The sequence below is a fragment of the Avibacterium volantium genome (assembly GCF_049366555.1).
GTDB classification, from domain to species: domain Bacteria; phylum Pseudomonadota; class Gammaproteobacteria; order Enterobacterales; family Pasteurellaceae; genus Avibacterium; species Avibacterium volantium_A.
This window is the reverse complement of record NZ_JBMMGT010000022.1, coordinates 1-43967: the sequence shown is the minus strand read 5'-3', so window position 1 is coordinate 43967 and position 43967 is coordinate 1. Positions and strand designations below refer to the sequence as shown.

At 41.7% G+C, this 43967-nt stretch carries 38 protein-coding genes and 1 pseudogene; 23 read left to right on the top strand and 16 right to left on the bottom strand.

Features of this window, described 5'->3' with window-relative positions:
- The coding region (locus ACLS0A_RS08075) for a hypothetical protein (protein ID WP_416082985.1) at positions 1 to 656 on the bottom strand (656 nt) is incomplete at its 3' end.
- 296 nt (positions 657 to 952) lie between these two features.
- Between ACLS0A_RS08075 and adhE the strand changes: the two genes are divergently transcribed.
- Complete coding sequence (gene adhE, locus ACLS0A_RS08070; protein ID WP_416082984.1) at positions 953 to 3577, top strand: bifunctional acetaldehyde-CoA/alcohol dehydrogenase; 2625 nt, start codon at positions 953 to 955, stop codon at positions 3575 to 3577.
- Positions 3578 to 3763: 186 nt separating this feature from the next.
- Here the strand turns inward: adhE and ACLS0A_RS08065 are convergent, their stop codons facing one another.
- Positions 3764 to 4243, bottom strand: a complete 480-nt coding sequence (locus ACLS0A_RS08065; RefSeq protein ID WP_416082983.1) for a Dps family protein — start codon at positions 4241 to 4243, stop codon at positions 3764 to 3766.
- 118 nt (positions 4244 to 4361) lie between these two features.
- Positions 4362 to 4931: an anthranilate synthase component II gene (locus ACLS0A_RS08060; protein WP_416082982.1), complete on the bottom strand. Its 570-nt coding sequence runs from the start codon at positions 4929 to 4931 to the stop codon at positions 4362 to 4364.
- Positions 4932 to 4989: 58 nt separating this feature from the next.
- Between ACLS0A_RS08060 and ACLS0A_RS08055 the strand changes: the two genes are divergently transcribed.
- From ACLS0A_RS08055 to ACLS0A_RS08035, 5 genes are all read left to right on the top strand, one after another.
- Positions 4990 to 5985, top strand: a complete 996-nt coding sequence (locus ACLS0A_RS08055) for an aminodeoxychorismate synthase component I (protein ID WP_416082981.1) — start codon at positions 4990 to 4992, stop codon at positions 5983 to 5985.
- A complete protein-coding gene (locus ACLS0A_RS08050) occupies positions 5985 to 6566 on the top strand; it encodes an aminotransferase class IV family protein (protein ID WP_416082987.1) in 582 nt (193 codons plus the stop codon). The genes ACLS0A_RS08055 and ACLS0A_RS08050 overlap by 1 nt, the downstream gene beginning before the upstream one ends.
- Positions 6567 to 6754: 188 nt before the next feature.
- Positions 6755 to 6940, top strand: a complete 186-nt coding sequence (locus ACLS0A_RS08045) for a hypothetical protein (protein ID WP_126371577.1) — start codon at positions 6755 to 6757, stop codon at positions 6938 to 6940.
- Positions 6933 to 7217, top strand: a complete 285-nt coding sequence (locus tag ACLS0A_RS08040) for a type II toxin-antitoxin system RelE/ParE family toxin (RefSeq protein WP_416082980.1) — start codon at positions 6933 to 6935, stop codon at positions 7215 to 7217. The genes ACLS0A_RS08045 and ACLS0A_RS08040 overlap by 8 nt, the downstream gene beginning before the upstream one ends.
- A gap of 90 nt (positions 7218 to 7307) precedes the next feature.
- Positions 7308 to 7697 (top strand): RidA family protein, encoded by a 390-nt coding sequence (locus tag ACLS0A_RS08035; RefSeq protein WP_416082979.1) that lies wholly within the window; start codon positions 7308 to 7310, stop codon positions 7695 to 7697.
- Positions 7698 to 7754: 57 nt separating this feature from the next.
- Here ACLS0A_RS08035 and ACLS0A_RS08030 read toward each other — a convergent pair whose 3' ends face one another.
- Positions 7755 to 8366 (bottom strand): LysE/ArgO family amino acid transporter, encoded by a 612-nt coding sequence (locus ACLS0A_RS08030; RefSeq protein ID WP_416082978.1) that lies wholly within the window; start codon positions 8364 to 8366, stop codon positions 7755 to 7757.
- A 153-nt stretch (positions 8367 to 8519) separates the two neighbouring features.
- Here ACLS0A_RS08030 and rpe point away from each other — a divergent pair, with 153 nt between their 5' ends.
- From rpe to ACLS0A_RS08010, 4 genes are all read left to right on the top strand, one after another.
- The gene (gene rpe / locus ACLS0A_RS08025; protein WP_416082977.1) at positions 8520 to 9194 is read left to right on the top strand and encodes a ribulose-phosphate 3-epimerase; all 675 of its coding nucleotides are present in this window, start codon (positions 8520 to 8522) and stop codon (positions 9192 to 9194) included.
- Positions 9194 to 9868, top strand: a complete 675-nt coding sequence (locus ACLS0A_RS08020) for a phosphoglycolate phosphatase (RefSeq protein WP_416082976.1) — start codon at positions 9194 to 9196, stop codon at positions 9866 to 9868. Before rpe ends, ACLS0A_RS08020 begins: the two co-directional genes overlap by 1 nt.
- 23 nt (positions 9869 to 9891) lie before the next feature.
- On the top strand, positions 9892 to 10893 hold the full coding sequence (gene trpS / locus ACLS0A_RS08015; protein ID WP_410679761.1) for a tryptophan--tRNA ligase: 1002 nt from the start codon (positions 9892 to 9894) through the stop codon (positions 10891 to 10893).
- Between the two features lie 141 nt (positions 10894 to 11034).
- Complete coding sequence (locus ACLS0A_RS08010; protein WP_416082975.1) at positions 11035 to 11667, top strand: hypothetical protein; 633 nt, start codon at positions 11035 to 11037, stop codon at positions 11665 to 11667.
- 126 nt (positions 11668 to 11793) lie between these two features.
- Here ACLS0A_RS08010 and glpK read toward each other — a convergent pair whose 3' ends face one another.
- Complete coding sequence (gene glpK, locus ACLS0A_RS08005; protein WP_416082974.1) at positions 11794 to 13302, bottom strand: glycerol kinase GlpK; 1509 nt, start codon at positions 13300 to 13302, stop codon at positions 11794 to 11796.
- Positions 13303 to 13703: 401 nt separating this feature from the next.
- Between glpK and ACLS0A_RS08000 the strand changes: the two genes are divergently transcribed.
- On the top strand, positions 13704 to 14441 hold the full coding sequence (locus ACLS0A_RS08000; protein ID WP_416082973.1) for an MIP/aquaporin family protein: 738 nt from the start codon (positions 13704 to 13706) through the stop codon (positions 14439 to 14441).
- A 67-nt stretch (positions 14442 to 14508) separates the two neighbouring features.
- Here the strand turns inward: ACLS0A_RS08000 and tsaA are convergent, their stop codons facing one another.
- Entirely contained in the window at positions 14509 to 15225 is a 717-nt protein-coding gene (tsaA, locus tag ACLS0A_RS07995; protein ID WP_416082972.1) for a tRNA (N6-threonylcarbamoyladenosine(37)-N6)-methyltransferase TrmO, read from the bottom strand.
- Between the two features lie 103 nt (positions 15226 to 15328).
- Between tsaA and ACLS0A_RS07990 the strand changes: the two genes are divergently transcribed.
- The 10 genes from ACLS0A_RS07990 to hemB all read left to right on the top strand — a co-directional run bounded on the left by ACLS0A_RS07990 (position 15329) and on the right by hemB (position 24499).
- Positions 15329 to 16234 carry a 1,4-dihydroxy-2-naphthoate polyprenyltransferase gene (locus ACLS0A_RS07990; protein ID WP_416082971.1) on the top strand — a complete coding sequence of 302 codons (906 nt, stop codon included), beginning with the start codon at positions 15329 to 15331 and terminating at the stop codon, positions 16232 to 16234.
- A 49-nt stretch (positions 16235 to 16283) separates the two neighbouring features.
- Positions 16284 to 16784, top strand: coding sequence for a ribonuclease E activity regulator RraA (rraA, locus tag ACLS0A_RS07985; protein ID WP_416082970.1), 501 nt, complete (start codon positions 16284 to 16286; stop codon positions 16782 to 16784).
- Between the two features lie 228 nt (positions 16785 to 17012).
- A complete protein-coding gene (locus ACLS0A_RS07980; RefSeq protein ID WP_416082969.1) occupies positions 17013 to 18398 on the top strand; it encodes a DASS family sodium-coupled anion symporter in 1386 nt (461 codons plus the stop codon).
- A gap of 122 nt (positions 18399 to 18520) precedes the next feature.
- A complete protein-coding gene (ubiE, locus tag ACLS0A_RS07975; RefSeq protein ID WP_416082968.1) occupies positions 18521 to 19363 on the top strand; it encodes a bifunctional demethylmenaquinone methyltransferase/2-methoxy-6-polyprenyl-1,4-benzoquinol methylase UbiE in 843 nt (280 codons plus the stop codon).
- Positions 19364 to 19374: 11 nt separating this feature from the next.
- A complete protein-coding gene (locus tag ACLS0A_RS07970; protein WP_416082967.1) occupies positions 19375 to 20004 on the top strand; it encodes a ubiquinone biosynthesis accessory factor UbiJ in 630 nt (209 codons plus the stop codon).
- A gap of 4 nt (positions 20005 to 20008) precedes the next feature.
- Positions 20009 to 21646 (top strand): ubiquinone biosynthesis regulatory protein kinase UbiB, encoded by a 1638-nt coding sequence (gene ubiB, locus ACLS0A_RS07965; protein WP_416082966.1) that lies wholly within the window; start codon positions 20009 to 20011, stop codon positions 21644 to 21646.
- A gap of 132 nt (positions 21647 to 21778) precedes the next feature.
- On the top strand, positions 21779 to 22006 hold the full coding sequence (gene tatA, locus ACLS0A_RS07960; RefSeq protein ID WP_115249098.1) for a Sec-independent protein translocase subunit TatA: 228 nt from the start codon (positions 21779 to 21781) through the stop codon (positions 22004 to 22006).
- 3 nt (positions 22007 to 22009) lie between these two features.
- Entirely contained in the window at positions 22010 to 22603 is a 594-nt protein-coding gene (tatB, locus tag ACLS0A_RS07955; RefSeq protein ID WP_416082965.1) for a Sec-independent protein translocase protein TatB, read from the top strand.
- A gap of 9 nt (positions 22604 to 22612) precedes the next feature.
- Complete coding sequence (gene tatC / locus ACLS0A_RS07950) at positions 22613 to 23398, top strand: twin-arginine translocase subunit TatC (RefSeq protein WP_416082964.1); 786 nt, start codon at positions 22613 to 22615, stop codon at positions 23396 to 23398.
- Positions 23399 to 23476: 78 nt separating this feature from the next.
- Positions 23477 to 24499, top strand: coding sequence for a porphobilinogen synthase (gene hemB, locus ACLS0A_RS07945; protein WP_416082986.1), 1023 nt, complete (start codon positions 23477 to 23479; stop codon positions 24497 to 24499).
- A gap of 146 nt (positions 24500 to 24645) precedes the next feature.
- Here hemB and hmpA read toward each other — a convergent pair whose 3' ends face one another.
- Positions 24646 to 25845 (bottom strand): NO-inducible flavohemoprotein, encoded by a 1200-nt coding sequence (gene hmpA / locus ACLS0A_RS07940; protein ID WP_416082963.1) that lies wholly within the window; start codon positions 25843 to 25845, stop codon positions 24646 to 24648.
- Positions 25846 to 25983: 138 nt separating this feature from the next.
- Here hmpA and ACLS0A_RS07935 point away from each other — a divergent pair, with 138 nt between their 5' ends.
- Positions 25984 to 26412 (top strand): RrF2 family transcriptional regulator, encoded by a 429-nt coding sequence (locus tag ACLS0A_RS07935; RefSeq protein WP_103855006.1) that lies wholly within the window; start codon positions 25984 to 25986, stop codon positions 26410 to 26412.
- Positions 26413 to 26530: 118 nt separating this feature from the next.
- On the opposite strand, the gene glyS is transcribed toward ACLS0A_RS07935, so the two are convergent.
- The 6 genes and pseudogenes from glyS to ACLS0A_RS07905 form a co-directional block, all read right to left on the bottom strand.
- On the bottom strand, positions 26531 to 28699 hold the full coding sequence (gene glyS / locus ACLS0A_RS07930; RefSeq protein ID WP_416082962.1) for a glycine--tRNA ligase subunit beta: 2169 nt from the start codon (positions 28697 to 28699) through the stop codon (positions 26531 to 26533).
- Between the two features lie 292 nt (positions 28700 to 28991).
- Positions 28992 to 29390: an endonuclease domain-containing protein gene (locus ACLS0A_RS07925; RefSeq protein ID WP_416082961.1), complete on the bottom strand. Its 399-nt coding sequence runs from the start codon at positions 29388 to 29390 to the stop codon at positions 28992 to 28994.
- Positions 29391 to 29438: 48 nt separating this feature from the next.
- Positions 29439 to 30477: pseudogene (locus ACLS0A_RS07920) on the bottom strand (PDDEXK nuclease domain-containing protein).
- 33 nt (positions 30478 to 30510) lie between these two features.
- Positions 30511 to 30777, bottom strand: coding sequence for a hypothetical protein (locus tag ACLS0A_RS07915; protein WP_416082960.1), 267 nt, complete (start codon positions 30775 to 30777; stop codon positions 30511 to 30513).
- A gap of 29 nt (positions 30778 to 30806) precedes the next feature.
- Entirely contained in the window at positions 30807 to 31715 is a 909-nt protein-coding gene (glyQ, locus tag ACLS0A_RS07910) for a glycine--tRNA ligase subunit alpha (RefSeq protein ID WP_103853915.1), read from the bottom strand.
- Positions 31716 to 31995: 280 nt separating this feature from the next.
- Positions 31996 to 41424, bottom strand: a complete 9429-nt coding sequence (locus ACLS0A_RS07905) for a YadA-like family protein (protein ID WP_416082959.1) — start codon at positions 41422 to 41424, stop codon at positions 31996 to 31998.
- A 363-nt stretch (positions 41425 to 41787) separates the two neighbouring features.
- Between ACLS0A_RS07905 and ACLS0A_RS07900 the strand changes: the two genes are divergently transcribed.
- A complete protein-coding gene (locus ACLS0A_RS07900) occupies positions 41788 to 41970 on the top strand; it encodes a hypothetical protein (protein ID WP_416082958.1) in 183 nt (60 codons plus the stop codon).
- Positions 41971 to 42205: 235 nt separating this feature from the next.
- Here the strand turns inward: ACLS0A_RS07900 and tenpIN are convergent, their stop codons facing one another.
- From tenpIN to ACLS0A_RS07885, 3 genes are all read right to left on the bottom strand, one after another.
- The gene (tenpIN, locus tag ACLS0A_RS07895; protein WP_416082957.1) at positions 42206 to 42676 is read right to left on the bottom strand and encodes a type III toxin-antitoxin system TenpIN family toxin; all 471 of its coding nucleotides are present in this window, start codon (positions 42674 to 42676) and stop codon (positions 42206 to 42208) included.
- 390 nt (positions 42677 to 43066) lie between these two features.
- The gene (locus ACLS0A_RS07890) at positions 43067 to 43585 is read right to left on the bottom strand and encodes a GNAT family N-acetyltransferase (RefSeq protein ID WP_416082956.1); all 519 of its coding nucleotides are present in this window, start codon (positions 43583 to 43585) and stop codon (positions 43067 to 43069) included.
- Positions 43582 to 43869 carry a DUF1778 domain-containing protein gene (locus ACLS0A_RS07885; protein ID WP_416082955.1) on the bottom strand — a complete coding sequence of 96 codons (288 nt, stop codon included), beginning with the start codon at positions 43867 to 43869 and terminating at the stop codon, positions 43582 to 43584. Before ACLS0A_RS07885 ends, ACLS0A_RS07890 begins: the two co-directional genes overlap by 4 nt.
- Between the last annotated feature and the right edge of the window lie 98 nt (positions 43870 to 43967).

Genomic DNA, 43967 nt, shown 5'->3' with positions numbered 1-43967 from the left:
TTACCGCCCTTTTCATAACTTTTACCTAAAATCAGACTGTTACAGTTCTTGGCTAGGATAAAATACTGCTCGGCATTAATCTCTAGTTTATGATACATCTCTTTGTTAAAAGGGCGCAGATAACCCACAAGACAAGCAAGAATCACAAAGTAAAAATAAATCACCGCCATTGTTGGCACAATGTTGATTTGTTTTGTGGTGAGAAATTGCCATAGCATACAGATGTTGTAACGGGTGAAAAAACGACATAATAACAAGCTGATGATGAACAGCCCAGCAAGATAAATTAATAAACTATAAAGCGTGAACACTTTAATCAGCACGGTAATTTCTAAAAATAATGGGAAGCTTAAAATGAAGCAAGTTAGCAACGTGCGAACAAAGTTAAAAGGCGATGATGAGAATTTCGCTTTTAATAAAATCAATAGCTTAATCCCTAAAACATAGGTCAGCAGCATAAACGCAGATACGCCGAGAACGTGGAATAAACTGCGTGCAATATCCGATCTTCCCACTTCAACAATATCCCAAGGATAGCCATAATACCAAGCCAATCCCCAGTTATAACAATAAGCCACCGACCAGCCAACCAGCACGAGAAAGCCGAGTAAAATAGAAGAATTGAGTAATTGAGCAAAAGAAATACGTTCGTTCATACTTAACCTCTATAAATAGGAATAATTATCAACTACACAGATTTTAAGCGATTTTTTTCACCTTTTAAATTAATTCCACTTTGCTTTGCTGATGGTTGGATCTCTTTAAAAAATAAGGCAATTTTGCCATTTGTTAAAATGGAGTTAAATGCTTGTAAAATAAGCGTATTTTTGCCATTTGATCTAGATCACAGTTTACTCTTTTAATGCAAAATTGTTTACGCTCTTACCCCTCCAAGTAGGTATAATTTTTCGCAGAAAAAAATTATCAATTTAAAACTTTAGGAGAAATCATTATGAGTAACGTGGTTGAAAACACAATTAGCCCAGCTCAAGCAGAAGTGAACGCCTTGGTGGAAAAAGGCTTGGTTGCCTTAGAAGAATTCCGCCAGCTCAACCAAGAACAGGTTGATTACATTGTGGCGAAAGCCTCGGTGGCGGCGCTCGATCAGCACGGTGTGCTTGCGATGCACGCTTATGAAGAAACGGGGCGCGGTGTGTTTGAAGATAAAGCAACGAAAAATTTATTTGCCTGCGAATATGTGGTGAATAATATGCGAAATCTCAAAACCGTTGGGGTGATTAGTGAAGATGATGTAACAGGCATTACCGAAATTGCCGACCCTGTTGGGGTGATTTGCGGTATCACGCCGACCACTAACCCAACTTCCACCACCATCTTCAAAGCCCTTATCGCCCTCAAAACTCGTAACCCAATTATTTTTGCTTTCCACCCTTCTGCACAACAATCTTCTGCTCATGCTGCGCGTATTGTTTATGATGCCGCAGTGGCAGCGGGCGCGCCAAAACATTGTATTCAATGGATTGAAACGCCATCAATGGAAGGCACAGCAGCCTTAATGAAACACCCTGGTGTCGCAACTATTTTAGCCACAGGCGGTAATGCAATGGTTGAAGCGGCTTATTCTTGCGGTAAACCTGCTCTAGGCGTGGGGGCGGGCAATGTACCAGCTTATGTAGAAAAAAGTGCCGATCTTCCACAAGCTGTACACGATATTGTAATGTCAAAAGCTTTTGATAACGGAATGATTTGTGCTTCTGAGCAAGCAGCAATTGTTGATGAGGAAATCTATGATGATTTTGTCAAAGAAATGAAATCTTATGGGGTCTACCTTGTCAATAAAAGAGAAAAAGCGATGTTGGAAGAATTTATGTTCGGCGCAAAAGCGAACAGCGCAAACTGTGCAGGGGCAAAATTAAACGCCAACGTAGTGGGTAAACCCGCCCATTGGATCGCGCAACAAGCTGGTTTTGACGTGCCAGAAAAAACCAATATTCTGTTAGCTGAATGTAAAGAAGTTGGGCCAAAAGAGCCACTCACTCGTGAAAAACTTTCCCCTGTGCTAGCCTTGCTTAAATCCCATTCCCGTGAAGAAGGGGTGAAACTTGCCGAACAAATGGTGGAATTTAACGGTTTAGGTCATTCCGCTGCCATTCACACCAAAGACGCAGAATTAGCGAAAGAATTTGGTGAACGCGTTAAAGCCATTCGCGTCATTTGGAATTCCCCGTCCACCTTTGGCGGTATTGGCGATGTGTATAACTCTTTCCTCCCTTCTCTCACACTTGGCTGTGGCTCTTACGGCAAAAACGCCGTAGGCAACAACGTCAGTGCGGTGAATTTACTAAATATTAAACGAGTGGGAAGACGGAGAAATAATATGCAATGGTTCAAAGTGCCTTCAAAAATCTATTTTGAACGGGATTCAATCCAATATTTACAATCAATGAAAGGAATGGAGCGTGTGGTCATCATCACCGACCGCACAATGGTCGATTTAGGCTTTGTGGAAAAAGTGGCAAAACAAATCACCGCACGCGGAAATCACGTTACTTATCAATTATTTGCTGATGTTGAGCCTGATCCAAGTATCGAAACCGTACGCCGTGGGGTTGAGCTAATCCGTAGCTACAAACCAGACACCATCATCGCCTTAGGCGGTGGCTCATCAATGGACGCGGCAAAAGTAATGTGGCTATTTTATGAACAGCCTGAAGTGGATTTCCGCGATCTCGTACAGAAATTTATGGATATCCGTAAACGTGCATTCAAATTCCCACAATTAGGACGCAAAGCACGCTTTATTGGTATTCCAACCACTTCAGGTACAGGTTCTGAAGTAACGCCATTTGCGGTGATCACCGAGGGGGATAAAAAATACCCAATCGCCGACTACTCACTCACGCCAACGGTTGCCATTGTTGATCCCGCGTTAGTAATGACCGTGCCAGCTCACGTTGCCGCCGATACGGGCTTAGATGTACTCACCCACGCGACAGAAGCCTATGTTTCCGTGCTTGCCAACGACTTCACTGACGGCTTAGCCTTACAAGCCATCAAATTGGTCTTTGAAAACCTCGAGCGTTCGGTGAAAGAAAAAGATCCGCAAGCGAGAGAAAAAATGCACAACGCCTCCACAATGGCAGGAATGGCATTTGCCAATGCGTTCTTAGGAATGAACCACTCGCTCGCCCACAAAATCGGGGGACGCTTCCACACCCCACACGGACGTACCAATGCGATCTTAATGCCACACGTTATCCGCTATAACGGAACGCGTCCGCAAAAAGTGTCCACTTGGCCGAAATACAACCACTACAAAGCCGATGTGAAATACCAAGACATCGCCAGAATGCTCGGGCTGCCTTGTGCCACCCCTGAAGAGGGCGTGAAATCGTTCGCCCAAGCCTGCTACGATTTAGCAGCACGCGTTGGCATTCAAATGTCTTTCAAAGAACAAGGCATTGATGAGCAAACGTGGCTTGACGCACGCCGTGATATTGCCTTGCTTGCCTTTGAAGACCAATGCTCCCCGGCAAACCCACGCTTGCCATTAGTGGAAGATATGGAAGTGATCTTAACCAATGCTTATTATGGTTATGATCCAAGCCAATATTAATTGGCTGTAAGGCTGATTGACGCTAATCAGTAAAAAGAAATGAAAAACCACCGCTTATTATGGTTATGATCCAAGCCAATATTAATTGGCTGTAAGGCTGATTGACGCTAATCAGTAAAAAGAAATGAAAAACCACCGCTCTTTTAAAGTGCGGTGGTTTTTCATTAGCTTTTTTTACTAGAAAAATTAGCTGTTGCAGCTTTCACAAGCAGCAGTAAACATCCACACTAATTTTTCTTGCTCTTTGATGTAGTCGCTCATTTGTGAAGCGGTGCCTTCATCATCTGCATCGGCAGCTAAGGCGAGGATTTCGCGTTGTTGTTTCAACAAGGTTTTGAAACCACTTAACGTACCGCTTAAGCATTCTTGTGCTTTGCTTACACTAACGTGTTCTTTAATTAGAGATTTAGTTAAATATTCACTGAATGCGTTGCTAGGGGTGTAGCCTAACGTCAAAATACGCTCTGCGATTTCGTCCACTTTCACCACTAAATCATCATAAATTTCTTCAAATTTTGCGTGTAATTCAAAGAAGTTTACCCCTTTAATGTTCCAGTGATAACCGCGCACGTTCATATAAAATACTTGATAAGTCGCAAGTAAATTATTGAGTTCTTGTGCTAATTTTTCTGAAGTTGCTTTGTCTAAGCCGATATTTGTTGCCATAGTATGTTCTCCTCTGTTTTGTTGGAAATATAATAGGGATTAATCCCTTACAAATAAAATGGATATAAATGATAGATTTAATAGTTTAAAACTATTCATCACAAACCCATTGATAGCTCTAAGTTTTCAGCCAGTTAGCCATTAATGCCTTCCCCTGTTCTGAAATATAGGATTCGGGGTGAAATTGTACGCCAAAAATCGGCAAATGGCGATGTTCCATTGCCATTATCCCCCCTTCTTCACAAGTGGCGGTAATCTCTAATTGTGGCGGAAAATCCTGCTGCGAGACCGCCCACGAATGGTAAAGCCCAATTTGAAATTGCGTAGGCAAGCCGAAAAATAAGGCAGAATTTGACCGCACTTTGATTTGCTTTGCCTGCCCGTGTCGCACCTGTGGCAAATTATACAAGGTTGCGCCAAAAAACTGGCAGAGGGTTTGATGCCCAAGGCAAACACCCAAAATTGATTTGCGATGCTGATAGCGCTCCAACATCGCAAACAGTTGTGGATAAGCACTCGGCACATCAGGGCCGGGAGAAATCAAAATATGGCTGAAATTATCCACTTCATCAAGGTTTAGCTGTTCCACATTCACCACAGAAAACGGCACGTCAAATTGGCGAATTAAATCCACTAAATTATAGGTAAAAGAATCGTGATTATTGATAATTAATAAATTTGTGTTCATCTCAGGGATTCACTACAATGACCAAAATGTTTGTTATCTTACTTGATTCATCGCCCTTATGCCATTTAATCACTTTGTGCAGCAAGCCAACCATTTAGGCGCGCAACGCACGCCCTTTTTCTTTTTGATTGATTTTGAACAGCAAAAGCCCATTATTTGCCCCCTTACACAATGCGCAGAGCAAGGCATTTGGTTTGAATTTGCCAGCCAAAATAATCTTGCAACGGCACAAAAAGCTCCCCCTAAACAGCCCTTTAAGCTAGAAAAATTTCCCATTGATTTCGCCACTTATCAGCAAGGTTTTGAAGTTGTGCAACAGGCGTTACAGCAAGGAAATTCTTATTTGCTTAATCTGACTTATGCCACGCCGATTACGATAAATTACGATCTCAATACGCTTTTTTCTGCCACGCAAGCGAAATATAAACTCTTGTTTAAAAACGAGTTTGTCTGTTTTTCCCCTGAGCCTTTCGTGAAAATCGCACATAACCAAATTTTCACTTACCCAATGAAAGGCACGATTAACGCCAACTTGCCTGATGCAGAAAATCAATTACTCAATTGTGAAAAAGAGCAACGGGAACATTACACCATTGTGGATTTAATGCGTAATGATCTGGCTATCGTCGGGCAAAATGTGCAAGTAAAACGCTTTCGTTATTTAGAAAAGATTTTCACCGAACGTGGTGCGATCTGGCAGACAAGTTCAGAGATTTGTGCCGATCTTAAGGAAAATTGGCAAGCCAACATCGGCACAATACTCCGCCAACTTTTACCAGCAGGTTCAATCAGTGGTGCGCCAAAAGAAAAAACCGTTTCCACCATACAACAAGCCGAACTAGCACCAAGGGGCTATTACACGGGGGTGTTTGGTATTTTTAACGGCGATAGCCTGGAAAGTGCGGTGGCAATTCGCTTTATTTCGCAACAAAATGGACGTTATTATTTCCACAGTGGCGGCGGCATTACTATTCAAAGCCAAGCAAAGCAAGAATACCAAGAATTGTTAGAGAAAATTTATGTCCCACTTAAATTTCAGCAAGGAACAAAATGATGAATTTTCCCCTGTTTGAAACCCTGTGCATTGAAAATGGGCAAGTGCAAAATCTTGCCCTACACCAACAGCGTTATGAAAACAGCCTGCGTGAATTTTATGCAGGACAACCTTATGAAATTTTTTCCCTCGAAAAAATTCTGCAAAAAAACACCGCTCTTTGGGCAAATCTTCAAAACCCCATTATCCGCTGCCGAATTGACTACAACGCCACACAATATCATCTGCAATGCTTTCCCTATCAACGCAAAAGCTACCAACGCTTCCAGCCCGTGATTTGTGATGACATTGACTACCACCTGAAATACAGCAACCGCGCGATTTTCAACGGATTGCTAAAACAAAAAGGCGATTGCGATGAAATCATTATCGTAAAACAAGGCAAAATCACCGACTGCACCATCGGCAATCTCATACTGCGCCAAGGCTCACAGTGGTTCACCCCCGACAGCCCCTTATTAATCGGCACCCAACGCACCGCATTACTGCAACAAAATAAAATCAAAGTGCGGTCAATTTTTCTCACGGATTTAGCTGACTATGAGGAAATTAGACTGATTAATGCGTTAAATCCGTTGTGAGTTTTTAACCCCTCTTTTGATGATTTGTGTAGGGCTGGGCTGTGTGCCTGCCCGAATAGGGGGGGGAATGGCGAGCGGACACATAGATCCGCCCTTACGCACTAAAGCCCCTTGAATCTGTTGTTGTTCAATGAAAAAGGTGCTAGGATCGGCTCAATATTCGTTCAAGTCTATTAGAGAGAAGCCAAATGTTTAAAGAAAAAGGTTATGATGAATTTTTAGCAGAAAAAATCCGCCGTGCTGATGAAGATTTTAAAGCGGGGCGTGTTTTTACCCTTGAGCAAGCCAATGCAAAATGGCAGGCAACGATTGAACGAAAAGCAGCAGAACTCGCCGCACAAGAAGAAGCTCTGCTCGGTGGAGCTTATGACTAATATCATTTTATCTGATTTAGCCCTCAATGACATCGATGAGATTTTAGCCAGTGTTTATGAATTTACTGGTTTTATTTCCACGCCACAAAAATTACAGCAAGAATTTAACAAAACTTTTGAACTTATCGCCTTTATGCCACAAGCTATCGGTCGAATGCGCAATGATGAAACGCGCGAAGCCTTTTGTCGTGGTTACCGTATTGTTTATGATATTTTAGGTGATGAAGTGCATATCAAAACCATTATTCATAGTCGCAGGCTTTATCCACGTCCTTAATAAGCACGTTATACAAATAGATTTTCCTTTCAGTTTTCGGCAAGATTGCATAGAATAAAACCATCTTTTCATTCAATAAAAGGAAATAAAATGACAAAAATTATTCATACCGAAAAAGCACCAGCGGCGATTGGGCCTTATGTACAAGCGGTAGATTTAGGCAATTTAGTGCTAACTTCTGGGCAAATTCCAGTAAATCCTGCAACAGGTGAAGTGCCTGTGGATATTGTGGCTCAAGCACGCCAATCTTTAGAAAATGTTAAAGCCATTATTGAACAAACGGGTTTAACTGTGGCTGATATTGTGAAAACGACAGTTTTTGTTAAAGACTTGAATGATTTTGCTACAGTAAATGCAGAATATGAACGTTTCTTTAAAGAAAATAATCACCCTAATTTCCCTGCGCGTTCTTGCGTAGAAGTGGCTCGATTGCCAAAAGATGTGGGTTTAGAGATTGAAGCGATTGCCGTAAGAAAATAATCCCTTCCCAAATAAGGGCGAATGCCATCGCCCTTTTTCGTTTTGATTCTTTCTATTTTATGCCAAAGCATATTTAATCAAGCTAAAGGCAATAAACCACATAATGATCCCTGTTGAGCAATCCAACAAACGCCAAGTGATTGGTTTTTGGAAAAAGGGGATCAGCAATCTTGCGCCATAGCCCACACTGAAAAACCATAATCCTGACGCGGAAATCGTGCCGAGCAGAAACGCGGTTTTATGCTCAAGACTTAAGGTGCCAGCAATACCACCTACGATAACAATGGTATCCAAATAAACGTGCGGATTAAGAAAAGTGAGCGCAAGAGCGATCGCCACCGTTCTTTTAAGGGATAAGCTTGCTCCTTGTTCTAAAGCGAGCGCGGTGTTGTTGCGATAAGCGGAAAGGAAAGCGCGACCACCATAAACCAGCAAAAATAATCCCCCCACTAAGGCTAATATCACACTGGCGATTTTTTCTTGGCTGATGAAATGCCCTAAACCAAACACGCCAAGGGAAAATAACAAGCAATCACAGAGAAAAAATAACACACAAAGCACAAAAACGTGCTGTTTGAGCAAGCCTTGTTTAAGTAAAAATGTGTTTTGCGCGCCAATGGTAGCGATAAGCCCAAAGCACATTAAAAAGCCTTGTAGATAAAATTCCATTGCTTTCCCCTAGTTATTCCCTAATGATTCAAAACACCGATTATAAAAGCCACAGGTGAAAATAATCAATCGCAAAGGGCAAATTTCCTTAAACTTTGCCTTATTAAGTAGTACACTATCGACACTTATTTTCAGCCTATTTAGAGGGATAAAATGAAACCTTTTTTAATTGCACCATCTATTTTATCTGCGGATTTAGCCCGCTTGGGCCAAGACGTAGAAAACGTGCTAAAGTGCGGTGCAGATTTAATTCATTTTGATGTAATGGATAACCATTATGTGCCAAATTTAACCTTTGGCCCTGCGGTATGCAAAGCCCTGCGTGATTACGGCATTACCGCACCCATTGATGTGCATTTAATGGTGAAACCGGTGGATCGTTTAATCCCTGATTTTGCCAAAGCAGGGGCGAATTACATCACGTTCCACCCAGAAGCCACAGAGCATATTGATCGCTCGCTGCAACTTATTCGTGATAATGGCTGCAAAGCAGGCTTGGTGTTTAATCCAGCTACGCCACTGAGCTATTTGGATTATGTGATGGATAAAGTAGATATGATCTTGCTAATGTCGGTAAACCCAGGCTTTGGCGGTCAGTCCTTTATTCCTGCAACGCTGGAAAAATTAAAACAAGCACGCCAACGCATTGATGAAAGCGGTTTGGATATTCGTTTAGAAGTCGATGGTGGGGTGAAAGTGAATAATATTGCGGAAATTGCACGCGCAGGGGCGGATACTTTTGTGGCTGGCTCGGCAATTTTCGATCAACCCGATTATCAAAAAGTGATTGACGAAATGCGTCAAGAATTAAGTAAGGTAAGCAAATAATGACATCACAATTTAAACTGATTGGTTTCGATTTAGACGGCACGCTAGTAAACAGCCTGCCTGATTTAGCACTTTCCGTGAATTCTGCATTAAGTGAAGTGGATTTACCACCAGCTCCTGAAGAATTGGTACTAACTTGGATCGGCAATGGCGCGGGCGTATTGATTGGACGCGCATTGGAATGGGCAACCGCACAATCTGGCAAAACATTAAGTGCGGTAGAAATTGAGCAAGTAAAAACCCGCTTTAATTTTTATTATGGCGAAAATCTGTGTAATCTCAGCCGTTTATATCCTAATGTGAAAGAAACGCTGACTGAGTTAAAAGCGCGTGGCTTTATTTTAGCCGTGGTAACCAATAAGCCAACGCAACACGTTCTCCCTGTGCTAAAAGCCTTTGGTATTGATCATTTATTTAGCGAAACCTTGGGCGGGCAATCCTTACCGCAAATCAAACCACACCCTGCGCCATTGTATTACTTATGCGGTAAATTCGGCTTATACCCAAAACAAATTTTATTTGTGGGTGATTCAAGAAATGACATCATTGCCACCACTTCCGCAGGCTGCCCTGTGGTGGGATTAACCTACGGTTACAACTATAATATTCCTATTGCAGAAGCGCACCCTGATTGGGTTTTTGATGATTTCGCGCAAATTCTGCAAATTGTTTAATATGAATTAAAAAGGATATAACAATGACCAAACCTATCGTATTTAGTGGCGTTCAGCCTTCTGGTGAATTGACTATTGGTAACTACCTTGGCGCATTACGCCAATGGGTGAAAATGCAAGATGATTATGAATGCCTGTTTTGTATCGTGGATCAACACGCCATCACAGTGCGTCAAGATCCACAAAAATTACATTCTGCTACCCTTGATGTGCTAGCCTTATATTTGGCTTGTGGGATTGATCCTGAAAAAAGCACGATCTTTATTCAATCCCACGTACCAGAACACGCTCAGCTCGCGTGGGTGCTAAATTGCTACACCTATTTTGGCGAAATGGGGCGTATGACCCAATTTAAGGATAAATCTGCCCGCCACGCCGAAAATGTAAACGTTGGATTATTTACCTATCCTGTTTTAATGGCGGCAGATATTTTGCTTTACCAAACCAATCAAGTGCCAGTGGGGGAAGATCAAAAACAACATTTAGAAATCACCCGTGATATTGCACAGCGTTTCAACGCCCTTTATGGTGAGCATTTTGCTATTCCAGAAGTGTTTATTCCGAAAGCGGGTGCACGCGTAATGTCGTTACTTGAGCCTGAGAAAAAAATGTCGAAATCAGACGAAAATCGCAACAACGTGATTGGTCTGTTAGAAGATCCAAAATCTGTGGTGAAAAAAATTAAACGAGCGGTAACGGATTCTGATGAGCCGCCTGTGATTCGTTATGACGTAAAAAACAAGGCTGGCGTGTCTAACTTGTTAGATATTTTGGCGGGGATTACCGGTAAAAGCATTGCTGAATTAGAAGCAGAGTTTGAAGGCAAAATGTACGGTCATTTAAAAACCGCCGTTGCTGATGAAGTGTCTGCAATGCTCACCCAGTTGCAAGAACGCTATCACCATTTCCGTAATGATGAAGCCTTATTGCATAAAATCGCTGCCGAAGGGGCGAAAAAAGCACAAGCACGGGCGAAAGCTACATTAGATGCGGTGTACAAAGCTATCGGTTTTGTTGCGCCTTAATGCTTATCGCGATTTCATTTTAATCATAAATTAGGCGAAAAATTCGCCTAATTTTCACCGCACTTTCTTTTGCAATGAACTATTGTTCTGCAATGCAATCTAAATAAACACTTCATTTAATTAGTATTAGAAGGAATTTTAATGAAACTATTCAAAGTGCTTTTGCTTAGCTTGTTTGCTTTGCCTAATGCCTGGGCAAATTTAGATACCAATATCAAATACAGCTCAAATTATTTAATGCCTGCTTATGTGCATTTTAACGCCAATGGATCGCAATATCGCGTTGATGCTAAGATCAATATTCCGCTGTATAACATTGAATTCAAATCCGTTGGGACACAAAGCAAAACGGATTTTAAAATGAGCAATTACCAAGATGTGCGTAACGGTAAACCTTATGCCAAAACGATCATCAAAGGCAATGAAATTGCGTATGGTAAAGTGAAAAACGGTTTGAAAAGCGAGCCACTTGAAATGCCAACCTTTGATTTATTCACAGTGGCGTTCCAGCTTAGCTATTACGATAAATTGCCGCAAAATTTCCAAATTACTAACGGCAAAAAATTGTATCCAATGAAAAATGTATTGGTGAAAAAAAGCGAACGAAAAGTAACGCGAGATAATCAATCGCACACTGAAATCACCTATCAATTCCGCACGGGTGAAAAATCTTTTGTAGTGAAAAAATACGCAGGCGAACAATTCCCGCGCTATATTTCCTACGATAAAGATGGCGATCATTATGAATTAACGTTTAGTGAGTTTGTGAAATAAGGCTTAATATATTTCGTACTAAAAAGGCAGCGTTCAAGTAAATATTGATACGCTGCCTTTTCTCTTATATGTATATGCGGTTTAAAAATTTAATAAAAACCACCGCACTTTTTCTAACAAGGAATATTAATCCTCATCTTTCTCCCATTCCAACGCACGTTTTACCGCTTTTTTCCAGCCCTTGTAGCGTTTTATGCGTTTTTCTTCATCGCCATCTGGTGTGAATGTGCGTTCGACGGCGGCTTTATCTCGCAATTCGTCGAGATCTTTCCAGAATCCGGTGGCAAGCCCAGCAAGATAAGCAGCACCCAGTGCGGTAACTTCTTTCACCACAGGGCGTTCAACAGGGGTGTTAAGAATATCAGCTTGGAATTGCATTAGGAAATTGTTGGCTGTCGCACCGCCGTCCACGCGTAAAGATTTAAGTTTTTCCCCTGAATCAGATTGCATTGCTTCAAGCACATCACGGGTTTGGTAAGCGATAGATTCTAGGGTTGCTCGCACAATGTGATTGCGGTTCGCTCCTCGAGATAAACCGAAAATAGCTCCTCTGGCATAAGGATCCCAATAAGGTGCACCAAGCCCAGTAAAAGCAGGAACAACATAAACGCCGTTACAATCAGGCACTTTCTGTGCGAAATATTCGCTGTCGAAACTATCGTGAACAATTTTCAGTTCATCACGCAACCATTGAATGGAAGCCCCGCCCATAAAAATTGAACCCTCCAAAGCATACTCAGGTTCGCCTTTGGCATTACAAGCGATGGTGGTGAGCAAGCCATTTTGTGATTGCACCGCTTTATCGCCTGTGTGCATTAGCATAAAACAGCCTGTACCATAGGTATTTTTCGCTTGCCCTGCTTGTACGCATAAATGTCCATAAAGGGCTGCTTGTTGGTCGCCTGCAATCCCTGCCACGGGGATACGCACGCCCCCTTTACCGCCGATGTTGGTTTGTCCGTAAATTTCGGAAGAATTTCGCACTTCTGGCAACATTGATTTTGGAATGCCCAAAATTTCGAGCATTTTGTCATCCCATTGTTTGGTATGAATGTTAAATAACATTGTGCGAGAAGCATTGGTGTAATCCGTAACGTGTACCCGCCCTTGCGTGAGTTTCCACACCAGCCAAGTATCCACCGTACCAAAAAGCAATTCACCACGTTCCGCTTTTTCTCTTGCACCTTCTACATTATCCAAAATCCATTTCACTTTAGTGCCAGAAAAATAAGGATCTACCACAAGCCCCGTGGTTTTGCGAATATAATCTTCGTGGCCGTCCGCTTTAAGTTTATCGGTGATGTCCGCAGTGCGGCGGCATTGCCACACAATGGCATTATACACAGGTTTACCCGTTTCTTTTTCCCATACGATAGTAGTTTCACGTTGATTCGTGATCCCTATCGCGGCAATGCTATCAGAAGAAATACCTGCTTTCGCCACCACTTCGTTTAAGGTAGAACTTTGTGTCGCCCAAATTTCCATTGGATTATGCTCCACCCAGCCCGCTTGCGGGTAAATTTGGGTAAATTCACGCTGTGCAATTTCAACCACATTGGCATTATGATCAAGCAATACCGCTCTGGAGCTAGTTGTGCCTTGATCTAAGGCGATGATATATTTTTTCTCTGTCATAACCGATCCTCTTTTGTCTGTTAGATAAGTAAAATGTTGCACCTTTTTACTCGCGAGAACATTAGTTTTGAGCTAAAACGAAAGAATTACCTAAAAGAAAATAATCGAAAACACTCAAGTCTAAAATGAGCAATATTCAAATTTTTGATCCACCTCACAAAATATTTTTATCGCTACCCATTATGGGGTGTTTGATAGATTTCAACAAGAATCAATAAATTAAAAATGTGATCAAGCTAACAAATTGGAGAAAAAGTAGATAAATCCTTACAAAAAGTATTGCTTTATAAGATTTTCTATTAATAATGAAATACGCACCAATAATATTCAAAAGAACACTTTTTGGATCTAAACGAAAGAAAATTACAGATCTCATAAAATGGATTAAAAAGGAGTGCATTATGAATGCTTATCTGGCTGAATTTATTGGTACGGCATTACTGATTTTAATGGGAAATGGTGTCGTTGCAAATGTCTGCTTAAATAAAACCAAAGGGCAAAGTTCAGGGTGGATTGTGATCACCACCGCTTGGGCGTTTGCGGTTTATGTGGCGGTGGTCGTAACAGGGCCTTATAGTGGCGCACATCTTAACCCTGCAGTAACCCTTGGCTTGGCGGTAATTGGTAGTTTTGCGCCTTCAATGATTTTAGGCTATATAGCCGCGCAAATTGCAGGAGGAATGTCCGGCGCGCTACTTGTGTATATTTTCTATAAAGATCATTTTACAGCTACTGAAGATCAAGGCTCAAAACGCGCGTGTTTCTGTACAGAACCGGCCATTCGCAACTATGCTAGCAACTTTATTAGCGAACTCATTGGCACTTTTGTTTTATTATTCGTGATTTTCTACATCACTGGCGCAAGCCTGAATTTTCCAGAAGGAAGCCCAACCCCAATTGGTTTAGGTTCGCTTGGCGCATTACCGGTGGCGATCTTAGTGTGGGCAATCGGCTTGAGCTTAGGCGGTACAACAGGTTATGCCATCAATCCAGCCCGTGATCTTGGCCCTCGTCTAACCCTTGGTTTATTAGGTAAAACCTTAAATACAGGTGCAGACTGGCAATACAGCTGGGTACCTGTCTTAGGCCCAGTTACAGGGGCTGTGTTGGCAGGTTTATTGTACAACGCCTTAATGTAAGAATGGATAGGAAAAAGGAAAGCGTTCAAAGTGGGGATATTTGAACGCTTTTTTATGTGGGCTAGCCTTATTCTTCTGCAATCTCAATCACCTCCACCCACTCATCATCTCTCACCCACCACCGAACATTAAACTCATACAATTTCATTCCATAAATACGATCAGATGTTTTTCCTTGTTGATAAGCGGGGCGGGGATCTTGTTGCAGCACTTCTGTGATAAAACGCTGAAAATTTGGATATTTTGCACCGCACTTGATTAATTGCCCTTGAGCCTGTGGGGAAAAGCGCACTTGTAGCTTTGCTTCGGGTGGCTGTTGGGCAAATCCTGAATTGGCATTGGGTTCGCTGTCGGCATAGGCAATATAGGGCTTGATGTCAAAAATAGGGGTGCGGTCCACCAAATCGACCGAGCCTAAATGCAACAACACTTCGCCTTGATTGATTTCAATGCGTTTCAATTCTACTTTGGAAAGCCCTAAAGGATTGGGGCGATGTGTGGCGCGTGAAGCAAATACGCCAATGCGTTGATTACCGCCAAGGCGTGGTGGGCGAACGGTAGGCTGCCATTTGCCTGTGGGGATTTTATCAAACTGGAAAATAAGCCATAAGTGAGAAAATTGTTCTAAACCACGCACGGCTTCAGGTTGATTATAAGGTGCGAGCAAGCGGATTGTGCCAATGCCGTCTTGCACTAAATTAGGCTGGCGTGGCACGGAAAATTTCTCTTTATAAGGCGTATGAATAATCCCGATGGGGGAAAGGGTTAAATTAAGTTGCGACATATTTTCCTTAAACAGTTAAAATGGCGAAAATAAATGAGTACAATAGCCCATTCTTTGGGATATTTTACGCCAAAATCAGGATTTAGAAAGATAAGTGAAAAATATGGATAAACAAGTTGTTAAAATGTGGGTGGAAACCGCAAGACCAAAAACCCTGCCTTTAGCTGCCGCTTCGATTGTTATGGGGGCTGCCCTTGCCTATTGGGATCATAAATTTAGCTGGCAAATCAGTCTGTTATGTTTGATTACCACCTTGTTGCTACAAATTCTTTCTAACTTTGCTAATGATTATGGCGATCATCAAAAAGGCACTGATACCGCAGAGCGTATCGGCCCGTTGCGTGGCATTCAGCACGGCGTGATTAGTGCGCAGCAGCTGAAAAAAGGGCTTATTGCGGTGATCTTAGCAAGTTTGTTTTTCGGCTTTCTGTTAATTGGCATTGCGTATCAAAGTTATGCAGATCTCTTGGCATTTTCTCTTTTAGGTGGGCTTGCCATTATTGCCGCGATTACTTATACCGTAGGCGCAAAGCCCTATGGTTATATGGGATTGGGCGATATTTCCGTGCTGCTGTTTTTTGGTATTTTGGGGGTATGCGGTACGTATTATTTGCAAACTCACCAATTAAATTTAATGATTTTTTTACCCGCACTTGCAACTGGGCTTTTTGCCACTGCGGTATTAAATATCAATAATTTACGCGATATTGAGCAAGATAAAAAAGCAGGTAAGAACACCCTTGCTGTTCGTCTTGGGGCAAAAAATGGACGAATTTATCACTGCACTTTATTAGCCGTAGGGGCGTTGTGTTATGTGATTTTTGCCTTGGCGAATTTCCACCATTTATTGAGCTTTATTTTTCTTTTGGCATATCCTTTATTGGTGAAGCACGCGTTGTATGTTTATCGCAGCCAAGATCCCCTGTTATTGCGTCCAATGCTCGGGCAAATGTCAATGTTAGCGCTTTTAACCAACTTACTTTTTAGTTTCGGCTTGCTAGTGGGCTAGCAATAGGCATATACTAGAACAATCATTTTCAGCGTAAAAAGGTGAACTTATGTGTATTGATACTTCCACATTGTGCGATGTTTATTTAGATCAAGTTGATGTTGTTGAACCGATCTTTTCTAATTTTGGTGGATTGACCTCATTTTACGGCAAGGTTACTACGGTAAAATGTTTTGAAAGCAATGGCTTAATTGCCGAGATTTTAGAAGAAAACGGTGAAGGTCGCGTATTATTAGTTGATGGTGGGGGCGCAGTTCGCCAAGCCTTAATTGATGCGGATCTTGCTCAGCTTGCTCTAGATAATGGCTGGGAAGGAATTATTGTTTACGGTGCAGTTCGCCAAATTCAACAATTAGAAAATTTAGATATTGGTATTCAAGCCCTTGCGCCAATTCCAGTGGGCGCAAGTGATGATACGCAAGGGGAAGTCGATGTGCCAGTGAATTTTGGTGGTGTTACTTTCTACCCGGAAGACTATGTGTATGCAGATTTAACTGGCATTATTCTTTCGCAAGAGCCGTTAGAGTTAGAAGATACCGAAGAAGAATAATTTGATTAAGGATTAACATAATGGCAAGTTTTTCTTGCCATTATTTTTTTGTCCTTGTTTTTCCTTTTCTTATCCCTTTGTTACGATTTCCCCCAATTATTTTTCTGACCTGCCTCACAAAACCACAAATTTTTTGTTGCTTTTTATTAACAAGTTGATAACGTTAGCTTGTCTTTATGGCTAACCCAAAAAAGTTAGCACAAATAACAACCATAAAGAGGAATTACTATGAATGCAACATCAACTCAAACCACCTCACATCGCAATGGAATTATTCTTATTGCCGATATGGTGCTTTTCTTTATTTTATTGAATTTTCTGCCTTTCGATCCCAAAGCGAACAAAGGCTTAGCAATGCTGGCATTTATCGCCGTGTTATGGCTTACCGAAGCCTTGCACGTTACCATCACTGCGCTTTTAGTGCCGCTATTGGCCATTGTGTTGGATTTGGTTACCACCAAGCAGGCGCTGGTTGCCTTTGCTGATCCAAATATCTTCCTATTCTTTGGGGGATTTGCGCTTGCCACAGCCTTACACCAACAAAATATTGACCGTATGATTGCCAACAAAATTATGGCATTAGCAGGCGGACGTTTATTGGTGGCGGTGCTTTATCTCTTCACCATTACCGCATTTTTATCAATGTGGATGAGTAACACCGCAACCGCGGCAATGATGTTACCACTGGCAATGGGGATTTTAAGCCAAATGGATAAAGAGCGTGAGCATAATACCTATGTTTTCGTACTACTAGGGATTGCTTATAGCGCAAGTATCGGCGGTATGGGAACGCTCGTAGGTAGCCCACCAAATAACATTGTGGCAACTCAACTTAAACTCACTTTCTCCGATTGGTTAAGTTACGGTTTACCGGTGATGATTCTATTAATGCCAATTATGATTGGTACGCTATATATGGTATTCCGCCCGAAACTAAACCTACATTTCAAACAAGATTTTGAAAAAATTGAGTTTAATTCTAAACGTATTATTACCCTTGCGATTTTCGTTTTAATCGCACTATGCTGGGTGTTCAGCAGCAAAATCAACCCAATGCTTTCTTCCTTATTAGGGCTTGAGAAAAAAATTGCCAGCTTTGATAGTGTGATTGCGCTCTTCGCTGCCGTGGTGATTTGTGCTACAGGGGTTGCTTCTTGGAAACAATTGCAAAACAACACGGACTGGGGCGTGTTAATGCTGTTCGGTGGTGGTTTAACCCTAAGTTCTGTATTGCGTGATTCAGGTGCGAGCCGCATTTTAGCTGATGGTATCGTATTCTTAATTGAAGGCGGTCATTTCTATCTCATCGGCTTGTTGGTGGCAGCGTTTATTATCTTCTTAACGGAATTTACGTCTAACACCGCAAGTGCGGCCTTATTAGTACCGATTTTTATCTCCATTGCACAATCCTTAGGAATGCCAGAGCTTGGCCTTGCGTTAATCATCGGTTTAGGGGCATCTTGTGCCTTTATGTTACCAGTCGCCACACCGCCAAACGCCATTGTATTTGGTACTGGCGAAGTGAAACAACGTGAAATGATCCGTGCAGGTATCTTGCTCAATCTCATTAGCGTATTTGTGATTGGTACAGTGGCTTATTTATTGTGGTTCTAAAATGATAAGGGCGAAAGCAACCTTTTGCCCTTATTTTCTTTTTCACATCGAATAAAAATAGCGGAGAAATCCGCTATTTTTTGTTATCCTAAGCAGCATTCAGATTATTTTCGGACAAGGTTATGACTTCCCACAACAACACCCACAAAAAACAGCAAGAAAATGCACCGCACTTTGCGCAAACTGACGTAGAACAGTCTAACGTAGCTCCTATTGATTACGAGCAAGAAACCACCCATTTTGGTTTCCAAACCGTAGCAAAAGCAGAAAAACAAAAGCTCGTAGCGAACGTGTTCCATTCGGTGGCAGGTAAATATGATTTAATGAATGACTTGCTTTCTTTTGGTATTCACCGTATTTGGAAACGCTTTACCATTGATTGCAGCGGCGTGCGAAAAGGGCAGAAAGTGCTTGATCTGGCAGGCGGAACGGGCGATTTCAGCGCCAAGTTTTCTCGCATTGTGGGGGAAACTGGGCAAGTGATTTTGGCGGATATTAATTCCTCAATGCTCAATGTGGGGCGAGAAAAATTGCGTAACCTTGGCGTGATTGGCAACATCAATTATGTGCAAGCCAACGCGGAAACCCTGCCTTTTGCTGATAACACCTTTGACTGCGTAATTATCAGCTTCGGCTTACGCAATGTTACCGATAAAGACAAAGCCCTGCGGTCAATGTTCCGCGTCTTAAAACCCGGTGGGCGTTTATTGGTGTTGGAATTTTCTAAGCCGATCCTAGATCCACTCGGCAAAATTTATAATTTCTATTCCTTCAATATTTTGCCGAAAATCGGTGAAGTGGTGGTGAATGACGGCGATAGTTACCGTTATTTAGCCGAATCAATCCGAATGCACCCGAAACAAGAAGATCTTAAAACAATGATGGAGCAAGCTGGGTTCGAGCAAGTAAGTTATTACAATCTCAGCGCGGGCATTGTGGCGTTGCACCGTGGCTATAAATTTTAAGCGAGCAAAAAATGAACTTTCTGCAACAATTAATGCTGCCACAATGGCTTAACGGTGCGTTGGAATCCTTGCTAAATTATTTGTTAAAACGCACCGCACATAGCGAAATTTATTTACGCAAACTTAACGGCAAGGTGCTGAAAATCAATGTGCAACAAATTGATTTTCCAATTTATTTTGTGTTCTCGCCACAGCGCATTGATCTGCTCAATCAATATGAAGGTGAAGTGGATTGTGCAGTGAATCTCAAAGCGCAGTTATTGTTGCAAATGCCGAGCAAGCAGCAATTATCCGCCCACTTGAACGATCAATCCATTCAGCTACAAGGGAATTTGCAAGTCTTGCAAGATTTCACTGCCTTGTTGGAGTTTTTAGAAAAAGATCCTGCCGAACTGCTTTCCCCTTTTGTGGGTGATGTGGTGGCACAAAGTGCGGTGAATTTTTTACGCAATTTTGCTCAGATGGCAAAAAGAAAATTGCAACAAAGCCAGCAATATTGGGGGGAGCGTTTAACGGAAGAATGGGCAGTTATCTCGCCAAGCCTTGCCATTGCAGATTTTTGCGAACAAGTAAAAACGCTGGAAAAACACACCGCACTTGTGGAACAAAAATTAGCTCAACTTGAAAAGAACCGAATTTAATCTGATGACTTTTAAAGATTTCAAACGTTTATACAAAATTATCCGCACTTTTTTAATTTACGGCATTGATGAAGCCTTGCCCCACAACGCCTATACGCGACCTTTGCGCTGTTGGCGAAAAACCTTATTTTGGCTACGCAATAAGCATAAAGATCTTGCCTTTGGCTTGCGTTTACGCCTTGCATTACAAGAGCTTGGGCCGGTTTGGATCAAGCTCGGGCAAATGCTTTCCACCAGACGAGATTTATTCCCTCCTGATATTGCTGATGAATTGGCATTATTGCAAGATCAAGTTGAACCCTTTGACGGCAAGCTAGCTCGCGAACAAATTGAACAAGCCTTTGGCGGTAAATTAGAAACTTGGTTTGATGATTTTGATGAAACCGCTCTTGCTTCCGCCTCTATCGCGCAAGTGCACACGGCAAGATTTAACGCCGCACAGCCCCTTGCGGGGAAAGAAGTGGTGCTGAAAGTACTACGCCCGAATATTCAGCCACAAATTGAAGCAGATTTAAGCTGGATGTATAAACTCGCCAGTTGGATTCCGCGTTTATCAAGTGAAGGATATCGCCTACGCGCGGTGGAAGTGATTCGCGAATATGAAAAAACCTTGCGTGATGAACTGGATTTACGCACCGAAATGGCCAATGCTATTAAGCTCAAAGCTAACTTTGCTGATAGCCCGATGTTGTATATTCCTGAAATGTATCAAGAATTTTGCTATCGCAATGTGATCACAATGGAGCGTATTTACGGCATTCCCGTTTCTGATGTGGAAACCCTAAAGGACAATGGTACGGATATGAAATTGCTGGCAGAACGTGGCGTACAAGTGTTTTTCACCCAAGTGTTCCGTGATAGCTTTTTCCACGCGGATATGCACCCAGGCAATATTTTTGTTAATCCAAATCACCCTGAAAATCCGCAATACATCGGCATTGATTGCGGTATCGTTGGACGTTTGAACGATAACGATAAACGCTATTTAGCAGAAAGTTTTGTCGCCTTTTTTAACCGTGATTATCACCGCGTAGCACAAATGCACGTTGATGCGGGCTGGACACCGCAAGATACCAATATTGATGAATTTGAACAGGCTTTCCGCGAAGTGTGCGAACCAATTTTTGCTAAGCCTTTATCAGAAATTTCTTTCGGTCAGGTATTGCTCAACTTATTCAATGTGGCACGCGAATTTAATATGCAGGTGCAACCGCAGCTAGTGTTATTACAAAAAACCTTGCTTTACATTGAAGGCTTGGGGCGTCAGCTTTATCCGCAGTTAGATTTATGGGACACCGCTAAACCTTTCTTACAAAATTGGTTGGACGAACAAATGGGCGTGAAAGCCTTGGCGAAAAATTTAAAGGCTAGCCTGCCTTATATTACCGAGCATTTGCCACAATTCCCCGCAGCCTTAATGGACGCGTTAAAACAGCAAACGCAAATTCGCCAACAGTTACACGAAATCAATAAAAAGTTGGCAAAACAGCAACGCTGGCAGAAAAAAGCCCTTGCGTTGATAATGGGAGCGGTGCTGTTTTTGGGAACATTATGGCAATTTTCCGCCTTGCCTCTATGGGCAAATATCGGTTTATTAACGGGCGGTGGGCTACTTTGGCTTATGGCGTTGATAATGCCATAGCCTTATAGCTACAGGCAAAATGTGGCGATAAATCAATAAAATGTGAAATAATGCAAATTGTCTATTGTTCAAGATGAATAAAAAAGTTATATTTTGGCACGATTTCATTAAGTTAGTTATAGGAGTAAAAAAATGGGTTTAGGTGGCGTAAGTATTTGGCAATTACTCATTGTTTTGTTAATTGTATTAGTTTTCTTTGGCACAAAAAAATTGCGTAATGTGGGTTCAGATTTAGGGACTGCAGTGAAAGGCTTTAAAAACGCAATGAAAGATGATGAAACAGCTGCAGAGCCGAAAAAAATTGCCGATGACGCACAACAAGCGAAAGCGGAAACTGTAAAAGACAAAGAACAGGCATAATCCGTGTTTGATATTGGTTTTTCTGAATTACTGTTAATTTCTATTGTGGGCTTAGTGGTGCTAGGCCCTAAACGCTTGCCCGTGGCGATTCGTACCGTGATGGGCTGGGTTCGCACCATTCGTGGCTTAGCGGCGAATGTTCAAAATGAATTGAGCCAAGAATTAAAATTGCAGGAATTACAGGAAAGCATCAAAAAAGCCGAACACCTTAATTTACAGCAGCTTTCTCCTGAATTGAGCCAAACGGTGGAAGAATTAAAGGCTTCTGCGGAAAAAATTAAAGCCAATTTAGAAGAAAAAGCGGCAAGCACGCAAACGTCCTTTGAGCATCAAGTGCAAGAATTAAAAAGTGCGGTGCAAAATTCTGAACAAATTGCACAGCAAGAAGTTACACCACAAGGTGAACAACAGACAAGCGCACAACAGGAAATTGCTCAACGTGATACATCACCAGAAAACGCACTTTCCCCTGCGGATATGGCAGAGCTTGCCGAGCAAGATGAATCTCAATTGGAGCTGACCAGTGCATACTATCCTGAAGATGATACCCTTGCTGATGTTGCCCCTTCAACAAAATCTCAATCAGAAAAAGCATAAAGGCATTTTATGACTGTTGAAGAAACCCAACCTTTAATTAGCCATTTACTTGAACTGCGTGATCGTCTGTTGCGTTGCGTGTTCGTAGTGGCGGTGGTCTTTTTAGGCTTGGTTTATTTTGCCAACGATATTTATAATTTTGTCGCCTCGCCATTACTCAGTGTAATGCCGTCAGGGGCGAGTATGATCGCAACCAATATCGCTACTCCTTTTTTTACCCCATTGAAATTAACGGGTGTTGTTGCGGTGTTTATTTCTGTACCATTCTTGCTTTACCAAGTGTGGGCATTTATCGCGCCAGCATTGTATCAGCACGAAAAACGCTTAATTTATCCGCTGTTATTTTCTAGCACTGTGCTGTTTTATTTAGGCGTGGCGTTCGCCTATTATGTGGTGTTTCCGCTTGTGTTTGGTTTTCTCACCAAAACCGCACCAGAAGGCGTTGCTATTGCCACAGATATTAGTAGCTACTTAGATTTCGTTCTCACCCTATTTCTTGCGTTTGGTGTGTGTTTTGAAGTGCCAGTGGCGATTATTTTGCTTTGTTGGTCTGGCGTTACCACTATTGACGATTTGAAGAAAAAACGCCCTTACATCATCGTTGCCGCCTTTGTGGTGGGAATGTTGCTTACGCCGCCGGATATTTTTTCTCAAACCTTGCTTGCCATTCCAATGTGCCTATTGTTTGAAGTGGGGTTATTATTTGCGCGTTTTTATCGCCCGAAAGAAGATAATGACGACACGGGCAGCGACACCGACAGTAGTGAGAATGAAGCACAACAACACAAAGAATAATTTCTTTCCAACCAGTTTTAGGGCGAACCAATGTGTTCGCCCCTTATCCTTATAACGAAAAGATTTTGGAGAATAATGATGACTCAACAAATTTTCACAGGCTTTCCTGCACGCCGTTTACGCCGTATGCGTAAGCACGATTTCAGCCGCCGCTTAATGGCAGAAAACAAGCTCACGGCAGATGATTTAATTTATCCTGTGTTTATTATTGAAGGTGAAAATTACCGCGAACCTGTGCCGTCAATGCCTAAAGTGGAGCGTTTAACCTTAGATCAGCTGCTTATTGAAGCAGGATTATTAGTGAAATATGGCGTGCCTGTAATCGCCTTGTTCCCTGTGATTGATCAAAGTAAAAAATCCCTGATGGCGGAAGAAGCTTACAATCCTAACGGCTTAGTGCAACGTGCGGTGAAAGCGTTGAAATCTCATTATCCTGAGCTAGGGGTTTTAACCGATGTGGCGTTAGATCCTTACACCGTACACGGGCAAGACGGCATTATTGATGATGACGGCTATGTGCTAAACGACATCACCACGGAAGTGTTGGTGAAACAAGCTCTTTCCCACGCAGAAGCAGGGGCAGATATTGTCGCACCAAGTGATATGATGGACGGAAGAATTGGCAAAATTCGCACCGCACTTGAAGACAGCGGTTTTATCAACACGCAAATTATGGCGTATTCTGCCAAATATGCCTCGAATTATTATGGCCCATTCCGTGATGCGGTGGGATCTTCAGCCAATTTGAAAGGCGGCGATAAGAAAACCTACCAGCTTGATCCCGCCAACAGCGATGAAGGCCTGCAAGAAGTGGCATTAGACATTCAAGAAGGGGCGGATATGGTGATGGTAAAACCGGGAATGCCTTATTTGGATATGGTGTACCGCGTGAAACAACACTTTGGCGTGCCAACTTTTGCTTACCAAGTATCGGGTGAATACGCAATGCATATGGCGGCTATTCAAAACGGCTGGTTGAAAGAAAAAGAATGTATTATGGAAAGTCTGCTTTGCTTTAAACGCGCAGGCGCAGACGGCATTCTCACCTATTTCGCCAAACAAGTAGCAGAGTGGATTTACTTAGAAAATCAAGGTAGATAGAAAGATAAGTAAAAACTTACCATAAAAACACCGCACTTTATCTTGCTATAAACAGAAAGTGCGGTGTTTTTTTAGCTCTTTTTAATCCCCAGAAAACAAGGCGGAATATCTCTATTCCGCCTTGTTTCTGTATTAAAACGAAAGCATTAATCTAACTTAACGCCACCTGTATTAAATGCCTCAAGATGGATTTGCTCTGCTGGCACACCTAAATCTACTAAAGATTTGTACTGCGCTTGCATAAATGCCATTGGGCCACAGAGATAGTAATCCGCGTCTTTCGGTAAAACTGCGGTTGGAATTTGGCTTAAATCTAAACGCCCTGTGGCGTCTGCTTGCGCATCTTCCACTTCATAAACGGTAAAGGTGCTAACATTTGGATATTGCGCTTTTACCCCATCAACGTGCGCCTTCATTGCGTGTACATCAGCATTACGACAAGCGTGGATAAAGCTCACGGGCGAAGGTACATTTTGCTCTACTAACTGGTTAAGCATTGCAATCATAGGAGTTAAGCCCACGCCACCACTGATAAACACATTTGGTTTTTGGCTATCAATTAAGAAGAAGTTGCCTGTTGGCGCAGTGGCTTCAATTTCATCACCCTCATTTAACCCGTGCAAGGTGGTAGAAACCCAGCCGCCTGCTAGCTCACCTTTTGGATCTTCACGTTTAACTGAAATGCGTAAATAGTCTGATTTTGGATTATCAGAAAGGGTATATTGACGCGGCTGTTTTAAGCCTAATTCTGGAACGAAAACACGCACCGAGATATATTGCCCTGCTTTATAAGTTGGCAAATCACCGCCATCAACAGGCTGCAAATAGAAAGAGGTAATTTCACTGCTTTCTTCCACTTTCTTAGCAATTTTGAATTTACGCCAGCCTAACCAGCTACCTTTAGTTTGCTGATGTTCGTCATAAATGGCTTTTTCTGTGCTAATCAAAATATCCGCTAATTGATTGTAGGCGGCGGTCCAGGCTTCAATTAATGGATCGTCCATTGAAATTTGCAATACTTCACTAATCGAATGAAGTAAGTTGTTGCCCACAATGGCATAATCAGGGGCTTGAATATCAAGACTGACGTGTTTATGCACCATTAATTCAACGGCTGGCAATAGCACGGCTGGATTTTCAATATTTTCCGCATAAGCTAATACCGCATTCGCTAAAGAACGCGCTTGCGCACCACTGCGTTGGTGTCCAAGGTTAAACACTTGTTTTAATTCAGGGTGATTGGTGAGCATTCTGTTATAAAAATAAGAAGTGAGCGCAACACCGTTTTCGCGTAGCACTGGCACAGTGGCTTTCACTAATTCAATTTGATTTGCTGTTAATGACATAGAAAGTCCTTTTGGGTTATTAAAGATATATTTAAAATACATTTTTAATACTAGGCTGACAAGCAATTATTTATCAATAATCCATAATCTAGCGAGAAGTGGTGAAATAGACTACAATACACCACCCAAGGAGTTGCAATGCAAATTAATAAATTTACTGATTATGGTTTTCGTGTGCTGATCTATCTTGCGCGTCAGCAGGAATGCACGCACACAATCGCCAGCCTTGCTAAGCAGCTTCACCTTTCACAAAATCATCTGGTTAAAATCGTCCATTTTATGGCGAAACAACAATGGCTGATTACCAGTCGTGGCAAAGGCGGCGGTATTCGTTTGGCGGAAAGCACATTAGATTTGCCTTTAGGCGAGATGCTACGCACCTTTCAAGGCAATGAGCCGTTGGTAAACTGCGTTTCTCCTAAATGTGGATTACAACCACAATGCCAATTAAAGCATTTGTTGGACAATGCCCTCGAGCAGTTTTACCAAAATCTTAACCAATACCCATTGCGAAAAGTCATTAGTAGCCATTCACAAGACAGGATTAATTTTATTTCTTATCTGTAATTTCAATAAGATATAGAAAATGTTATGCATAGCTTATTTAAAGTGCGGTGCTTTTTTCAGAAAAATTTACAAAAAAGCCCCGCACTTTACAGAACGGGGCTAGGTTGCAAAAGAGAAACTATTGCAATAAGGAAATATCCGCCACTTGCAAGAATAATCCTTGTAAAGTTTTCAAAATCGCTAAGCGGTTTTGGCGAAGTTGTGGATCTTCCGCGTTTACCATCACTTTTTCAAAGAAATTGTCCACCGGCTGGCGTAAGTTAGCGAGTTTATCCAACACCGCCACATAATCGCCTTTGGCAATCAGCGGCTGCACTTCGCTTTGTAGCGCTAGCACACTTTCCGCCAAGGCTTTTTCTTCAGGCTCGACACAACGATCTAAATGGATCTCGCCAATTTCGCCTTCTGCTTTGGCTAAAATATTGCTTACACGCTTATTCGCAGCAGCTAAGGCTTCTGCTGCATCAAGGGTACGGAAATGTGCCACCGCACGCACACGCGCATCAAAATCAGCTGGACGAGTAGAACGGCGAGCCAGCACCGCTTGAATGACATCTACCGCAATACCTTCTTCTTGATACCACGCACGGAAGCGACCAAGCATAAAGTCCACTACATCTTTGATAACGTTTTTGTTACTAAAAGGGAATCCCATTGCTAGTAATCTATTTTGCTGTTCTTTCAAAATAATTAAATCATTTTCATTATCTTTGTGAAGCTTTAACTCATCTTTAAAATAATTATCTCTCTGGTCAATATAAATTTGTACAGATTTATCTACCAAATCTTGAATATCTAATGGTAATTTTTTCTCTACGATGATACGCAACACGCCCAATGCGGCACGGCGTAAGGCGAACGGATCTTTATCTCCTTTCGGGTGCTGGCCAATGCCAAAAATCCCTGTCAAGGTGTCTAATTTATCCGCCAATGCCACTGCACAAGCCACAAGAGAATGTGGAAGTTCATCACCAGCGAAACGCGGCATATATTGTTCATTTAACGCCACCGCCACTTCTTCATCTTCACCATCGTGGCGTGCATAATGCATACCCATCACGCCTTGCGTATCCGTGAATTCAAACACCATATTGGTCATTAAATCACATTTTGATAACAAGCCTGCACGCTCTGCTTTTGCCACGTCCGCCCCAATTTGGGCCGCAATTTCACCACTGAGTTTTTCAATGCGTTCCGTTTTATCAAACAAGGTACCAAGCTGTTGTTGGAACAACACGGTTTTTAAGCGTGGTAGATTGTCTTCCAAACGCTGTTTTAAATCGGTTTTGAAGAAGAACTCCGCGTCCGTTAAGCGTGGACGCACCACTTTTTCATTTCCTTCAATAATCGCCGTTGGATCTTGCGGATTAATATTGGATACGAAAATAAAGTGCGGTAATAATTTTCCGTTTTTATCGTAAATCGGGAAATATTTTTGATCGCCTTTCATTGTGTAAACCAAGGCTTCTGCTGGCACAGCAAGGAAACGCTCTTCAAATTTCGCGGTTAGCACATTTGGAAACTCCACCAACGCAGTAACTTCATCAAGCAGACTTTCTTCAATATCCGCCACACCACCAAGTGCGGTGGCTTTTTGTTGAGAATTTTCCAAAATAATCGCTTTACGGCGTTCAAAATCGGCGATTACGCTGCCTTTTTGCTCTAAAATGGCAGGATATTGATCGGCATTGTCAATGGTAAATTCTTGTTCGCCTAAGAAACGGTGTCCACGAATCGTTCTACCACTCGCCACGCCAAGAATGTCGCCCTCAATCAGCTCATCGCCAAACAGCAACGTTACCGTATGCACAGGGCGGACGAATTGCTCGCTTTTATCGCCCCAACGCATTGTTTTTGGAATTGGCAATTTCGCAAGGGCATTGCTGATAATGCCTAGCAGAAGATTTTTGGTCGGTTGCCCCTCAATCACCGCACGATGCACCAGCCATTCGCCTTTATCGGTAACTAAACGCTCCGCTTGATCCACGCTAATACCACAACCACGCGCCCAGCCTTCTGCCGCTTTGGTTGGTTTACCTTCCGCATCAAACGCCGCCGCAACCGCAGGCCCACGTTTTTCCACTTCTTTGCTTGGCTGCGCTTCCGCCAACCCCAACACTTTCACCGCTAAACGGCGTGGGGTGGCAAACCATTCTACTTTATCAAATGCTAAACCAGCTTGGTTTAATTCATTTTCTACATTCTCCGCAAACGCGGTTGCTAATTTCTTGAGTGCCTTTGGTGGCAGCTCTTCAGTGCCGATCTCGGCGAGGAAAGTTTTTGTCATTTTGGTTTTCTCTTTTATTTTGTATCTTTTAGTATGGGCAGTATGGGCAAATCTCCCCCTGCCCCCTCTTTACTAAAGAGGGGGACTTTCTTTTAGTAAAAAAGTTTATGGGTTATTCCATATTTTCGATATTGTATACCCTAAGCTTCATTCTTGCTATTCTAACTAACCAGCCACTCTCTTTAATAAATAATTCCCCCTCTTTAGTAAAGAGGGGGCAGGGGGAGATTTGTCGTTCCTAAAAACACTTAAAAATTTATGTTTTACCCACTCATCATCCCTACAACGCTAACTAGCTAGTTCCCCTCTTTAGTAAAGAGGGGCTAGGGGAAATTTGTACTTGTTCCAAAAATAAATAAATCTGCTCTACAACAGCCTCAATCTCATAATAAATCTCGTCATTGCTAAACCTCATCACTGTAAAACCTAGAGATCTTAACTCATCATCTCTTAATCGATCTTTTTCTTGATGCTCAGCCTCATAATGATGAGAACCATCTAGTTCGATAATCAGCTTTGCCTTTGCACAATAAAAATCTACGATATAATTCAGCAACGGCTTTTGACGATTAAAGCGAAAGCCTAATAATTGATCTCGATTAATCCGTTGCCATAATTTACGTTCAGCATCGGTCTGATTAGAACGTAATTTCTGTGAAAGTTCCTCTAAATTCTTAACGTAAGGCAGCATTCTAACTAAAATTTACTATTTCAAAAAATTCTATTAACTAACAATATATTATTTAGCAAGCCGTTCTTTCGCTCGTGATACCGCCAAATGCAATCGCTGCTCTAATATTTCTTTACTCGGTAACACCGTCATATATTCAGCAATATGAATATCAGAATGGTTTAAATCTAATAATTCAACTTGCTCTTGCTTTTTAGACGTACATAAAATAATACCTAAGGGTGGATTTTCCCCTTCTTCTTGCTCATATTTCGCAAGCCACGCCAGATAAAGTTCCATTTGGCTTTTGTGTGAATGTTTAAATGCTTCGGTTTTTAATTCAATGGCAATTAAACGTTTTAATTTACGGTTGTAGAGTAGTAAATCAATATAAAAAATCATCATTATCAATTTGAATTCGTTTCTGCCGAGCAATAAAAGTAAAACCCGCTCCTAATTCTAAAAGAAATTGTTCAACTTCTCTTAAAATTGCATCTTCAAGATCTTTTTCTAAATAACGATCATTAAGTTCTAAAAAATCCAAAATATAAGGATCTTTTAAGATCATTGATTGATTATATTCGCCCTTTTCTCGCAATAACGTTAATTCTTGGCTAATGGTTTCATCAGGCTTTTTCAAGATTGCGGTGCGTTCAAACAGTAATGAGCCAATACGCTCTTCTAGTGTTCTTGTACTCCAACGCTCTTGTGCCGCCATTGTGGCATAGAAATCTCGTTTGAGTGGATCATCAATATAAATTAATGCTTTAAAATGCGTCCAACTCAATTTTCCACGCAGTGCGTGGACAATCTCAAAATCACTAAATGTTTCCGCAAATTTCACACAATAATTAAGGTGAGAACGTCCCCAGCCCTTCCCAAATTGCTCTGTTAGGCTTTTAGACAAATTCTTAATCACTTCCTTGCCATATTCCGCCCGTTCATTATTAAGAATATGCTGATTAATTCGCTGCCCGATATGCCAATAAAGCAAGGTAAGTTCCGCATTAACGGTAACCGCAACACGTTGTTTGCTGGTTTGAATAAGTTGGCTAATTTCACCAACTAATTGCTGTTCGCTTCTCACAAGTGGCTTTTTTGTCATCATCTAAAACCTCTGCAAAACCTACCACACTTTTATTTATGGAGTAAAAACATCTGCCAGTTGCTTATAATCCAAAATAACTTCACCGCTGTTTAGCAACAGTGCTGGCAAGCCTGCATAGCCATTCGCTTTGGCGTTGTCAAATACCGCTGACTTATCACGCAATCGTAGAAATTGTTTAAAATTGGCTAATGAAGTTAAAACCTCTACATTTTCATAATCCACATTTAATCGTTTCAACTCTGCCACAAAAGGCGCGGTATCGGGGCAAGTTTCGGCGAAAAATAAAACAGGTTTATCCATAATAAAAATTCCTAAATTTTTGACTGCACTTATTTTTTACACCCTGGGAAACCCAATGCTTCACGGCTGGCGTAATAGGCTTCTGCGACACCTTTGGTTAAGGCGCGGATACGCAGAATGTAGCGTTGGCGTTCGGTTACGGAGATGGCTTTGCGTGCATCGAGCAAGTTAAAGCTGTGTGCGGCTTTTAAAATGCGTTCGTAGGCAGGCAATGGCAATGGTTTTTCTAGGGCTAATAGCTCTTGTGCTTCTTTTTCATATTGCTCAAAGGCTTTGAATAAGAAATCAATATCAGCGTATTCAAAGTTGTACGTGGATTGCTCTACTTCGTTTTGGTGGAACACATCACCGTAGGTGGTTTTGCCGAGAGGGCCGTCTGACCAAACTAAGTCATACACGCTATCCACACCTTGAATATACATCGCCAAGCGTTCTAAACCGTAGGTAACTTCACCTGTAACAGGTTTACATTCTAAGCCGCCCACTTGTTGGAAATAGGTAAATTGGGTCACTTCCATACCATTTAGCCACACTTCCCAACCTAAGCCCCACGCGCCTAGCGTTGGGTTTTCCCAGTTATCTTCCACAAAGCGAATATCGTGTTGGGTTGGATCAAAGCCAAGCATTTTGAGCGAGCCAAGATAAAGTTCCTGAATATTATCTGGGGAAGGTTTGATCACCACTTGGAATTGGTAATAATGTTGTAAACGGTTTGGGTTTTCGCCATATCGACCATCGGTTGGACGGCGTGATGGCTGCACATAAGCAAACGCCATTGGCTCAGGCCCGATAGCACGCAATGCGGTCATTGGGTGAGAGGTTCCCGCCCCCACTTCCATATCAAAAGGTTGCACAATAGTACAGCCTTGTTCTGCCCAATAAGCTTGTAAGGCAAGGATCATTCCTTGGAAAGTTTTTACGTTAAATTTTGTATCCATAAGTGTTCTGTTTTCATAAGTTAAAGAAATGCGGTCATTATACTGGATAATAGGGAATTATCCCAGTGTTGCGTAAGGCTTATGTGATGATCACAATACAAATTTAGGATAAGGAAAATCAGTAGCGATAAGAGCTAACAAAGGAAAGAAAATCGTATCTATCATTTGGAGTTAAATGATAAAAAATAAGCCCCGCAATATGCAGGGCTTAAAATTTTGAAAAATCCAACCGCACTTTAGAAATTGAGCAAAATCAAAGTGCGGTGGTATTTTTTGGCAATTACCATTGATAGCCGACAGAACCACCCACAATGTAATTGTTGCGAGTATTTGCCGATGCACCAACTTTAATCACCCATTTCTCATTGTCAGACACACGAGAAACACCTAATGCAACTGCTGATTCGTTGCGGTAAGTTGTACCACCAACAGAAACCATTGATTTACCCGGTCTAGTTGGTTGAGGCAACATACCTAACGCCGCCGCACCTGCGATACCTGCACGGAGTTTTTTATCCATACGTTTCATATCGCCAGCAACTTTATTCACTTTGTTGTCAAGGTGATTTGCAACATTGCTAAGCTGTGCAACGTTCACTGCATCTGTTGGATCTTTACCTGGTGCAACGTTAGTAATTCTATTACCGCCGTTGTTTAAGCCATTTTGCGTTAAGCTCACTGCTTTATCACCCGTGCCGATAGTTACGCCATCGTTATTCACAACAGTGTTACCAGCAGTTACGCTATCAACTTTAAGATTTTTGTTCAATGCAACTTTAACGCCAGATGAAGTAACAGAGGTGGTAATGTTTTCATCACCATTAACAGCTACTGTATCACCTAATTGACGGTTAAGTGTTTTGCCGTCATCTGCAGTAAAGTTCAAGCCTTTGTTGATCGCCGCAGTGTTGTTTGCAATGTTCGCAGCATTTTTCGCTACGTTTTGGTTAGTTTCGTGTAATTGACTACCGTTCACTGCATCAGTGCTATTTGCATTTACATCACCTGCTGCAACGCCAGTTACCTTATTGTTACCTGCGTTAATTCCAGTATCTTTGTTAATGCTTACACCGCCAACATTGACATTATCAAAACTTACATCTTTCTTAGTCGCAACAGTATAAATAGTTTGACCATTACCACCAGTTGTTGAAGTTACTTTGATATTGTCGCCCGCTTCAACTTCTGTTTTCGCTGCTTTCGCTGCTTGTTGAACGTTGTAAAGCTGACTACCGTTTACTGCATCTTTACTTGTCGCACTAATGTCCCCATCAGCAACGCCTGTTACTTTATTATTACCTGCATTGATACCGTCAGTTGTGATATTCACATCGCCAACTTTCAAACCGTCTTTGGTTAAAGCGACATTATCGCCAACTTTAACACCGTCTTTATTCAGTACGGTATCGCCAGCTTTCACGCCATCTTTATTCAATACAGTATCACCAGCAGTAATGCTATTCACATCAAGATCATCTGCAGTCGCAACTTTATAAGTTTTGCTACCGTCAGTATTTGCTGTTTCAGTTACTCTGATGTTTTTGCCTTCAAGCACTTTTGTTGTCGCGGCTTTTTGTGCTTTCTCTAATTGGCTTACATTTACAGCATCAGTATCTGCTGTACCATCAGCAACGTTAGTAATTTTGTTACCGCCGTTATCTAAACCATCTTTCGTTAAGCTAACTGGCTTGCCTGCTTTACCATTATTGATGGTAATGCCATCAGTATTCATCGTTGTATCACCTGCGGTGATGGTATTCGCTGAAACACTGTTGAGATCTTTTAAGTCTTTAGCAAGTTTAATTGTGAGTGTATCGTTACCATCTGAAACAACACCAATATTATTATCGGTTAATGTAGTTTCATCAGTTACGCCACCTTTCACGTTAGTTTGTTCGCCCAATTTACGGGTAAAGGCATTGCCACTATCTCCCGCAAAACCAACACCTTTGGTATCTACTGTGTTTTTCGCATCAACACCTTTTTTGATGTCTTCTTTGGTTTTCTCACTTAATGCAACCTTGTAGTCTGTGATGTTATTGGCTTTATCCGTTTCGCTATCTATCGTTAAAGCTAAATCATCGGAAACACTCACTGTTGTGCCTTTCGCATTAACAGTAAAGGTTGTGGTCTTACCTTCTGTTTGGCTATCAACACTTGCAATGTTCGTGCCTTTCACCACTTCAACGGTTTTTTGTGCATTGTTGATTGCATCTGCAACATCTTTCGCTGTCGCAAAATTATCGCCATTTTCAACCGCACTTACATTTCCGCTGCCATCTGTGTTGAAGGTCGTTTTATTCACATCATATTTCACGGAATAAGAACCATCAGTGCCGGTAACTGTTGCGGTGGTACCAGTGCCATTCACAAAGTTCACGGTATTATTGTTTACCACTTTGCCGTTAGGTGTTCCATTGCCTTGAATGTTCCAACCGCCGTTGTTTACTGCATTTTTCACATCACCAATATTTGCGGCGTTGGTGTCTACATCGCCGCCGCTGGCTACATTGGTGATCTTATCACCACCAACATCAAGCCCATCTTTGGTGCTAGTTAAAACAGTGTTATCGCCATTTTTATCACCAATGGTTACTTCGCTGAAGTTTGGCTTATCAATGGTTGCAACGGTAATTTTCCCAGCTGCTTGGGTAACTTTAATATTCTTACCTGCATCAATGGTAACCGTTTCGCCAGGGTTCACTAACTCTTTCGTTGTTCCCTCAACTTTTCCCTCACTCTGACTTGTTGTTAAAGTAAAGCCTGAAGCATTAATTGCATTTGCTACATTTGCTGCGGTAATGAGTGCATCGGTATTCGTTGGTGCATTAATGCTGCCATTCGCATTAGCTGCTAAAGCAGAAGTGGTAACACCAATTTTATACTTAATACCCCCCTCGGCATTCTTCTCACTATCATCTACTGTAATTGGCGCAGTACCTACCAAAGTATTGTGTTTTGCTGCATTGCCAGCTACTTCATCTAATTGTGATTTATTCACTGCATCAGTAGGATCTGTTCCTGGTGCAACATTAGTGATTTTATTACCACCTGCGTTAATGCCACCTTTCGTAATGCTTGGACCACCAGTAATCGTTAAGCCATTACCATCAACGTTGGTATCGCCCATTGTAACGCTGCCGTCTTTGCCTAAATCTAAGGTTTTCGCAAGTTCGATCTGTAACTGTTCACCTACAACTTTAGTGCTGATATTGCTGTCTGCACCCATCACATCAATGGTTTCATCTAGGTTTTTAACAACGGTGTTGTTATCTTGTGCTTTTAAGCCGAATTTCGCGTTATTGATTTTATCATCAACTTTTTTCACCGCACTTTCTGTTGCTGCACGCGTTGCATTATCGCCTACACCATAATCAGTATCATCGCGGGCATTACGATCCTCTAAACCATCAACTTTTCCATTAGTGATTGTCGTACCACCTACATTTACATTATTGGCAGTTACGGTATCTGTAGCAATGATATCATTCATTACTAAAGTATCACCAATAGTTAAGGAACCTTCATCAGTTAAATCAATATCTTTAGCTAATTTAATATTGAGTGTGTCCTTACCATCTGATACTACACCAATATTAGCATCGGTTAAATTACCCGTTGCACCACCTTTCACGTTAGCCTGCTCACCGAGTTGACGAGCAAATGTTTTGCCTGTATCCCCACCAAAGTTTACGCCTAATGTATCAATGGTATCTTTCGCATCAACACCTTTTTGAATGTTATCTTTTGTGGTTTGAGATAAATCTGCGGTGTAAGCAATCACGCCTTGATCATCTTCTGTACCCCCCGTCACGACTACATCACCAGAGCCAGTCACAGTCGTTTTTGTTGCATTTACGGTGTATATAGTATGACCGTCTTTCTTATCAACGTCTGAAGTAACAGTAACCTGCTTTCCTTGCACCACTTCAGTTTTCGCCGCTTTAATCGCGTCATCAACGGTATCTTTTTCAGTGCCACCGATATTTGTCATTGTGATGTTGCCATCTTCATCAACCTCTGCATTACCGCCTAAATTGCTCACCACGCTATTTGCGACATTGCCTAAGGTATCAGCCACTGCATAAAGTTGTGAACCATTAATAGCATCGGTTGAAGTACTGCTTATACGACCTGCTGCCACATTAGTAATGGTACGTTCAGCACCTTTTTTCCCGACACTCACAGTTGATTTTGGATCATTGCCTGCAAATCCACCATAAACTAAGCCGTTAATATCCGCTGAATCCGTTCCTTCCACAGTTGCAGTTACCGCATTCGCCCCTAATGCCACATCGCCATTTTGAGCGTTTGCTTTTGCAGCGTTACCAATGCTTAAAGTATCGTTCATTGTAACTGCTTGACCAGCTTCGTTACCCAATGCCACATTGTTGCTGCCTACTGTATTCGCACCAGCGTTATAACCTACAGAAGTATTGTTGCTTCCTTGGATATAACGTCCTGCCTGAGATCCCACACTGGTGTTATAGTTACCCGTGCTGTTTTGCCCCGCATACGCACCTAAGCCAGTGTTTTCATCACCTGTTACCTTATATAAAGTGGCGTGACCAAGGGCAACATTGAGATCACCTGTGATACCAGCACCTGCATTTTGTGTACCAATCGCCGTATTCCAGCCACCAGCAGTCGCTTTACCTGCATCGTGACCGATATAGACATTTTCTGGGCGAACTGCATTGGTTGTAGAACGATCGCCTGCACTATCACCGATATAAACCGACTTGTTCGCGTTAGCGTCTGCACTACCTGCGGATTTACCAATCGAAACCACACTTTCACCCGCTGCTTTAGCACCCACACCGGCTGCTAAGGCGTTTATACCTGTTGCACCATCGTTATTGTAGTTTGCGCCTTGTTTACCATTGTCGTTCACGCTGTAATAATGCGTTAAACGTCCAGACAATTCATTAGCCACAGCATATAATTGCGAGCCATTGATCGCATCAGTTGATGTATTGCTCACACGTCCTGCCGCAACATTCGTGATAGTACGCTCATTACCAGCCGAACCAACGCTTAATGTTGCAATTGGTGAAGTGCCTGTAAAACCGTTGTAGGTAATTTTATTTACCGTTGCATCTGTTGTTCCAACTGCGGCTTCACTGATTGCCCCTGCACCTAATGCAACATCATTCTCATTTTTCGCTTGGGTATTCAAACCAATGGCAATAGCTTTATCTTTTAAGGCTTGAGCATTATTCCCTAAACTAATTGAATCACTGACTTCACGTGTATCAGAACCACCTGAGGCAAACTCAAGATTATTAGGATCGTTATTTACCACAACAGCAGTACCAGCTTGGCGCCCAATCGCAATGTTATTGCTACCACTTAAGTTAGCTCCTGCCGCATTACCTAAAGCAACATTATCATCACCATTTAATGTGCTACCCGCAGAGGTGCCTAAAACAAGGTTATTTGAGCCATTAAGCCCACCACCAGCATAAATTCCCATTGCGAGATTATAGTTAGAATTTGGGTTCGTATCACCAATCCCTGAGCCCGCAAATTCACCAATCCCTATATTTGATACTCCCGAAGCAGAATTTCCTGCATTGGTACCAATCCAAACGCCATCTTCAGTAGTACTACCACTTCCCGCTGAGTATCCCACAGAAACCATATTAGCAACTTGAGCCAATGCAGCGCCACCAATTGCAACTGCACCAAGACCTGTTGCTGCGGCATTATAACCTACCGCAACAGCAGTTTGATCACCCGTATTATCACTAGAGTTAGCTACAGCACCACTACCTACCGCAACATCATTAGCGCCTAAAGCTCTAGTGCCTACGCCTGCGGCAAGTGCCCCCTCTGCTTTTGCACCATCGTTATTGTAATTGCTTCCATCTCTTTGATCGTTACTATTCACACTGTAATAACGTGTTTTCGCCGCTTCAATGGCGTTATAAACAGTGCCACCGTTTACTAAACCAGTGTTGCCATTTTCAACCGCACCATTAGCGTTAATATTACTTGCGATTTTGATCTTACCGTCTTCATTTGATAAGGTGATATTATCGCCTGCGGTGAAACTTAAACTATTATCATCTTTAGTGATCGTTTTAACTTCGGCATCATCAATTTTCGCCACCCAAGATTGCAATGCGGTGTCTGCTTTGCCTAGGCTTGCTTTCGCACCATCAGAAAGATCTACGGCATAATCTGTTACATTATTCGCGTCTTTTGTTCCTGGAGTAACTTTAACTAAATCAGAGCCTTTAGACACTGTTGTCCCATTCGCATTTACGGTGTAAATGGTATGTCCATCTGTTGCATCTGTTGAAGTGGCAACATCAGTAACATTCGTTCCCGGTTTCACCTCTGTCTTCGCTGCTCTAATAGCGTCATTAACAGTGTTTTTACCCGTGCCACCAATATCCGTCATTGTGATATTGCCAGTCGCTGGATCTAATGCCGCATCGCCACCTAAAATATTTGTGGTAGTGTTTGCCACATTGCCAAGGGTGTTTGCCACCATATAAAGTTGTGAACCATTAATCGCATCGGTAGAAGTGGAATTAATACGCCCTGCTGCTACATTTTGAATTTGGCGTTGCTGACCTTCTGCAGTTGTACCAACAGAAACTACACGGCTACTTCCAATAGTTGAGCCAGCGAAACCAGAGTAAGTGATACCATTTACCGTTGCACTTGCTGTTTTAACCGCTCCACCTGTTACACTGTTTTCACCTAATGCCACAGCTCCTGCCACGGTTGCTTGCGCACCATACCCCAATGCTAATGCTCCCCCCTCAGTTGCCTTAGCCTGATAACCCAATGCCACGGCATTCTTTTTACCAGCTAACGCCTCAGGACCAATCGCTGTGCTAGAAGCTCCTGCAGCGTTGCTATATTGCCCCACAGCCGTTGCCTGATTACCTCCTGCTTTAGCTACAGCACCAACAGCTAATGCTGTATTACCTGTAGCTTGGGCTTGCTGCCCTAAAGCTGTAGATGATTCTCTAGCCACTGTATTTGAACCAATCGCGACAGCCTGATCTCCACTTGCATTTGCTTTATTACCCATTGCGGTAACAAAATTGCCATCCGTATAAGTCCCTGTACCAATTGCAATGGAGTCATTGTCCCTTACAGTAACATTGCTACCAATACCTATTACTCTTGTACTAGTTCCATCTTTATCCTTTTGCACTTTAACGTCATTACCAAGAACAAAAGATTCGCTTCCATTTACATAGTTGTTATTACCAACAACTCGGCTCGCTGTTGCTTGATCTGTAAGTGTATTATCATTACCAATCACCCCTGCGTTATCTACCGAAATCGTGCCGTTATTATTACCCATATTATAAGTGCCAGAACCGGTGATAGTTGTTGGATCACCAATCGAACCAGAGTTTTCACCTGTAACTATGTTGCCGTTACCGATAGAAATCGCGTTCGCCGCTAGCGCTTTTGCCTGATAACCTATTGCAACTGCAGTGTTTCCTCTGGCTTGGGTTGACGTACCAATGGCAATATTATTATCTGATGCTTCTGGTACAGTATCGAATTTATTCGCATTATTACCAATCGCAATATTGTTATTCCCTGCCGTATTTAAACCCGCATTTTCCATTATTGCGAGATTTGAGCTACCTGCTACGCCTCTGCCTGAAGCATAACCAATAGCAACATTTCTTTCACCGCTAACTTGATGGAAACCTGCGGCACGTCCAAGGGATATACCATTTTTATTGCCTACATCTGGTTTATCATAGTCCTCACCAGCAGCATCACGACCAATTGCTATTTCGCCTTCTTCGGTGGCTTTTGAGAATGTACCGATAGAAACAGCACTATCACCCGTTGCTTGAGCAAGATAGCCTAAAGCCGAAGCTGAAATGTTTGCTTTAGCACCTGAACCCACTGCGGTAGCATAAGCATCAAATGCGTTAGCAGCAACCCCTAGTGCAACTGCATTACGCCCTGTTGCATTTGCTCCAGCACCCATAGCAAGGGCTGAGGCAGAAATACTCCAAAATAGATTGTAATCTGTAAAGTTGCCATAATTCACTCTACCATCGGAAATACTATTCGCAACAGCCCCCATACCCACGGCAATATCCGCACGAGATTTAGCGTTTGAACTATCCCCAAGGGCGACAGAAGAAGTACCACCAGCTGTAGCATTTGCCCCTACGGCAGTGGCTTTTCCCTGAACACTAGAACCGGGATAGACATAGCCAGCATCGCCTTTGGCATTAGCATTAGCACCAATTGCAGTTGAGTCTTGGCTGGTTGCTTTCGCATTGTAGCCTAATGCGGAGGCATTTCTTTCTGTCGCCGAGGCACTAACCCCTGCGGCAATAGAATACGGTGCTGTTGCCCCATCATTCTCATAGTTGCCTTCTTTAGAACCATTATCTTTCACACTATAATAATGCGTTAATTTTTTGCTTAATTCATTCGCAACAACATAGAGCTGTGAGCCATTAATTGCATCAGTTGAGCTATCAGAAATTTCCCCCGCTGCCACATTTTTGAGCTGACGTTCAAAACCTGCCGAACCAAAAGAAACTTGGTCGCCCACACTAATATTTGTGGAGCCTGCAAAACCATCATAGGTAATGCCATTTACCTTGGCTCTAGTTTGTTCGGAAGCATCGCTATCGGTGTTGGAACCTGTTCCCAATGCCATTGCATTTTCTTTGGTCGCCTGTGCGCCAACCCCCACAGCCATTGTGCCAAAGCCACTAGCATTTGCTTTCAAACCAATTGCAGTACTGAATTTGTCTGCCGCAGATGAAAGAGAACCTATAGCAATAGACCCTGTTCCAGCCGTGGTTTGCGGATATTCCCCCGTTTTTAATGCGCTAACAGTTTCGTTGGTGTTATCATAAGTGCCACGTTTCACACCGATATTGGCATTATTTTTTAACTTATCAATTTCCTCAGTAGTTAAACGACTAATTAATCGATCAACACCATCATTTCCCAATGCAATCCCGCTATCACCATAAGCATTTGCATTTCGACCAATAGAAATCGCTTGGTGTGCATAGGCTTTTGCGCCTTGCCCAATCGCAATACCTTGTGTATTTGTTTTTCCATCTGCCCCTAAAGACCCTGCTTCTGCACCATTACCAATCGCAATCGTTTGTTGGGTATTCGAAACTGCATTTACACCAAGAGCAATCCCCTGTGCTGCACCTAGTTTCTCACTAAAAGGATTTATAGGATTTTCTAACCAACCACCATCTTTGGCTTTGTAATAATATTGTTTTGTTGTGCCGTCAGATTGCGTTGAAGTTCTTGCAAAATCATTCGTTCCTGCCGCATAAGCATTCCGACCAATAACTATCGCACCACTATCGTTAATTACATTCCTTTTATTAATCGACATCCCAGCATAAGCGCTATCACCTAGCACAAGCGTGCTCATACCCATTGCTTGTGCTGCACTACCAACAGCCACACTTTTAGCACCACTCGCTATGGCGCCCACGCCACAAGCAATCGAATTAGTCCCCGTAGAGGAAACGCAAATCGGATCAGCCGCCAATGCTTCTCCCCCGACTAAAAACAGCGCCAAGGTTGTTGCTAACGCATTTAGTTTAAAATTGAAAATGGATTGAAAAAATGATTTTGAGCTTTGAGCTTTTGTGTGTCCTTTAGCTAATTCTGAGGTTACCACCCAGTTTTGTTGTGCGTGGTTCCAAATAATACGGAATATTTTATTCATAATTTACACCTAGTTTTGGTTAGTAGAAAAACGACCGTAGTCGAAAAAACAATCATATATTAAATTTAGGTTGCGAATAATAGCACAAAACCGCTACATTACTAGGCAATTTCGCGTAATTAATTGTAAATTTTATGTAAAGTAAACACTCCCTAACTATTGGAAAAATGATTCTTATAACCTATTGCTCTTTTTAATAATTTGTTTATAACAATAAATAATTAAACTTAATAAAACAACCATTTTTATTAATAACCCATTGAGATAAATAGAAAATTTATCACTCGCAAATATAATCATTCTCCACGCTAAGCATTCAAATAGAGTGAAGTTGTAACGTAGCATTAATTAAGGATTTGTAAGATGAACAGCGCATTAATGCAACATTGCCCGAAATGCCGAAAGGCGATCACAACGACAATGTTAGCTTGCCCTAACTGTGGATTTTCCTTAGATAAAAATCATTTAACCCAATTTCGCCAACCCAACAATGGTACAATCGTTATTTACAAAACCAAGAAATCAATAGAAAAAGCAATAGGTTAAATTTAATTTGGCTTGTTATTTTCGCAATTGTTATCGCTGTAAGTTTGGTGGTGAATGGTTAATCACATAAGGGAAGCATTATTTCTTTGTAATTATTGTTGGAAGTGGTGATCGGGCTGACCTATGTGTCAGCCCGTTTGATATAGCGTTATCTTATTTAATGTAGGAAAAACTAAGTGCGGTGTTTTTTGGCTAAGTTTTTGTAATTAAAAATAATTGCTACTTAACTGCTGTACTAAATCTTCAATTCAAGATGATAATTGGATAATGTACAAAATCGGAAATCATTACTCGGTGCTTTGGGGTTGTTTTTCATTTCAGTGATGTACCGTTCAACGAACTTCTTAAAATGACGCGTGATCTTTTTCACGTTGCCTTGAATGTGGAGAAATTCTTGTTTATCTCTAAGTTGAATGGTTTTATTCATAATATCACTATGCAGATCAACAATAACTGCTTTTGTAAAATCAATGCCTTTAAAACCCCCATTCTCATTTGGTACTGTTTTAAAACAAATTTTATCATTATCTGGTTGCGGTAAGTTTGTTCTTAGTGGCAATGCGAAATTAACCCCCTTGACTTGAACTAATAATACACAATAAGGACGATTGCCTTTCTCAAGTATTTCATTCAGTAAAGGGGCTTTCTCTGTAAAAAAACGTTGTGATAAAAGATCAATTTGTAGATCAAGATGTTTTATTAACATTTCATTAACCGTTCTATATTCCGTATGTGTATTTTATCATTTATCAGAAAATAACAAATTTATAATGCTTGATTTTTTTTTTTTTACTCTTATTATAAGAAACGTGGTGCTAGAGCACGCCCACGTTAATAAATACATAGCTCAATAGATGAAATTTGTGGTGCTAGAGTATGCCCACGTTAATAAATACATAGCTCAATAGAAGAAACCTTGCTTAATCGCAAGGTTTTTTTGCTTTCTCGTATGGGTAGGGCTTTGTAAAAAAATCAACGCATATTATTTATGCGGGCGGATACATCGGTCCGCCCCTACCTACGAGATAACACAATAAACACTTATTTGGATCTTATAATGCAAATGAAAATCCCCTCTTACAGAGGGGACTTTCATCTATTTTATGATTTTTGTTAGCGGATAAAATAATTTTCTATGTTTTGCTTCCAACCCTTTAAATTCAATAAAACCTAATCGTTCATAAAATGAAACCGCATTGTCATCTTTTTCTTCAACAACCAAAATTGCAGCGCCTATATTGGTATTTTTTATCTTGTAGATCGCATCAACAACCAAGAATTTACCATATCCTTGCTTTTGAAAACGATCATCAATGGCTAGCCGCCCAATTAATACACTTGGGATATTAGGGTATGGGATCCCCTTATTTACTCTTTCTTGTGGTATATCTGAAACGAACACGGATAATGCCGACAACGTGTAATATCCAATAATCTCAGATTGTTTGTGATCTATAAGCACAAAACATTTTGCCAGACCCTTTTTTACATCTTGAGAAGCATACTGGCGAAAGTATTTTTCCAATTCTTTATTGGAACAAAAAAACGTATTTCGCTTAATCTCTAAATTTTCTAGGGGGAGTACAGTTAAATTTTTTAAATTTTCCTTTATCATCGCACCTCCTTGTTGGCGGATAAATATTCTTCATACACATCAAGAGCATTTTTCATTGACTGATTAGGTTCAAATGGTTTACTTAAACTTTCGATGAGCAAAGCCTGATCATTTAATGTCAAACGTAGCTCCTGATGTTCTGAAATGGTTTTTTTGGCTTCTTCGTAAGCAACGCTCACAACGAAGTCCGTTAATGTTCGCCCTGAAATTGAGGCAGCTTGCTTAAGTATTTGATATATATCTAAATTTACTTTAGCCTCCAATCTTGCTTTTGTTGTTGTCATTTTCTTGTTCCTTTTTTGTTAGTTAACTTCAAATAAAATTATACGGCTATTAGACGTATAAAACAACAATGTACCGTCATATAATTTTCCTTTCCTAA

Bases quoted from the DNA above. Each gene is read 5' to 3' on its own strand.
- adhE (WP_416082984.1), top strand. From the start codon at position 953: ATGAGTAACGTGGTTGAAAACACAATTAGCCCAGCTCAAGCAGAAGTG.
- ACLS0A_RS08065 (WP_416082983.1), bottom strand. From the start codon at position 4,243: ATGGCAACAAATATCGGCTTAGACAAAGCAACTTCAGAAAAATTAGCA.
- ACLS0A_RS08060 (WP_416082982.1), bottom strand. From the start codon at position 4,931: ATGAACACAAATTTATTAATTATCAATAATCACGATTCTTTTACCTAT.
- ACLS0A_RS08055 (WP_416082981.1), top strand. From the start codon at position 4,990: ATGCCATTTAATCACTTTGTGCAGCAAGCCAACCATTTAGGCGCGCAA.
- ACLS0A_RS08050 (WP_416082987.1), top strand. From the start codon at position 5,985: ATGAATTTTCCCCTGTTTGAAACCCTGTGCATTGAAAATGGGCAAGTG.
- ACLS0A_RS08045 (WP_126371577.1), top strand. From the start codon at position 6,755: ATGTTTAAAGAAAAAGGTTATGATGAATTTTTAGCAGAAAAAATCCGC.
- ACLS0A_RS08040 (WP_416082980.1), top strand. From the start codon at position 6,933: ATGACTAATATCATTTTATCTGATTTAGCCCTCAATGACATCGATGAG.
- ACLS0A_RS08035 (WP_416082979.1), top strand. From the start codon at position 7,308: ATGACAAAAATTATTCATACCGAAAAAGCACCAGCGGCGATTGGGCCT.
- ACLS0A_RS08030 (WP_416082978.1), bottom strand. From the start codon at position 8,366: ATGGAATTTTATCTACAAGGCTTTTTAATGTGCTTTGGGCTTATCGCT.
- rpe (WP_416082977.1), top strand. From the start codon at position 8,520: ATGAAACCTTTTTTAATTGCACCATCTATTTTATCTGCGGATTTAGCC.
- ACLS0A_RS08020 (WP_416082976.1), top strand. From the start codon at position 9,194: ATGACATCACAATTTAAACTGATTGGTTTCGATTTAGACGGCACGCTA.
- trpS (WP_410679761.1), top strand. From the start codon at position 9,892: ATGACCAAACCTATCGTATTTAGTGGCGTTCAGCCTTCTGGTGAATTG.
- ACLS0A_RS08010 (WP_416082975.1), top strand. From the start codon at position 11,035: ATGAAACTATTCAAAGTGCTTTTGCTTAGCTTGTTTGCTTTGCCTAAT.
- glpK (WP_416082974.1), bottom strand. From the start codon at position 13,302: ATGACAGAGAAAAAATATATCATCGCCTTAGATCAAGGCACAACTAGC.
- ACLS0A_RS08000 (WP_416082973.1), top strand. From the start codon at position 13,704: ATGAATGCTTATCTGGCTGAATTTATTGGTACGGCATTACTGATTTTA.
- tsaA (WP_416082972.1), bottom strand. From the start codon at position 15,225: ATGTCGCAACTTAATTTAACCCTTTCCCCCATCGGGATTATTCATACG.
- ACLS0A_RS07990 (WP_416082971.1), top strand. From the start codon at position 15,329: ATGGATAAACAAGTTGTTAAAATGTGGGTGGAAACCGCAAGACCAAAA.
- rraA (WP_416082970.1), top strand. From the start codon at position 16,284: ATGTGTATTGATACTTCCACATTGTGCGATGTTTATTTAGATCAAGTT.
- ACLS0A_RS07980 (WP_416082969.1), top strand. From the start codon at position 17,013: ATGAATGCAACATCAACTCAAACCACCTCACATCGCAATGGAATTATT.
- ubiE (WP_416082968.1), top strand. From the start codon at position 18,521: ATGACTTCCCACAACAACACCCACAAAAAACAGCAAGAAAATGCACCG.
- ACLS0A_RS07970 (WP_416082967.1), top strand. From the start codon at position 19,375: ATGAACTTTCTGCAACAATTAATGCTGCCACAATGGCTTAACGGTGCG.
- ubiB (WP_416082966.1), top strand. From the start codon at position 20,009: ATGACTTTTAAAGATTTCAAACGTTTATACAAAATTATCCGCACTTTT.
- tatA (WP_115249098.1), top strand. From the start codon at position 21,779: ATGGGTTTAGGTGGCGTAAGTATTTGGCAATTACTCATTGTTTTGTTA.
- tatC (WP_416082964.1), top strand. From the start codon at position 22,613: ATGACTGTTGAAGAAACCCAACCTTTAATTAGCCATTTACTTGAACTG.
- hemB (WP_416082986.1), top strand. From the start codon at position 23,477: ATGACTCAACAAATTTTCACAGGCTTTCCTGCACGCCGTTTACGCCGT.
- hmpA (WP_416082963.1), bottom strand. From the start codon at position 25,845: ATGTCATTAACAGCAAATCAAATTGAATTAGTGAAAGCCACTGTGCCA.
- ACLS0A_RS07935 (WP_103855006.1), top strand. From the start codon at position 25,984: ATGCAAATTAATAAATTTACTGATTATGGTTTTCGTGTGCTGATCTAT.
- glyS (WP_416082962.1), bottom strand. From the start codon at position 28,699: ATGACAAAAACTTTCCTCGCCGAGATCGGCACTGAAGAGCTGCCACCA.
- ACLS0A_RS07925 (WP_416082961.1), bottom strand. From the start codon at position 29,390: ATGCTGCCTTACGTTAAGAATTTAGAGGAACTTTCACAGAAATTACGT.
- ACLS0A_RS07915 (WP_416082960.1), bottom strand. From the start codon at position 30,777: ATGGATAAACCTGTTTTATTTTTCGCCGAAACTTGCCCCGATACCGCG.
- glyQ (WP_103853915.1), bottom strand. From the start codon at position 31,715: ATGGATACAAAATTTAACGTAAAAACTTTCCAAGGAATGATCCTTGCC.
- ACLS0A_RS07905 (WP_416082959.1), bottom strand. From the start codon at position 41,424: ATGAATAAAATATTCCGTATTATTTGGAACCACGCACAACAAAACTGG.
- ACLS0A_RS07900 (WP_416082958.1), top strand. From the start codon at position 41,788: ATGAACAGCGCATTAATGCAACATTGCCCGAAATGCCGAAAGGCGATC.
- tenpIN (WP_416082957.1), bottom strand. From the start codon at position 42,676: ATGTTAATAAAACATCTTGATCTACAAATTGATCTTTTATCACAACGT.
- ACLS0A_RS07890 (WP_416082956.1), bottom strand. From the start codon at position 43,585: ATGATAAAGGAAAATTTAAAAAATTTAACTGTACTCCCCCTAGAAAAT.
- ACLS0A_RS07885 (WP_416082955.1), bottom strand. From the start codon at position 43,869: ATGACAACAACAAAAGCAAGATTGGAGGCTAAAGTAAATTTAGATATA.